We start from the raw sequence: 56711 nt of genomic DNA, 5'->3' as shown, positions 1-56711 counted from the left end.
ATCCGCGCCTTGATGAACCACAGGAAACCCGCGGCAATCATCCCGCCCAGCACGGGCGAGATCACCCAGCTTGCGGCAATGGCGGCCATGGTCGGCCATGTCACGGCGCCAAAGCCCGCCGCCGCAATCCCCGCGCCCATCACGCCGCCCACAACCGAATGGGTGGTGGAAACCGGCGCACCGATCCATGTGGCAAGGTTCACCCAAAGGGCCGCCGAAAGCAGCGCCGCCAGCATCGCCCAGATGAACACCGAGGCCGATTGCAGATCAGCCGGAGAGATGATCCCCTTGGCGATGGTCGATACCACATCGCCCCCCGCCAACAACGCGCCCATGCTCTCGAAAACGACAGCAATCGCAATGGCCCCGCCCATGGAAAGCGCATTGGCCCCCACCGCTGGCCCCATGTTGTTGGCCACATCGTTGGCACCGATGTTGAGCGCCATATAGGCGCCAAACCCGGCGGCGATGACCACGATAAGAGTGTTGGTTGTCTCTCCGAGAAAGATCATCGCCAGCAGGCTGGCCAGCACCACAAAGACCAGCGCCACCCCGATCCCCATCAAGGGGCGCGACACGTAGCTTGTGGCCAGTTCGACATTGCTCAACCGGCCAAGATCGCGGTCAAGTGTCTCCAGATGGCTCTTTTCGTAGTCCCTCTCGGCCACGGCGGCTACCCTCCCCGGTGGTTCTGTCCGGGGGCTGCTAGCAGATATTTTCACGCAGGCATAGCGATAGCTTCAATCGGGCCGCGCTGCCTTGGCCTCAGGCCGACTGCACCAGCGCCTCATCCTCGAAATCGCAGAGAATCTCTTTCAAGTCAGGCTCATCCACCAGATTGGCGGCCTCATCCGGGCGCACCCAGCGGCGTGTGCGCTCATGCGCCTCGGGGAAGGTCTTGCACATCTGTTCAACTTCAACCGCATAAACCAGCGTTTCCACCTGCGCCGCATAGCCGCCGTTGAACCGCTTGTCATAGGTGTAGCTGCCAATGGCGTCATGGTTCACCCGGCCACGGCGCACGCCAGCTTCTTCCCAGGCTTCCTCAAGCGCCGCGCCCGAGCCGGATTTGCCGGCCATCGGCCAGCCCTTGGGGATAATCCAGCGCCCGGTGCCACGGCTGGTGATCAACAGCACTTCAGGCCCCGCCTCGCCATCGCGATAACACAGGGCCGCCATTTGCACTCTTTTGGGACGTTGCAACATCGGCTGGACAAAATCCGCCCAAAAACCGCTCAAAACTCGTTTCATCTTTTCTTACCCGCTCGGCATTTTTTTTGTGGTTATAGGCCTATATAGGCGGGATTTCAGCAAATTTCAATTGCCGCCCTGCCCACCCGCCTCTCACCCTGTGCGGAACCCCGCCCCGTGCGCCGCGTTAGGCTTCCAGCCCCAACCGAAAGCGCCCGATGCCAGATGAGCCTGTTTCCGCTTCGCCAAAGCCTCGCCCCGGCCTGCTTCTTGCGCTTGGCTGTTACGCCATTTTCGGCTGTGCCCTCTTCGCCCTGTCGATCCTGATCGCCGATTTCGTGGTGCCCGACCATGACTGGATCGCCGACACCATCAGTGATCTTGGCGCAGGCCGCTATGAGTTTATCGTCGATATCGGCATCTATGCCTTTTCCGCCTCGCTGATCGCCATCGCTCTTGCGGCGGCGCATCTGCACCTTGGCGGCTGGCGGTGGAGCGCCGGGCTGCTTGGCTTGGCGATCATGGGGCTGATCGTGTTTCTGGTGGGCGCGCGCAATGAGTATGGCGACGCCGATCAGGACGGCACGGTGATTCACATCTACCTTGTTTATGCGATCGGCGCGCTAACGCTTCTGGTGCCCTGGAGCATGGCCAAGGGCGCGGCGCGCGCGCACCCGCTTTACGGGCGCATCCTTGTTGGCCTGTCGCTGCTCTGGCTGGTTTCGGCCCCTCCCTTCTTTTTCCTGCCCACCGGGATTGATGGGATTTATGAGCGTTATCTGGGCCTTATCGCCATGGCGGCTGTCGTCACACTGGGCCATCTGTTCATCCGCCATGCAAAGCACATCCGCACCACCCATGAAGGAGCCCCCCATGTTCGTTGAAAACACGCCGCTTGATATCCTGTTGCGGGCGCTGCTCCTCTCTACCTTCGCGGTGTCCTGGGTCATCCTCGTGGTGCGGGTCATCGGGCTGCGCGCCTTTTCCAAGATGACCGCCTTTGATTTTGTCGTCACCGTCGCCATTGGCTCACTTCTGGCCGGGGCGAGCCAATCAACTGATTGGTCCGGCTTCGCGCAGGCCAGCCTTGCCAGTGCTGCCCTGCTTGGGGTGCAATATATCGTTGCCCGCCTGCGCCGCGCCTCCGAGGCCTTTGAGAACGTGGTGCAAAACGCGCCCGTCCTGCTGATGCGCGATGGCGAAATCCTCACGTCCGCCCTTTCCGCCACCCGCGTGGCCGAGGATGATCTCGTCGCCAAACTGCGCGAAGCCAATGTGCTCAACCTTTCGGAAGTGCGCGCCGTGGTGCTTGAAACCACCGGCGACATCTCGGTTTTGCACGGCGATTCCCTGCAAGAGCGGCTGCTGGAGGGCGTGAAACGGGTTGATTGACCCTCCACACCCCGCGCGCACCAATGCATAAAATTTCTACATCTGCGACGAGTTGCACATTGCCGTTGATGAATGTGCCGCATAAAAGCGGGGGAGAAGGGAGATTGGGGGCCTGTGTTGCGAACACACGGGCGTCCGGCGCACCCTCATGGATCAACACGAGCCAGGAGGCACCGTAATGGCGGACGCTACCGTTCACGGTCACGACCACGAGGACAACCGCGGGTTCTTTACCCGCTGGTTCATGTCCACGAACCACAAAGACATTGGTATCCTTTACCTTTTCACCGCTGCGGCAGTGGGCTTCATCTCTGTTGCCTTCACCGTTTACATGCGGATGGAGCTTATGGATCCCGGTGTGCAATACATGTGCGCCGAAGGGGCGCGTATGATCCCATCGGCCGAGGAATGTACCCCGAACGGCCACCTTTGGAACGTGCTTATCACCGCCCACGGCATCCTGATGATGTTCTTCGTGGTGATTCCCGCGCTGTTCGGCGGTTTTGGCAACTACCTGATGCCGCTCCAGATCGGCGCGCCGGATATGGCGTTCCCGCGGATGAACAACCTCTCCTACTGGCTTTACGTTGCGGGCACCGCGCTCGCAGTGGCCTCGGTGCTTTCGCCCGGCGGTAACGGCCAGCTTGGCTCGGGCGTGGGCTGGGTGCTTTACCCCCCACTGTCGACCAACGAAGGCGGCTATTCGATGGATCTGGCGATCTTCGCGGTCCACGTATCGGGGGCCTCGTCGATCCTTGGCGCGATCAACATGATCACCACCTTCCTCAACATGCGCGCACCGGGCATGACGCTCTTCAAGGTGCCGCTGTTCAGCTGGTCGATCTTCGTGACCGCCTGGATGATCCTTCTGGCCCTGCCGGTTCTGGCCGGCGCCATCACCATGCTGCTGACCGACCGTAACTTCGGCACCACCTTCTTCCAGCCGGGCGGCGGCGGCGACCCGATCCTCTATCAGCACATCCTGTGGTTCTTCGGCCACCCGGAGGTGTATATCATCATCCTCCCCGGCTTTGGCATCATCAGCCACGTCATCGGCACCTTCTCCCGCAAACCGATCTTCGGCTACCTGCCGATGGTCTGGGCGCTGATCGCCATTGGCGTGCTGGGCTTCGTCGTCTGGGCGCACCACATGTATACGGTGGGCCTGTCGCTGACCCAGCAGAGCTACTTCATGCTGGCCACGATGGTGATCGCGGTGCCCACGGGCATCAAGATCTTCTCGTGGATCGCCACCATGTGGGGCGGCTCTATCGAGTTCAAAACCCCGATGCTCTGGGCCTTCGGCTTCCTCTTCCTGTTCACCGTTGGCGGTGTCACGGGCGTGGTGCTGTCACAGGCGGGCCTTGACCGGGCGTTCCACGATACCTACTACGTTGTGGCGCATTTCCACTACGTGATGAGCCTTGGGGCGGTGTTCTGCATCTTTGCGGGCATCTACTTCTACTTCCCCAAGATGGCAGGGCGCATGTACCCCGAATGGGCCGGCAAGCTGCACTTCTGGGCGATGTTCATCGGCGCCAACCTGACCTTCTTCCCCCAGCACTTCCTGGGCCGTCAGGGCATGCCCCGCCGCTACATCGACTACCCCGAGGCCTTCGCCTACTGGAACCATCTCTCCAGCTGGGGCGCGTTCCTGTCCTTCGCGAGCTTCGTCTTCTTTATCGGCGTGGTGTTCTACTCCCTGCGCTACGGTAAGCGGGTGAGCGAGCCGAACCCGTGGAACGAGCACGCCGACACCCTTGAGTGGACGCTGCCCTCCCCGCCCCCGGAGCACACCTTCGAGATCCTCCCCAAGCGGGAAGACTGGGACAAGACCCCGGCACACCACTGACCGGCACACCACTGAAAGGTCACCCCCCATGCCCGTAGAACGGGTCTTGGATAGAACACAGGAAAAGGCCCCGGCAGCGCCCGGGGCCTCTTCACATACGCCCGCCACCGCGCTGCTCCAGCTGCACCTCTGGCCCCACCGCTCACTGCCAAAGGTCGGGTTCGCTTGGTTCATCGGCACCACCGCCCTGCTGCTGCTGGTGTCCATTACCCCCGCGCTTGGCACGCCCGTGCTTTGGGGCCTCCTGCCCTTTGTCCTCGGCGCGCTCTGGCTCACCTATTTCCTGCTGAACAAAAGCTACCGCGATGGTGAAATCCTCGAAGAGCTCACCCTCTGGCCAGACCTCATCCGCCTCAGCCACGCCGCCCCCAAAAAGCCGCTGCAAAGCTGGGAGGAAAACCCCCATTGGGTCAAGGTCGAGCTGCACGAAAAGGGCAGCCGCGTCCCCGCCTATATCACCCTCACCGGCAAAGGCCGCACCGTCGAAATCGGCGCCTTCCTCTCCGAAGACGAACGCCGCGCCCTGTTCAGCGAGCTAAACCGCCTCCTGCCCCTGCGCACCGTCTAGGCCCAGCGCCCTCTCGGGCCACCTCACGAGGCTTTTCACCACGCCGCCCACGCGCTAAGGCAACGCCATGGCCCAGCATCCCGCCACACCCAAAGCCAAACGCCTCGCCCTGCGCGCCGCCGCCGCGTTGCTCGGCCCCCGCACGGCCAGCCGCCTGCTGCACCCCACACCTTCCGAGCAAGCCGCCCTCACCCTGCGCGCCACCCCCCGCCAAACCGCGCCCGCCAACCCCACCGTCACCTTCCTGATCCCGCTGGTCGGGCGCCACCACGTTTCGGATTGGTCCGCCGTCGAGGCCCGCCTCACCGCCACCCTCGCCAGCTTCACCGCCCAAACCGCGCCCAACTGGCAAGCGGTGATCTGCGGCCAGGATGCGCCCTCACTCCCCGACGATCCGCGCTTCACCTTCCTGCCCTTCACCGAACCGACCAAGGGCAACGACAAATGGCGCAAGCTCGCACAGCTCTCGGCCACCCTGCCGCGCCTGCCCCATGGCTACGCCATGCCATTTGATGCCGATGATCTGCTCGCCCCCACCGCCGTGGCCGAAATGACCGCGCGCAAAAGCGCCTCCGGGTACCTCGTTACCACCGGATGGGTTTATGATGCGGGCACCAAAGGCCTCGCCCTCGCCTCGCCCCAATCCCTGCGCCAGCCGGGGCAAAAGGCGTTCTGGAAGCTCTGCGGCTCCTGCGCCGCCTTCCGCCACAGCGCCACGGCGGAAGAAGCCGCCTTCCTCACCGCGCTCACCCAGCACGAACACCGGATGTTTCCCTACCTCGCCGCCCTCGCTGGCCGCCGGCTGACCCCGCTGCGCGCCCCCGCCACGCTCTATATCCTCAACCATGGGGAAAATTTCGGCGCCCGCCGAGGCCGCGTGTCGTTCAAAACCCGCTTCGTCACCCGCTTCCCGGCCAAAAACCCAAGCGATGTCCTCGCCCGCTTCCCCATGCTCGCGCCATAAGGCCCCGCTGCATTTTCTTGCTGTAAATATCCAAACACCCCCCCAAGCCCCCGCGCCACGCCGGAGCGGCGCAAAAGGGGTGGGCGGGCGGGCTTTTGGGCCGCTGCGGGGTGGCGTGGGGGCTGTTCCACCGCCCAAAAACACGAAGGGCGGAGCATTGCCCCGCCGCTTCCTTCCTCCCTCAAGGCTCAATCAGACCAGCCGATCCTTTACCATCGGGCCAACCGCGCCAAAATCCATCTGGCCGGTGTAGCGCTCCTTCAGAACGCCCATCACCTTGCCCATGTCGCGGATGCTGCTGGCCCCGGTGCTGGCAATCGCCTCATCTACCGCGGCTGTGATCTGCTTTTGTGAAAGCTGCTGGGGCAGGAATTCCTCGATCACCCCAATCTCCGATAGCTCCTGCTCGGCCAGATCAAGCCGGCCGCCCTCTTCATAGGCGCGCGCGCTTTCCTGGCGCTGCTTCACCATCTTGCCAAGGATCGCCAGCACTTCGCTGTCGCCCACAAGCTCTTCACCGCCCTCGCCGCGCGAGGCGATTTCCTTGTCCTTGATCGCCGCACTGATAAGGCGCAGCGTCGAGAGCCGCTTGGCATCCCGATCCTTCATTGCAACCTTCAAAGCCGCCATGATGCGTGTCCGCATATCCATTGGTATCTCGTCCCCATTGGGCAAAATCAAGAGCGCACCCTACTGCCCCACCCCGCTTGCCGCAATGCCCGAAGCCACGGCACGGCCAGAAACATCCCCGCGCGCCCAAGTTGCAGGCATCTGCCCTGCAAAAGCCGCATATCCGCCAGCCTCTCTTGACCCCTCGGCCCCATCCCTCTACCTAAGCCCGGATTTACCTCGCACGTCCCAAGGAGTCGCCCATGCCCGGCACCGCATCCGCCCGCCCGACCGCCTGCCTCGCGCTCGCGGACGGGACGCTGTTTTACGGCCACGGTTTCGGCGCGACAGGCCAGCGCGTGGCCGAGCTTTGCTTCAACACCGCCATGACCGGCTATCAGGAAATCATGACCGACCCCTCCTATGCGGGCCAGATCGTGACCTTCACCTTCCCCCATGTCGGCAACACCGGCGTGACCCCGGAAGACGATGAAACCGCCGATCCGGTCGCCGAAGGCATCGTCGTGAAATGGGACCCGACAGAGCCTTCAAACTGGCGCGCCATCGAAACCCTGCAAGACTGGCTCACCAAGCGGGGCCGGGTTGGCATCGGCGGCCTTGATACCCGCCGCCTCACCCGTGCGATCCGCCAGCAAGGCGCGCCGCATGTGGCCCTTGCCCATGATCCCGAGGGCAATTTTGATATCGAAGCGCTGGTCGCCGCCGCCCGCAGCTTTGCCGGGCTTGAAGGCGTAGACCTCGCCCGCGATGTCACCTGCGCGCAAAGCTACCGCTGGGATGAGATGCGCTGGGCCTGGCCCGAGGGCTACACCAAGCGCGAGGGTGACGGTTTCAAGGTTGTCGCCATCGACTACGGCGCCAAGCGCAACATCCTGCGCTGCCTCGCTTCCGCAGGCTGCGATGTAACCGTTTTGCCCGCAACCGCAACCGCCGCTGAGGTGCTGGCGCACTCGCCGCAAGGCCTGTTTTTGTCCAACGGCCCCGGCGATCCGGCGGCCACCGGAGCCTATGCGGTGCCAATGATCCAGGACGTGATGGCCAAGGCCGATATCCCGGTCTTTGGCATCTGCCTCGGCCACCAGATGCTCGCTCTGGCCCTCGGCGCCAAAACCATCAAAATGAACCACGGCCACCACGGCGCAAACCACCCGGTGAAGGACCTGGACACCGGCAAGGTCGAGATTACCTCGATGAATCATGGCTTTACCGTTGATAGCCAAACCCTGCCCGAAGGCGTGCGTGAAACCCACGTATCGCTCTTTGATGGCTCCAACTGCGGCATCGCCCTTACCGATCGCCCGGTGTTCTCGGTGCAATACCACCCCGAGGCCAGCCCCGGCCCGCAAGACAGTTTCTACCTGTTCGAACGCTTCGCCTCTGCCATGCGCGCCCGCGAAACCGCCTGACGCCGCCTGAAACCGGGCAGAAGTCTGTCTCAATTAACGCTTCCTTAACTATGCGCACGCCAAAGTTATCCCCAGCGGGATTGCTGGCCCGCTTTGCGACTGCGCCTGTCGCGGCCCCTTGGTCGTGTCGGGCGGTTCCGGGGAAGGAAGACAGATATCATGCTAGGCCGCCCGCTGCCCGACAGCCGGGACATCGCGCCACCGCCCCTCTCTGAGGCTGCGGCATCCAAGGTGCCTTTGACCCTCGTTGCCTCGCGCAACCGCTCCCTGCCGCCCCCGCCCTCGCGCAGCCCGCTTGGCAAGATCCTTGTGCAAAGCGGCGCGCTTTCTCCGGGCGATCTGCTCACCGCGCTGGCCATGCAACAGCGTGAGGATGCCCGGCTGGGCGAAATCCTGCTCGCCCACGGCATGATCACCCCGCCGGCGCTTATGGCGGGCCTTGCGCAGCAATGGGGCGGGCGGATTATCCACCCGGTTGAAGATCCGCCCGATCCGCGCCTGGTTGATCTTTACGGCCCCGCCAACTGCCTGCGCGATGCGATTCTGCCCTGGCGGCGGCAAGGCTCTTTCACCGTGATCGTCACCGCCCGCCCCCACCTGTTTGCCCGCCACCATGAGGCGCTCACGGCGATGTTCGGGCCGGTGGTCATGGCGCTGGCGCAAGAGGCCGATGTGTTTCGCGCCGTCGAGCAAATCCGCGCCACAAGCCTCACTCACCGTGCCGAAACCATTGTGCCCACCGAAATGAGCTGCCGCGACTATGTGAGCCTGCGCAAACAGCGCGTTGTGCTCGCGCTGCTCCTCGCCGCGCTGGCCGTCACAATCGCCTTCCCGCAGGAGGCCTTTGTGACACTCTGCGCCTGGGCCGTGGTCACGCTGGTGCTGCAACTGGCCCTTAAAAACACCGCCGGGAGCATCGCGCTCTGGCGTCTCTGGGCCGCCCGCCGCGCCCGCCTTCAACAGGTGCGCAACGCCCGCGCCGTGGCCGCCAGCGCCCTCACGGGGGCCGAAACCACAGCCCCCTTCCCCGGCTTCACCTCGCGGCGCGCGCGCCCCGCCATCGCCCGCCTGCCGATGGTCTCTGTCATGGTGCCGCTGTTTCGCGAGGATGAAATCGCCACCCGCCTCGTGGCCCGGCTGGAGCGGCTGACCTATCCCAAGGAACTGCTCGATGTGGTGCTGGTCATGGAGGCCGAGGATGACACCACTCGCGCCATGCTCGCCCGCACCACCCTGCCGCCGTGGATTCGGGTTATCACCGTGCCCGCCGGGGCGGTGCAAACCAAACCCCGCGCCCTCAACTACGCGCTCGAATTTTGCCGCGGCTCGATCATCGGCGTCTGGGATGCCGAAGATGCCCCCGAACCCGAGCAGCTTCACAAGGTCGTCCGCCGCTTTCACGAACGCCCCCGTGAAGTGGGCTGCCTGCAAGGCGCGCTCGATTTTTACAACGCCCGCACCAATTGGCTATCGCGTTGTTTTGCCGTTGAATATGCCAGCTGGTTCCGCGTTGTTTTACCGGGGCTGTCGCGCATGGGGCTGGCCATTCCGCTCGGCGGCACCACCCTGTTTTTCCGCCGTGAGGCGCTGGAAGCGGTTGGCGGCTGGGATGCGCATAACGTTACCGAAGACGCCGATCTCGGGATGCGCCTGGCCCGCATGGGCTACCGCGCCGAACTGGTTGAAAGCACCACCTATGAAGAGGCCAACTGCCGCGCCCTGCCTTGGGTCAAACAACGCTCGCGCTGGCTCAAGGGCTACGCGCTCACATGGGCGGTCCACATGCGCAACCCGTTTCGGCTCTGGCGCGAGCTGGGCGCGTGGAAATTCGCTGGTTTCCAGCTGCTTTTCCTCGGCACCCTGTCGCAATTTCTGCTCGCACCGCTGCTCTGGTCGTTCTGGCTGGTGGCGTTTGGCCTCTGGCACCCGCTGCTTGGCGTGCTGCCACCATGGGCCTTCTGGGCGCTCGGCGGGTTGTTCTTCACCTCCGAACTCAGCACCATCGCCATCGGCATCCTTGGCGTGCGCCAAACCAGGCACAGCGGCCTTGGCAAATGGGTGCCCACGCTGCACCTTTACTACCCGCTCGGGGCACTGGCCTCCTACAAGGCCTTCTACGAGATCGTCACCAAACCGTTCTACTGGGATAAAACCGCCCATGGGCTGCACGATGAAGACCACAGCCATCACCCCGCATAACGCCATTTAAATCAGCGCCTTACCGCCCTATTCCCGTGCGGCATCCAGCTTGAGCCGCTGCTCGAAGGCGGTCGAAATGTGGTGCTTCAGGGCCGCGCCCGCCGCCGCCTCATCGCGCGCTTTCAAGGCATCCACAATCGCCTGATGCTCGGCCAGCGCCGTTTCGCTCCGCCCCTCTGCGGCCAGCGATGTGGTCGCCAGCAAGGCCATCGAGCGGTGCACCAGATCAAGCTGTTGCACCAGGAAGCGATTGTGCGAGGCAAGGTGGATCTGGCGATGAAACCGCCGGTTGGCCCGGCTCAGCGCCGAAGGATCGGCCAGCAGCGCATGGTCCTCCACCACCATATCGCCCAGCACCTTCACCTCTTCGGCGGTGGCATGGCGCGCTGCCAGCCGCGCCGCCAGCGCCTCCAACTCGGCGCGTACAACGTAAAGCTCGGCCAGCTCGTTATGGTCGAGCGCCGCGACAATCAGCGAGCGCCCGTCACGGGTGAGCATGCTCTGGGTTTCCAGCCGTTGCAGCGCCTCGCGGATCGGGGTGCGCGACACGCCAAACCGCTCGGCCAGCTCACTTTCCACCAGCCGGTCGCCGGGCTTGTAAAGCCCCACGTCAATCGCATCGAGGATCAGCGCATAGGCGTCCTTCTGGCTGGTTTGTCTCGACATTCACTTCCCTCGTCGCTGTTGCCGCGCGAGCCTAAGCGCCCCACCCCCCTGCTGGCAAGGCGCGGCTTGCCGCAGCCCATTGCATCCTGCGAGCTGCGCGCCTAGCGTCGCGCCATGCCACATGCCCACCTCTTCTCTCACGTCGCCACCTGGGTCTTTGATCTCGACAATACCCTCTACCCCCCCGAGGCGCGGCTGTTTGACCAAATCGAGGTGCGGATGACCGCCTGGGTCATGCAGGCTCTTGGCATCGCACAGCCCGAGGCCGACCGCCTGCGCAAGGACTATTGGGCCAAATATGGCACCACGTTGGCCGGGTTGATGCAGGTTCACGGCGTTGATCCCGCCCCTTACCTGACCGATGTGCACGATATTTCGCTCACCCACCTCAAGGCGGACCCGGCCCTTGCCGCCGCCATCACTGCCCTGCCCGGTCGCAAGATCGTTTTCACCAACGGCTCCGAGCCTTACGCCCGCCGGGTGCTCAAGGCGCGTGGCTTGCAAGACACCTTCGATGCGGTTTTCGGGGTGGAGCATGCGGGCTTTCGCCCCAAGCCCGAGCGCGCCGCCTTTGAAACCATCTTTTCCGCCGCAGGGGTGGAGCCGGGGCAAGCCGCGATGTTTGAGGATGATCCGCGCAATCTTGCAGCACCTCACGCGATGGGGATGCGCACCGTTCATGTGGCGCCCACGCCCGCCCCGGCCGATCACATCCACCATCACACGGCGGATCTCACCGGCTTCCTGTCGCGCCTCTCCTGATCGGGCCGCACGGTGCTTGCCCCGCCAAACCGCGCTTGCCCCGCCAAGCAACGCTCGCCCGGTTAACCCGTCGTCGTTTTGCATAAACGCATGTGCATGGGGTGTGCATCCCTTGTGCATCTCTTGTGGCCTGCACAAATTCGCGGTTAACGGCCCTGAGCGAACCCGCGCAACGGTATTTCTGCAAAGCCCCTGCGCCCAGATGCCGCTTGTCCAACCCGCCCCCTTCGCCCTACACCTGACGCATGTCACGGACCCAAACCGATATCCTCATCGCCGGGGGCGGCATCGCCGGCCTCACCGCCGCCGCAGCCTTTGCGCAAAGGGGTTACAGCGTCACCCTGGTGGCTCCCAAAGCGCCCCTGCGCGATGATCGCGGTGACCTGCGCTCAACCGCCTTTCTTGACCCGGCCATCACCCTCTTCGAGGAGGCTGGCCTTTGGTCCCACCTCGCCCCACATGCCCAGCCGCTCCAGCAATTGCGCATCGTTGATACCACCGGTTGGCCCCCCGAAATCCGCGATAGCCGCACCTTCGTTTCGCAGGATGAAGGCACCCCTCCGCTGGCCCAGAACCTGATGAACTGGCGTATCGCCGATGTGCTGCTAAGTGACTTGGAAGAAAGAGAAAATGTCACGCTTCTCTGGGGCAGCACCCTCACCGGGCTCACCCTTCGCGAGGCCCATGCCATCGCCCGTTTGTCGAGCGGTGAGAGCCTTGAAGCCCGCCTTGTGATCGGGGCGGACGGGCGCGAATCTGGCACCCGCAGGCTTGCCGGGATCGACGCCCAGATCAACCGGTTCGGACAAAAGGCGCTGGCCTTCACGGCCACCCACCCCGAGCCGCATCATGATGTATCGACCGAGGTCTATAACCAGGGCGGCCCCTTCACGCTCATCCCCCTCCCCGATCACGCTGGCAGCCACGCCTCCGCTGTCGTCTGGATGACCCCCGGGCCCGAAACCGCGCGCCTGCAAGCCCTTGACGATGAAGCATTTTCGCAAGAGGCCACCACCCGCTCTGCCAATGTGTTCGGCCCGCTCACGCTGGCCTCTGGCCGCGCCACCTTCCCGATCGTCACACTAAAGGCCAAGCACCTCACCGCGCAGCGTGTCGCCCTCGTGGCCGAGGCGGCGCATGTGATCCCGCCGATCGGGGCGCAGGGGCTGAACACCTCGTTGAACGATATCGCCGCCTTGGTCGAGGCCGTTAAACCGGGGCAGCTTGGCACCCGTCAACACCTTGATGCCTATGAAAAATCCCGCGCCAGCGATATCGCCGCGCGGGTTGGGGCCATTGGCCTTTACAACCGCCTCACCCGCTCCGGCCTGCCGCCGCTGCAAGGGTTGCGGTTGGCGGGCCTGCGAGCGGTGGCAGATATCGCCCCGCTCCGCCGCCGCGTCATGGACGCCGGAATGGGGCGCTAAAGCACCTTCTCCAGCACCTTGGCGAGGCGGCTTACGGTAGCATCAACATCGGCCAGCTTATCAAGGCCAAAAAGACCGATGCGGAAACTCTTGTAGTTGGCCCCTTCGTCGATCATCAGCGGCACCCCGGCGGCAATTTGCACCCCTTCGGCGGCAAAGGCCCGCCCGGTCTGCAGCTCGGCGTTTTCGGTGTAAACAACCACCACGCCCGGCGCCTCAAACCCTTGCGCTGCAACGCTTTTCAGGCCCTTTTGCGCCAAGAGTGCGCGGGCTTTGTCACCCAGGTCTTGCTGGCGGGTTTTCAGGACATCAAGGCCAATCTCCTGGCTTTCCTTCAGCGCATTGCGGAACACGCGTAGGCTGTCTGTGGGCATGGTCGCGTGGTAAGCATGGCCCCCCGCCTCATAGCTCTGCATGATCGCCAGCCAACGGCCCAGATCGCAGGCAAAACTATCGGATTTGGTCTCGGCCACCTTCTCCTCGGCCCGCGCCGAGAGCATGACCAACCCAGCCGAAGGCGGCGCCGACCAGCCCTTTTGCGGCGCCGAGATCAACACATCGACGCCAAGCGCCTCCATATCTACCCAAATGCAGCCCGATGCGATGCAATCCAGCACCAGCAAACCGCCCACAGAGTGCACGGCCTCGGCCAGCGCCGCAATGTACTCATCCGGCAGGATCATCCCGCTCGCGGTTTCAACGTGGGGGGCAAAAACCAGCGCCGGGGCTTCTGATTTGATGGCGGCGACGACCTCTTCAATCGGGGCCGGAGAGAACGGTGCCTGAGGGTCATTGCCCTCGCGCCGCGCCTTCATCACATGCTCATCGCTGGGGATGTTCCCCGCGGCAAAAATCTGGCTCCAGCGGTAGGAGAAAAAACCATTGCGGATGACCATGACGGCTTCGTCCCTGGCCAGTTGGCGCGCGACGGCTTCCATCGCATAGGTGCCGCCGCCCGGCACCACGGCCACCGCATGTGCGTTGTAGGCGGCTTTCAGGCCTGCGGAGATATCGCGCATAACCTCCTGAAATGCCTTGCTCATATGGTTGAGGGACCGGTCCGTAAACACCACCGAGAACTCCAGCAACCCATCCGGGTCGATATCTCCACGCAATGCGCTCATTGGTCAATCCTCCGGTTTTGACTGGGCTTTCCTAGCCCCTGCTGCGGCCATTTGGAATAGCCCGGATCGCGGCTCAGCGCCGCACAACGATCACATCGCAGGGCGGATTGCGGATGACGCTTTCGGTGAAATGCCCCAAAAGTGACGGCACAAATGCCGCTCGGCCATGGGCACCGATGGCGATCAGATCGGGCTTGAAGCGGTTGATTTCCTGCCCAAAGCTGGCGGTCAGCCCGCCCACCACGGGCATCGGCTTCACCAGGCCCTCGGGAAGGTCTGCCTCAGACCACCAGGCCTCAAGCGAGGTTTCCGCATCTTTTACGAAGGGCACCAGCGCCTTGGGGCCTCCGCCCGGCACCCGAGTAAGGCCTTGATAAGGCACATGAACGGCGTGGAAGGCCGCCATTTCCGCCTTGGGGGCGATCTGGCGCGCCTTGCGGGCGGCAGCGGCGCAGGCGGGCGACAGATCAACACCGCAGAGCACACGCTCATAGCCATTTTCCGTAGGGTCCCGCACCAGAAGCACCGGAATTTCGGTGGCCCGCACAATGCGCTCCATCGTCGTGCCGTGGAAAATATCCCAGATCGGCCGCTCACGGTGCTGGCCAAGCACAACGAGATCGGCCTTAACCCGGTCAGCGCGGGCCAGAACGGTGGCAACGGGTTCCCCCACCTCTACGATCACCTCAGCGCTATAGCTGGAAATGGACTTGCACACCTCGTCCAGCCCGGCTTTCGCTTCCGCAGCCATCTTGGTGGCAAGGCTGCCGGGCAGGTCATCGTCAACCACCGAACAGATCACAAGCCGCGCTCCACTGGCCTCAGCAAGGGCGTAACCGCAGTGCAGCGCAAGGTCGGAACGCGGGGATAGATCGGTTGCGACGAGAATAGCCTTCATGAAGCCCTCCAACACTTGATACTCCCTAAATATATGGGGATTTCAGGCGCTGCGAACAAGGCCGCCAAATGCCGCATCGACCCTTATTTTCAAAGCGGTCCGGGCCGTCTCTCCTCGGTCAACAGCACGTTGGCTTCCACGTTGCCAACCCCCGGCAGCGCCATCACCCGCCGCCGCAAAACGCGCTCAAAATCGGCCAGATCGCGCGCGGTCACACGCAGGCGATAATCGTAAAGCCCAAGCACATATTCCACCGATTGCACCTCGGGGATAGCGCTGACCGCCCGCTCGAACACCTCCAGCGAGACCAGCGCCTTGGTGGCCAGTTTGACCCCCAGAAACACCGTCACGCCAAAGCCCAGCTTCTCGGCATCCAACCTTAACCGCCGCCCCGAAATGGCCCCGGCCTCTGTCAGCCGCTTGATCCGCCGCCACGCTGCCGGCTGCGACAGGCCCAGCTTGCGCCCGACGGCCCCGGCACTTTGCCGACCATCCGCCTGCAAGGCCGCCAGAATTTTCCAATCAATGTCATCCAGGGCGAGGGTCATACCGGCAGCGCCTCTTCAGTCTTGATCCGGCTCACATGCATCAGCGCTTCGATTTCGGCGATATGGGGCAGCGCGATGATCTTGTCGCGATAGATCTGCGCCCAGTGGCTCATATCCCGCGCGATCACCTCAAGGCGCACGTCAACGCGGCCAAGGAAGGTTTGAATTTCGGTCACTTCGCGCAGCTCGCGCGCGGCGTTAAGGAATTCATCGAAGGCGCGTGGTAGGGTTTTGTCGAGCGTGAATCTCAGTGAAACCCTCACCGCAAAGCCAAGCCGCTCCCAATCAATCACCGCCTCCTGGCCCCGGATCACGCCTTCGCGCTCCATGCGCTCAACCCGCCGCCACGCCTTTTGCGGCGACAGGCCCACGCGCTCGGCCAGTTCGGCGGCTCTCAGGGTTGGTTCGGCCTGAAGGTGCCGCAGGATGCGCCTGTCGTGATCGTCAAGCATGATATTTCCGCCCGTTAGCCCATTCGTGAATGACTTTTTCACTCATGCGGCTGCAAACGTCAATTCCCCTCTCCCCTTTGCGGCCCCGCAGGGCTACAAACCGCGCCAATGAAACCACTCCTGGAGGGACCATCATGCGCGTTTATTATGACCGCGATTGCGATATCAACCTGATCAAAGACAAAAAAGTAGCCATCCTCGGCTACGGTTCCCAAGGCCACGCCCACGCGTTGAACCTGCGGGACTCCGGCGCGAAAAACCTCGTCGTCGCCCTGCGCGAAGGCTCCCCCTCCGCCAAGAAGGCCGAAGGCGAGGGCCTCAAGGTGATGGGCATTGCAGAAGCCGCCGCCTGGTGTGATCTGATGATGTTCACCATGCCCGACGAGCTTCAGGCCGAGACCTGGAACAAATACGTCAAGGACAACATCCGTGAAGGGGCCGCGATTGCCTTTGCCCACGGCCTCAACGTCCACTTCGGCCTGATCGAAGCGCCCAAAGGTGTTGATGTGATCATGATGGCCCCCAAGGGCCCCGGCCATACCGTGCGCGGCGAATACACCAAAGGCGGCGGCGTGCCCTGCCTCGTGGCCGTTGACAATGACGCCTCCGGCAAGGCGCTGGAAATCGGCCTGTCCTACTGCTCCGCCATTGGTGGCGGTCGCTCGGGCATCATCGAAACCAACTTCCGCGAAGAGTGCGAAACCGACCTCTTCGGCGAGCAGGCCGTGCTTTGCGGTGGCCTTGTCGAGCTGATCCGCATGGGCTTTGAAACTCTCGTGGAAGCCGGTTACGCCCCCGAAATGGCGTACTTCGAGTGCCTGCACGAGGTGAAGCTGATCGTGGACCTGATCTACGAAGGCGGCATTGCCAACATGAACTACTCGATCTCGAACACCGCCGAATATGGTGAGTATGTTTCCGGCCCGCGCATCCTGCCTTACGAAGAGACCAAGGCCCGCATGAAGGCCGTGCTGACCGACATCCAATCGGGCAAGTTCGTGCGCGACTTCATGCTTGAAAACGCCGTTGGCCAGCCGTCCTTCAAGGCGACCCGCCGCATCAACGACGAGCACAGCATCGAAGCGACCGGCGAAAAGCTCCGTGGCATGATGCCCTGGATCTCGGCAGGCAAGATGGTCGACAAAGAGCGCAACTGATTTATAAGGATAGCCCCGGCAGAAGCGCCGGGGCTGTCTTGCTGTCTGGTGTCATGAACGAGTTTCCAAAGATAGAGCTGCGCGTCGCCACGCCGCGCGAGCGCCCGGCCATCGAAGCCGCCTGCCGCGAAACCTGCGACCGGCACGTGGCAAAGCTGCCGTTCGCGTTTCCAGCCAACACCTTCGAATTTTTTCACGGAAAATACATCGCCTCATGCTTCACCACGCCTGAAGGGCGCGACAGAAACGCCGCCGGCACAATTCAGGCGGCATTCCACGACGGTGAGTTCGCCGGCTACGTCATACTGGTGCAATCCAGTCTAGGCGGCAGCGGGCTAGAGATATTCGACATCCACGTCTTTGCGCCCCACCGCAGAAAGGGAGTTGGCCGCGCGCTGATCGAATGGTGCGAACACCGGGTCAAGATTCTGGACGCGCAAAACCTGCACGCGACGGCATGGATGCTTGAAGACGACCGCGAGGCTTTCTTTGAGGCTGCGGGCATGATGAAACTTTGCGAGGTCTTTAGAGCCGGGCCAGATCAGCCCGCTTGGCCCTATGTGTCTCCTGAGGAAATGCCGGAAAACCGCCCCAGCTGGGTTCATCGGGCATTGCGCGAACCACAAATATTGTGGGGTATTATCGTCATGCTGGCGATTGCCTTGGCCGCAACCTGACATCTTGAATGACCGCCAAACACCTGCACTAACGCAAACACCGTCGCTGCAGACCAAATGCGCGTGTCGGGCCTAGACATGAATGGGGCATACGCTGTTGCGTGAGGCCCTCCACCATTCCCGGTGCTATCCTGAGGAACGTCTGCAAAGGCTGACCTCGTAGCGCCCATGCGATGGCTCCCCTCGTTGTATATGCTCCTTCCTCTCCTCAGCCTGCGCCTCGCTGCATTGCGGCGAAGGGCGGGCCGCGTCGCAGCATAGCCTTTGATCAACCCCCCCCTGACTTGCAGCAAACTGCCCACTTTCGCGGCAGCGCGAAGCCAGCTAAGGCTGTCCCACCCTTCCCCACCCGCATCAAGAGGCCCCATGCAGACCACCCCCGAGATTACGGCCCGCAGTTGGGCGATGATCGCCACCCTCGGCCTTGTCTGGGGCGGCACGTTCATGGTGCAGAGCATTGCGCTTGAAACCACGCCGCCCTTTTGGGTTGCCTCGGCACGCATCGGCTTTGCCGCGCTGCTCACCGGCGTGGTCTGGCGGCTGCGTGGCGGGCGGATGTTCACCACCGATCAAACCGATTGGCCGAAGCTGGTGATCGTCGCGCTTCTATCTTCCGCCGTGCCGTTCATGTGCTTGAGTTGGGGCCAGCAGTTTGTGCCCTCGGCCTTTGCCGGGGTGTCCATGGCCACGGTGACGCTGTTCATCCTGCCGCTGGCGCATCTGTTCATCCCCGGCGAGCGGATGACGTGGCGGCGCGTTGTGGGCTTTATTCTGGGCTTCATCGGAGTCGCGGTGTTGATCGGCCCCGCCGCGCTGGCCTCCACCGGGGATCCGCTTGAGGGCTGGGGGCGGTTGGCCTGCCTTGCGGCGGCGGGGTGCTATGGTGTGTCGTCGATCATGATGCGCCGCCTCCCGCCGATTGACCCGGTTGGCCTCACCTTTGCGGTGGTTGCGATCGGTGCGTTTTTCGTGATCCCGATTGCCGCCGTCACCCATGGCGCACCGGAATATCCCGGCGCCAAGGGGCTCGCGGCCCTTGCGTTGCTTGGCCTTGTGCCCACCGCAGCGGCGAACCTGCTGCGCATCCTCGTGGTGCGCTCGGCGGGGCCGGTTTTCATGAGCCTGACCAACTACCTGGTGCCGCTGGTCTCAATCCTGTTCGGCTGGGCGGTCCTGAACGAGACGCTGCCGCCAAGCCTGTTTTATAGCATGGCGCTGATCCTCGCAGGCGTGTTCCTGAGCCAGTGGGGCGCGCTGCGCAGGCTCTTCACCCGCAGCTGACTCACGTTGCCTGCAAAGCCGCCTCAACCTCGGCAACGATGCCATCCACCGTTTGCGCAAGCAGGCCTTCGTCCTCGCATTCGGCCATCACGCGGATCAACGGCTCGGTGCCGCTTTTGCGGATCAAAAGCCGCCCTTTGCCCGCCAGATCGGCCTCTGCCGCGGCCAGCTTTTCCTTCACCTGCGTCAGCGAAAGCGGGTCTTGGCCCACCGCGTAGCGCACGTTTTTCAGCATCTGCGGCACCGGATCAAAGCTGCGGGTCAGCGCGCTGGCAGGCTGCCCGGTGCCGACCATCGCCGCCAGAAACTGGATGCCCGCCAGCAGCCCATCACCCGTGGTGGCATAATCGGTCATCACGATATGGCCCGATTGCTCGCCGCCAAGGTTGAAGCCCCCCTCGCGCATCCGTTCCACAACGTAACGGTCGCCCACCGGGGTGCGCTCCAGCCGCAAACCCTGGCCTTCAAGGAAGCGCTCAAGGCCAAGGTTGCTCATGACCGTGGCAACCAGCGACCCGCCCTTCAGAATGCCCAAGTCGCCCCAGCGTGCGGCCATCAGCGCCATCAGTTGATCGCCATCGGCGATTGCGCCGTTTTCGTCGATGATCATCACGCGATCGGCGTCACCATCAAGGCAAATGCCCACATCGGCCCCGTGGGCCACCACCGCATCTGCGGCGGTTTGCGGTGAGGTGGAGCCGCATTTCTCGTTGATATTATACCCGTTTGGCGACACCCCCAGCGGGATCACCTCGGCGCCCAGCTCCCACAGGACTTCGGGCGCGGTTTTATAGGCAGCGCCATTGGCGCAATCGACCACCACCTTCAGCCCGTTGAGCCGCGCGCCCTGCGGAAAGCTCGCCTTGGCCCGCTCAACATAGCGGAAGCGGCCATCGTCGATCCGCTTGGCGCGGCCGATGTTTTCTGCCGAAGCAGGCTCAACCCCCGCCGCAACCAGCGCTTCGATCTCCTCCTCGGCCTCGTCAGAAAGCTTGAAGCCGTCGGGCCCGAAAAACTTGATCCCGTTGTCGTAATGCGGGTTATGAGAGGCCGAAATCATGATGCCCAGATCGGCCCGCATCGACGAGGTGAGGTATCCCACCGCTGGCGTGGGCACCGGACCAAGCAGCAGCACGTTCATGCCGGTGCTGGTCAACCCTGCGGTCAGCGCATTCTCGAACATATAGCCAGAAAGGCGGGTGTCCTTGCCGATCACCACGCGGTGCCCGTTTGAGCCATCGCGGCGGAAGTAGCGCCCGGCGGCGGCCCCCAGCTTTAGCGCCATTTCGGCGGTCATCGGGGCTGTATTGGCCCGCCCGCGCACCCCATCGGTGCCAAATAATGTTCTGCCCATTGCTGCCCCCTCAAAGACCCCACTGCGCCATGGCAAGGCTTAGCCCCTGGCGCGTTTCATCTGCGTCATGCACCCGTAATAGCTGCACCCCCTCCCGCGCGGCAAGCACCGCGAGGGCCAGTGAGCCTGGCATTCGGTCTGACGCGGTGTCAGCTTCGCCGATGGTGCCGATGAACCGCTTGCGCGACACCCCAAGCAGCACCGGGCACCCCAATGAATGAAACAGGGAAAGGCGGGCCAGCAAGGCGAGGTTGTGCTCCACCGTCTTGCCAAAGCCGATTCCGGGATCGGCAATGATCCGCCCGCGATCAATCCCGGCGGCCTCGGCGGCGGCGATCTGGTTGGCAAGGTGGTCATACACATCGAGCACCACATCCTGGTAGCGCGGGTTGTGCTGCATGGTGTCGGGCGTGCCTTGGCTGTGCATCAGGCAGATCGGTGCATTGGCCTTTGCGGTGATCTGGGCGATCTTGGGATCATAGCGCATGGCGGACACATCGTTGACCATATCCGCCCCCGCCGCCAGCGCAGCTTCGGCCACGGCGGCCTTGCGGGTATCAACCGAGATGGGCGTGCTCACCCCTTCACGCCGCAGCGCGGCAATCACCGGGCAGGTGCGGGCAATCTCTTCGGCCACCGGCACCTCTGCGGCGCCGGGGCGCGTGCTTTCGCCACCGATGTCGAGCATGTCCGACACCCGCGCCATGCGCCGCGCCTCGGCAACCGCCGCCTCCGGCCCATCAAACCGCCCCCCGTCAGAAAAGCTATCGGGTGTGACGTTGAGGATCGCCATGATGCGCGGGCGATCCATGGACAGGCCCGCCACATCCTTGCGCGGCGCGGTAAGGGCGTGGCGCTCGGCCTCGGTGAGGGCAGTCACAGGCTGCACCGTTGGGGCCGCGTTGCGCGCCAGCACTTCAACGTGGGTGAACCGCCCCCAGCCATTTGCGAGCGTCAGCGCGCCCTCCGGGCGGGCGGGGTCGACCATCACGAGGGGGCGGATATAGCGGTGCGGCGCGGCCATCATGGGGCAAGCTCCAGCCTGTCGGGACTGTTCCCACCCAGCGCCAGAAACTGCGAGGCATTGACGCGGGCGGCAAACCAGCGGGCAAGGTCTTCGGCCCCGCCCGAAGGCACATCTACGCCCGCGAGCACCATTTTTGAAGGGGCCCATACCGCCAGATTGCCCCGAGCGATGCACCAACTCAGCTCGCTGCGCGATCCGGCCACCACACAGCGCGCATCGCGCCCCGCCAAAACCCAGGCGTTTTGCTCCATCGAAAGCAAGGCAACCCGCGCCGAAGCCTGCTCGCCCAACGCCTCTGGCCGCTCTGCGGCATCGGGGGCCAGTATCACAGGCTGCCCCGCCACGGCACATTGTTCCAGCCACCCGCCAAGCCGGGCATCGCCCAGGGCGGCGCTGCTGACAAACACCACAACAGGGCGCTTTAGGTCATGCGCCAACTCGGCCCGCGTTTCACCCCGGCCGCGCACGATCTCAACGCCCAGGGTGTAATCGCCGCGATCAAGCTTTTGGATCCGGATGAAAACCCGCGCAGCCCTCGGCTCTTTCAAAACCGTTGCCGCCACCCGCTCGGCCAGCGTTTCCAGCAACTCAAGGCGCTCGGCCTTCAAGGCACCGTCAATCGCATCAACAAGCGTGTCATAGCTGACGATCCGGTCAACATCGTCGTCCAGCGGCGCCTCTCCGAGGACGACCTCGACCACCACGTCAAACTTCAGCCGCTGCTGCTGGCCGCGTTCCTCGTGGTATGCCCCGATCTCGACCTCGCAAACATAGTCTCTCAGGGCGATCCGATCCCTTGCGCCCATCGCTTGGGCGCGGTCCTCCAAAGAAGAAAAGGCGAGGCTGGTTTCATCCATGCCTCGCCTCTTGTCACGGCCCAAAGGGGAGATCAATCACTCAGATGACGCGCACCTGCGTGCCAACCGGCGTCAGCTCGAACAGCTCCGCGATCAGCTCGTTATAGGTGCCAATGCAGCCCGACGAGGAGCGGCGGCCAATTTTGCGTGTGTCGTGAGTGCCGTGGATCAGGTAGGCGGGCCAGCTCAGGTACATCGCGTGGGTGCCAAGCGGGTTATCCGGCCCCGGAGGCATGTAGTGCAGGTTCGGGTCACGCTTCTTCATCGAGGCGGTTGGCGTCCAGTCCGGGCCAACGCGCTTGCGCACGATCTTGGTGTAGCCGGTGCGCTTCATCTCGTCGGTCAGCGGCACCGAGGTGGGATAAACCTTGTAGGTGCTGCCATCGCCCGACCAGAAATGCAGCGCGCGGCTGACCGTGTCGCAAACGATGGTCGCCTTGCCGAGAGTGTCAAAATGGTCGCGCCAATCCTGGCTTTCGAAGGACGAGGTATTGCGGCGCACCGAATCCTGGCTGCGAACCGAATTGGGATCAAGTGTTTCGGCCAGAAGCGGGCTGGCGGCAGCGCTTGCTGTCAAGGCTGCCGTGCCGGCCAGAAGGCCACGGCGGGTGATCATTTTGGGGAACATATGGGCCTCTTGTTTCTGCTGCGCGATTTGGCTTGACCCTATCCGCGCCGCAGGGTCGGATTCCAGTCAAATATGCGTGAAATAGAATGTTTTAGGGCACCGTTGCCTGCAACGCATGGCCACCGCCCGCGCGTCAGGAACGCGGGTGGCGGTAGAAGTAATGCACGCCGATATGCGCGGTGCGCGGGAAGGTGCGGGCCCAGCGCGGGTTCACGGCGTTGGTGTGATAGTGGGTCGCGCCGCCGGTCAGGTTGCGAGGCGCACCTTTCAGCATCAGCCAGGCGATCTTTCCGCTGCGGGCGAAGGCTGCCTTTTCGCGGACCTTGTCCGACAGGCCATCGCAGGTGTAGGTAAACTGGCACTGGTATCGCTTGCCGGTGCCCTGATGGATCACGCCGCACACCGTATTGGGGTAAAGCCCCGATTTGGCCCGGTTCAAGATCACTTCGGCAACCGCAAACTGGCCCTTCACCGTTTCACCGCGCGCCTCGTGGTAGAGCGCTTCGGTGAGGCACTGCCATTCAGCCCCCCCCTTGGTGACAACGGGCTGTTGATCGACCCAACGGCGTGAATAGATAACGGCCACACTGCCCGGTTTGGCGATGGCCCCCTTTGGTGTGGAAGACAACCGCTTGATGCGCTTGCCCGGAACCGCGCGGAAAGCGCGGCGTTCCTGGCCCAGCAAATCGTCGAGCCGGGCGTCAAGCACCGGGTCGGCGGGTGCATCATAATCATTGGGGATCACATCGGTCGGCACGGTTGCCGTTGAGAGGATCACCTCTGCCTTTGCGGGTGTGTGAGCCATGGCCATGCCACAAAAGATGGCGGCCAGCGCGAGGGGGATCCGGCGCAGTCCAAGCATTTCAGTCTCGTTTCAAGCGGCACGTCCCAGGCTCGTGCCAAGCCGAGGAGGGCGATAGCGGATCAAGGCAGGGTCTGTCCAGTGCTTGTCGCCAAGGTGGAAACAATCAGCAGGGAACGGCGTAGATTGGCCGCAGTTTCGTGGATAATATGAGTAAATTTTGTGGAAAACTTACACGATTGGGTCGCGGACCTCATCCATTCTGGAGCGAATCGCCAGGTGCCCGGCGGCCAGTCTGGCGACAGGCACACGGAACGGCGAGCAACTCACATAGTCAAACCCGGCGGCGCGACAGAAGGCGATGGTATCGGGGTCTCCGCCATGCTCACCACAGACCGAAATCGTCACCCCCGGACGTGCAGCGCGGGCACGCTCGGCCCCAAGCATCAAAAGCTCCCCCACACCCTCCTGATCGAGCGTATGGAACGGGTCTTCGGGGAAGACCTGTTGCTGAACATAGGCCCCCATGAAGCGGCCCGCGTCATCGCGGCTCAAACCATAGGTCATCTGGGTCAGATCGTTTGTGCCAAAGCTGAGGAATGTCGCGTGGCCCGCGATATCGCCCGCCCGCAGAGCCGCACGCGGCGTTTCGACCATGACACCGAGGTGATAATCAAACTCGGCCCCTGTTTCATTGTGAACGGCGGCGGCCACGGCATCAATCCGGGTCTTGATCAGCTCAACCTCGCGGCGGGCAGACACGAGCGGCAGCATGATTTCCGGCACCACCGGATCGCCGCTTTTGCCTGCGGCGACCGTGGCTTCAAAGATCGCGCGCGCTTGCATGTCGTAAATCTCGGGCAGGGTCACGCCAAGGCGCACCCCGCGCAGGCCCAGCATCGGGTTGAACTCCGCCAGCGCCTCAACCCGGTGGATCACATCCGAAAGCGGCAGGTCCAGCACCTCGGCCAGCGCCCGCATCCCTTCCCGATCCGAGGGCAAAAACTCATGCAGGGGCGGATCAAACAAGCGGATGCACACCGGCTGGCCCGTCATGATGGAGAACAGCTGGGTGAAATCCTCGCGCTGCATCGGCAAAAGCTGGTCCAGCGCGGCACGGCGATCGGCCTCGCTGTTTGCAAAGATCATCTCGCGCATCACCATCATGCGCCCCTCTTCGAAGAACATATGCTCGGTGCGGCAGAGGCCAATGCCTTCGGCCTTGAACATCCGCGCCGTTTGCGCATCTGCCGGGGTATCGGCGTTGGCGCGAACCCCGATATCGCGCACGTCATCAGCCCAGTTCAGCAAGGATTGGAAGGCCTCGTCGAGCGCCGGTTCGAGCATGTCCACATCGCCCGCCAGCACTCGCCCCGAGGAGCCATCAATTGTCACCGTCTCGCCCTCATGCAAAACCAGCCCCTCGGGGGTGCGCAGGGTTTTGCCACGGGTCGAAAGACGGATGCCAATGGCCCCAACGATGCAAGGCAGCCCAAGGCCACGGGCGATCACCGCCGCGTGTGAGGTCATCCCGCCACGTTCGGTGAGGATGCCGTTGGCCACATGCATCCCGCGAATATCCTCCGGCGTGGTTTCGCGCCGCACCAGAATGCAAGGCTCGCCCTGTGCCGCGCTGGCCTGCGCGGCCTGGGCCGAAAACACCAGTTTGCCCACTGCGGCACCGGGCGAGGCGGCGATCCCGCGCACCAGGGTTTCATGCTTGGCCGTAGGGTTGATTTGCGGGTGCAAAAGCTCTGGCAGGGCGCGTGGCTCAACCCGCAAAACCGCCTCTTCACGGCTGATGATCCCGTCTTCGGCCAAGGCCACCGCGATTTTCAGGGCGGCGCGCGGGCTGCGCGACACCCGCACCGCATCCAGCACCCGCAGCCGCCCCTGCTCAAGGGTAAACTCGATCTCCATTTCCTCGCGCAACCGCGCGCGGCAGATCTCGGCCATTTCTGTCAGCTGGTCAAAGATTTCGGGCTGCTCATCTTCAAGCGACGGGCCACGCTCATCCTTCAGCAGGTAAAGCGCCCCGCCGTTGGCCGATAGCGCATCGCGCAGGAAGCTCTGCCGCAGGTAACGGCCTGAAACGGCGCGCTTGCCGGTCACGCCATCAACAAAGCGGATAACGCCCGAGCCGCTTTCACCGGGGCCAACCCCAAGCGACATTTCCTGCACCACAAGGCCAAGGCCCGCATCGGTGGGGGCGCCACGTGCCTGGCGCAGCAGCCGCGCCGTTGTGCCTTCCCACGCCCGCGCCATTGAGCGAAGCACCTCCAGAAGCTGCACTTTCGGGTCTTGCGGAAAAGGCTCATCGGCCTCTTCTTCATAGGTTTCAAGCACACGCTTCAGGCGCGTCGTCGGGTCATCTTCGCTGAGGTCAAAGGCATCGGCATCGAGGCGGGCGACATGCGCCGCATAGGATTGGATGAACCGCAGATAGAGCATCGAAGCCGCCTCATCGCCCAGCGTTTGGCTGAGCTCCAGATGGCGGTGGTCGTTCATCCCGATGTTCAGGATCGCCCCCGGCCCGCCCCAATCAGGGTCCTGGCTGGAGGGGCGCACGCAGAGCAGAGGTGTGTCACCAAACACGGCCAGCAGCTTGCCCGCGTCAAGGCTGGGGCCGCCCGAAGCGAGCCGGTGAACCTGATCGAAAGACAGCGCCACGGTGCGCGGCACGGGCAACCCCAAGCGGATCAACCGCTGCAAACATTTGGCGCGCCCACCATGGGTGGACCCGTGCATTGGCGCTTCCGGCGTGATTTCCGCATATACGGATATGTTCGCGATTTTCTGCAATGCAGCAATCCCTTCTGCCGGGGGAGCATAGCCTTCATCCGTCATCTGGCAAGAGGACGTTAGGCGCGGGTTAACGCTATCATTCATTCAAGGCTCAAATTAGCCCTCCAAACGCGACAAATCCGCCACTTGGGAGCACACCTGCCGTGTGCGGTGCAGCAGATTGAGCCTGTTGCGACGCAAAACTTCGCTCTCGGCATTCACCTGAACGCCCTCGAAAAAGGCATCAATCGGCGCACGCAGGGCGGCGATGCGGGCCATGGCGGCGGCAAAATCCTCGGCCTTGAGGGCGCTGGCGATGGCGGGTTCGGCGGCATCCAGAGCCGCGAACAGCGCCTTTTCCTCGGCCGCTTCGGCCAGTTTCGCCTCGGGGCCGAAGGAATACTCCACCCCATCAGCCGCTTCCGCCTGACTGAGGATATTGTTGGCGCGTTTGAAGCCCTGAACCAGGTTTTCCCCGTCCTCGGTGCCCAAAAAGGCCTGCAAAGCCTCGGCGCGCGAAACCAGCAGCGTCAGATCATCATTGTGCGGCATGGCAAGGCAGGCGTCGATCACATCATGGCGGATGCCCTGGTCGCGCAGGTGCACCTTCAGGCGATCGTGGATAAAGGCGAGGAGGTCATCAGAGGTGTCAGGCAGATGGGCTGTCACCTGCCCAACCCACGCGGGCGCATCGCCTTCGATCTTGTCAATCAGCGCCCGCACAGCCGCGCCAAACACCCCGTGATGGGCGATTTCGTCCAGTACGGCCGCAAGCAGGGCCTGCTTTTTCTCGTCGCCCTCTTCGATCTCGTGGCGCAGCAGTTGCGCGTCAATCACCCGATCAAGATGCACACGCAACCCGTTGGAAAGCACGAGCCGGATCACCCCCAGAGCGGCGCGGCGCAGGGCGAAGGGGTCTTTGCTGCCGGTCGGCTTTTCGTCGATCGCCCAGAAGCCAGTGAGCGTGTCGAGCTTGTCCGCCAGAGAAACCGCCACCGAAACCGGTGCTGTGGGCACGGAATCCGAGGGGCCGAGCGGTGAGTAGTGCTCCTCACAGGCGATAGCGACCTCATCGGGAAGGCCCGCCGCCTTGCTGTAATAGCGGCCCATAAGCCCCTGAAGTTCGGGGAATTCATAAACCATCTCAGAGCTGAGGTCGGCCTTGGCAACCTTGGCCGCCTGCGTGGCAAGGGCACGATCCGCGCCCACCATCGGGGCCAGCGTTGCGGCAAGGGCGGCGATCCGCTCAATCCGGGCGGCTTGGCTGCCGAGCTTGTTGTGGAAGGTCACGTTTTCCAGCCGCGCGGTCCAGGCTTCTAGCCCTTCGCTTTGGGCAACGCGCAGGTCATTCTCCCAGAAAAACTTGGCATCCGAGAGCCGCGCCGCCAGCACTTTTTGGTTGCCGGCAAGGATAGTTGCGCCCTGGTCGGCGGCCTCCATATTGGCGACGGTCACGAAGCTCACGATCTGGCCCTTGGCGGCATCGCGCACCGAAAAGAACTTTTGATGCTCTTTCATCGAGGTTTGCAGCACTTCCGGCGGCAAGCCGTGGAAATCTTCGGCAACGTCACCCAGCAGCACGACCGGCCACTCAACAAGGCCGGATACCTCGGCGAGCAACCCCTTGTCCTCAACCAGTTGCAACCCCTTGGCAAAGGCCAGTTGTTCGGCGTCATGCGCAATGGTTTCAGCCCGCTCAGCGGCGGACAGGATCACATGGGCGCGCTTCAACTTCGCCTCGTAATCCTCGAAAGAGCTTACCGAAAATGACGCAGGCGCCAGGAAACGGTGGCCTTTGGTGGTGTCACCGGCGCTGATCCCGTCAACCTCCATTGGCACCACATTTGTCCCGGCCTCATCGCTCAAAATGCAAAGGATAGAGTGCAATGGGCGCACCCAGCGCAGGCTGCCCGCGCCCCAGCGCATGGATTTTGGCCACGGGAAGTTGCGAATGGCGGCTTCCAGCACCTCGGCAATGATCTCTTCGGCGGGGCGGCCCGGCTTTTCGATCACCGCAAAAAACACGCGGCCCTTTTTGTCGTCCCGCTCTTCAAGCTGCTCACGGCTGAGGCCGGTTGAGCGCAAAAAGCCCTCCAGCGCCTTTTCGGGGGCGTCTACGCGCGGGCCTTTGCGCTCTTCGCGCGTTGCCGGGCTCATCGCGGGGAGGTCTTCAACCGCAAGCGCCAGGCGGCGCGGCGTTGAAAACGCATGTGCGCCGCCATAGGTCAACCCGGCTTCGACCAGCCCGTCTGTGACCAGCTTTTGCAAGTCCTTCGCGGCCCGTGCCTGCATCCGCGCCGGGATTTCCTCGGAGAAAAGTTCGATGAGAAGATCAGCCATCACTCGCCTTCCTGCGGCATCTCTGCCTCTGTGTCGTCGCTTGCCGCATTGTCGCCCTCGCCCGGTGGGGGTGGGCACCCCGGCGGCGGCGGCTTTCCGTCATACACGGTTTGACCGCATGTGTTGATCTGGTGCCAGATGTAGCCATGCCCGTCCTCGGTGATCGCAACCACCCGGTCGATGCCGTATTCAATGTCTCGCTGGCCAACAAAGGCCAACGCCGCGCCACTTTCCAGCGCCGCGCCAACCACCGCCGCGTCATAGCACTCAAACCAGCCCGGCCCGGTGAGCGGCACCGCGCCCTCATAAGGCTCATAGGTTTCGGTGAGCATCGAATGGCTCATCGGCGTGGTGAAACAGGCCCGGTAGCGGATCGGCGAGCTATCGGCGTCAATCGCTTCGAAGTTCTCTGCGATGATCTCCTCGGGCGCGCCGCTCATCAGCGAGGTCAGCTCTACCGCAGGCGCGTTTTCGGCCAGTTCGACCTCTTCGTAAAAGGCATAAACCTGGAGGTAATAGACCGCCACGCCCACGATGAAGGCTGCCACCACGATGACTCCCGCTGCAATCTTGCCGTTCATTGCGCCGCCGCCGGCTCCGCTTGCCAGCCCCCGGCTTCGGTTTGCACAAAGGCATCCGCACAGGCCTTGGCCAGCGTGCGCACCCGCCCGATATAGGCTTGCCGCTCGGTGACAGAGATCACCCCGCGCGCATCGAGCAGGTTAAAGATATGGCTGGCCTTGATGCACTGGTCGTAGGCGGGATGCGCCATCACGATCCGGCGGCCGGTTTTGGGGTCATCCGCCGGAGCATCAAGGATGCGTTGGCACTCGGCCTCGGCGTCCTTGAAGTGCTGAAACAGCGTGTCGGTATCGGCCAGATCGAAGTTCCAGCGCGAATATTCGCCCTCGGTCTGGCGAAACACGTCGCCATAGCTGAGCGCAATATCCGCCTCGGGATCGTTGTAGGGCATGTCCATCACATGATCGACGCCCAGCACATACATCGCCAGCCGTTCAAGGCCATAGGTCAACTCCCCCGAAACGGGGTGGCAATCATGGCCGCCAACCTGCTGGAAATAGGTGAACTGGCTCACTTCCATCCCGTCACACCACACCTCCCAGCCCAGCCCCCAGGCGCCAAGGGTCGGGCTTTCCCAGTCATCCTCGACAAAGCGGATGTCATGCAGGGCGGCATCAATCCCGATGGCCTTGAGCGAACCAAGATACAGCTCTTGCAGGTCAGGCGGCGAGGGTTTGATCAGCACCTGATACTGGTAATAATGCTGCAAACGGTTGGGGTTATCGCCATAGCGCCCATCGGTGGGGCGGCGGGAGGGCTGCACATAGGCGGCGGCCCATGACTTTGAGCCAAGCGCGCGCAGGGTGGTGGCGGGGTGGAAGGTGCCGGCCCCGACCTCCATGTCATAGGGTTGCAGAATGGCGCAGCCCTTGGCCGCCCAATAGCTCTGCAACCGCAGGATCAATTCCTGAAAGGAACGGGGTTTCTCGGTCGTCTGGGCCTCTGCCATGGGCTTGCTCGCGCCTTTGTTGGTGTGCTCTGCGCTTCAATAGTAGCCTGCCCTGCCCCGGTCAAACCGATTAGCTGTGGCAGGGCTGCACCGCCGCCTTCGCACACGCAAAATTGGGGTGCGCCTGCTGTTGCGCCTGCTATCTTGTCACAAACGCAAACGGGCATGGCATTTCACGGCCCGCAGATGAATAGGACGTTTCTCGCAATGCTGCATTTTGCTTCACGCATTTTTATTGTTTTTACCCTCGCCTTCACGACCCTGCTGATAGCACCGCGCCCGGCGGAGGCGCAAAGTACCGTTTGGCTGCAAGTTGAGGCGCAGCCAACCCTTGCCGAAGCCGAGGCCCGCGCCCGCGCCTATGCCGCCGCTTTCCCCAATATCTCGGGCTTCCGGATGCGCTCTGGCTGGTATGCAATCGCCATTGGGCCCCTCACCCGCGCCGACGCCGACCGCCAGCTTGCTGCCCTGCGCCGTGAGCGGCTGATCCCCGGTGATAGCTTCATCGCCTTCCCGCAGGACTTTCGCCAGCAGTTCTGGCCCGTTGGGGCCAGCACGCTCAACGATGCGCCGATAACGCCCGCCACCACCCCGGATGCAACCGCCATGACCGCCGCCGCCGAAGCAGGCGAAGCGCAGGTGGTGGCCGAGCCTGAGCCCGCGATCCCCGCCAACCTGCCCGATGAAACCCCGCGTGAGGCGCGCCGCTCGGAAGCGCAACTCACCCGTGCTCAACTGATGCAATTGCAAGAGGCCCTGAAGTGGGAGGGCTTTTATGACGGCGCGATTGACGCCGCCTTTGGCCGCCGCACCCGTAACTCCATGGCCGCCTGGCAAGAGGCACAGGGGATCGAGCCAACCGGCATCCTCACCACACAGCAACGCGCCCGCCTCATCGCCGCCTACCGCGCGCCGTTTGATGCGCTTGGCATGGCGCAACTGGTGGATGACCGCGCAGGCATCCAAATGCTCGCCCCGATGGGTGCGGTCGCCTTTGACCGGATCGAGCCGCCTTTCGTTCACTACAAAAGCACCACTGAGGATGACATTCGCCTGATCCTGATCTCTCAGGCCGGCGACCAGAACACCCTGTTTGGCCTTTATGACATCATGCAAACCTTGGAGATCGTGCCACCCGTGGGCGAGCGTGATCGCCGGGACCGCAGCTTTACCCTCACCGGGCAAAGTGCCGATCTGCACAGCCACACCCATGTCGTGCTCACACCGGGCGGGGTGAAGGGCTTTACCCTGGCCTGGAAGCCCGGAAATGCCCGTGTGATGGGCCGGATCGTGACCGAAATGCGCGAAAGCTTCACCCCCACCGCCGCCGTGCTGCCTTACAGCGCAGGCGACGGGGGCGAGGACCAGCGGATAGATCTGATGGCCGGGCTGGAAATTCGCACACCCGAGGTTTCACGCTCTGGCTTTTACGTCGACCAAACCGGCAGCGTGCTCACCACCACCGATGTGCTCGGCACCTGTCGCCGGGTGACGCTCGACAGCGACGTGGAAGCCGACGTGACAGCAAAAGACGACACGCTCGGCCTTGCCCTGCTCACCCCCCGCACCGCGCTGACGCCGCTGGAATACGCGCATTTCGCCCATGCGGTTCCGCGCCTCAAATCAGAGGTCGCGGTGGCTGGCTACTCCTATGAAGAGGTTCTCTCGCTGCCCACCCTCACCTATGGCACGCTGGATGATATTCGCGGGCTGGAAGGGCAAACCACCATGCAGCGCCTCGATGTGCCCACCCTGCCCGGTGATGCCGGTGGCCCGGTGTTTGATGCCTCTGGCGCGGTGCTTGGCATGTTGCTGGCCCGTGATGACAGCGGCGCACGCAAGCTGCCCGATGCGGTGCAGTTTGCCGCCAATGTGCCCGCGATCGCTGAGTTTCTGTCGTCCAACGGGCTGTCTCCCGCCGTCGCGGATGATGCCACCGCAATGGCCCCGGAAGACCTGATGCTGCGCGCCGAAGACATCACCGTGCTGGTAAGCTGCTGGAAATGAACCCGGGTGGCTCCGCAAGCGGAGTCACCGTCCTTCAGCCCCGCAAAACCTAAAGCGCCAAGCCAAAAGCTGTGATTCAGGTCATTGGCGGCACGCTTTAACCGCGCCAGAAGGTCACCGTGAAAAGCGCGTAGACGGAAAGCACCTCCAACCGCCCCACCAGCATTCCGGCGGTCAGCAGCCACTTTGCGGTGTCATTCAGGGTGGAAAAGTTGCCTGCCGGGCCAATCGTGTCGCCCAAGCCGGGGCCGATATTGGCAATCGCCGTCGCCGCGCCTGAAACCGAGGTGGTAAAATCCAGCCCCGTGAAGGTGAGCAACACAGAGAGCCCGCCAAGCGACACCACGAAGAACACGAAAAAGCTCATCACCGATGAAAGCACGTCCTGCCCCACCGGGCGGCCATCGTATCGCGGGGTAAATATCCCGGAGGGCGAGTGGATCTTTTGGATTTGCGAGCGGATCGAGGCAAACAGCAGTTCGTAGCGAAAGATCTTTACCGAACAGGCCGTTGACCCGGCGCAACCACCGATCAGGCCGATGAAAAAGAACATCACCACCAGAAAGCCGCCCCACTGCATGTAATCCACCGAGGAATAGCCCGTGCCCGACATGATCGAGGTGATGTTGAACAGCGCCTCGCGCATCGCCTTCTCCCAGTGATGCGGGAAGATCGAGGTCAAAACCAGCGTTGTCACCAGCACCAGAAGGCCGATGATCGCCAGAAACACCCGCACCTGGCTGTCGCGCCACAGCGGCACGGCGGAGCCGTTGATCAGCTGCACGTAACGTACAAAAGGCAGCGCCGCGAGGATCATGAAGATCGAAGCCGCATACTCGGACGGGCCGGAAAACTTGCTGAAGCTCGAGTCATAATTGGAAAAGCCCCCGGTCGAAACCGTGGTGAGCGCATGCACCACCGCATCAAACCCCTGCATGCCAAGGAACAGGTAGGTGATCATGCAGGCCAGGGTTATGCCGATGTAGATCACCGAAATCTGCGCCGCGATCTGGGTGGCGCGTGGCAGGATCTTCCCCATCGTCTCAAAGGCTTCGGAGCGAAATATCTGCATCCCGCCCACCTTCAACTCGGGCAGGAACACCATCGCCACAACGATGATCCCGATGCCGCCAAGCCATTGCAGGATACCGCGCCACAACAGGATGCCACGCGGGAGAGTATCAAGGCCGGTAAAAACCGTGGAGCCCGTGGTGGTCAGCCCCGACATCGACTCAAAGTAGGCATCCACAAAGCGCGCCTCTGTCGCGCCGAACACAAACGGCAGCGAGGCAAACAGGGGCAATACCGTCCAGACCAGCGTGGTCAACAAAAAGGTCTGCCGGATCGTCAGCCCCTCCCCCGTGCCATTGGCGCAGGCCAGCGCCAGCAACCCACCGGTCAGGATGGTAATCACCGAACTCTCAAGAAATACCGGCCACTGGCCGTTCCCCATGTAGAGGTCCAGCCCCATGGGCAGCAGCATCATGAGGCCAAGAACAGCCGAAAGAAGGCCAATCACATAGCCAACGGGGCGCATATCGAACATGGTCAAACGGTTGGCGTGGGGGGGGCGAAGTGTCAAGCGGTGCAATGCATCCCTGCGCCGCTCTCGCTCTCTTCTGGCGGTCCCCCCTACCCCATCCGCTCCGAGGCATAGCCCCCCGGACTCGCCGGGAATACCACCGTTTTGGTGCCATTCAGCAGCACCCGGTGGTGGATATAGGCGTGGATGGCCCGCGCAAGGACCTGCGCTTCCACGTCCCGGCCAAGGCTCACGTAATCGGCCGAGCTTTGCGCGTGGGTCACGCGCACGGTGTCCTGCTCAATGATGGGCCCTTCATCAAGATCAGCCGTCACAAAATGCGCCGTCGCCCCGATCAACTTCACGCCACGCTCAAACGCCTGCTTGTAGGGGTTGGCGCCTTTGAAGCTTGGCAAGAACGAGTGGTGGATATTGATGATCCGGCCAGACATTTGCTGGCACATCCGATCCGACAGGATTTGCATGTACCGCGCCAGCACGATCAGTTCGGCCCCGGTATCCTCGACCACCTGCATGATCTGTGCCTCAGCCTGCGGCTTGTTTTCCTTGGTGACCTTGATGTGATGGAACGGGATATCGTGGTTCACCACAACCTTCTGGTAATCCATGTGGTTGGAGATCACCCCAACAATCTCGATCGGCAGCGCCCCGATCCGCCAGCGATAAAGCAGATCATTCAGGCAATGGCCAAACCGCGAAACCATGATGAGCACCTTCATCTTGTGCGCGTCATCATGAATGGCCCACTCCATCTCAAAGGCCCGCGCCACCCCTTCAAACGCCTCGTGCAGCGCCTCCGGGGTCTTGCCCGCCTCCGAAACAAAGCTGGTGCGCATGAAAAACGTGCCCGTGCCCGGATCATCAAACTGCGCACTGTCGGTGATGTTGCAGCCCTGCTCGGCCAGAAAGCCGGAAATCGCCGCCACAATGCCACGGGTCGAGGGGCAGGTGACTGTCAGGGTGTAGGTGTTCATCAGGCAATCCTTCATCCGCAGGGGTGTTGCCTCGCCAATAGCACCGATTTTAGGAGGGTCAATCAGGCCGGGGCAACCATTGGGCCCTGTTTTGTACCTTGCAGGACTTTTGCGCCTTGCAGGACCTTGCAAAACCCCACCGCCGCCGGTCTGAACCCCCCGCGCCCATCGCCAACACCGCCAAAAGCGGCAGCAAATCCGGGTGCGTCGCTGTGGCACGTCGCGTCAAGTAGCGAAATGTTTAGCCGTTTTCACGCGTTGATCGTCACGGGGCAAGCTCAGGCGCGCTCGGAATATTCCATCGTTTCGGTGTTGACGACGATGTCTTCATCCTGCCCGACGAACGGCGGAACCATCACCTTCACACCGTTGTCCAGCACCGCCGGTTTGAAGCTGTTGGCCGCTGTCTGGCCCTTCACCACCGGCTCGGTTTCCACCACCTTGCAGGTCACCTTCTGCGGCAGCGAGGCCGACAGCGCCTCGGCATCGTAATACTCGATCACCACGGTCATGCCATCTTGCAGGAAGGGGCGGCGATCCCCAAGGATATCCGACGGCAGTTCGATCTGCTCAAACGTGTCATTGTCCATAAAAACAAGCATCCCGTCGCTCTCATAGAGAAACTGCTGGTCCTTCTGTTCGAGCCGCACGCGCTCCACCTTGTCAGCCGAACGGAAGCGCTCGTTCAGCTTGGAGCCGTTGCGCAGGTTCTTCATCTCGACCTGGGCAAATGCGCCGCCCTTTCCGGGCTTCACATGATCCACCTTCACAGCGACCCAAAGGCCATCGTTGTGCTCCAGGATATTTCCGGGGCGGATCTCGTTTCCGTTGATCTTCGGCATGTGGCAGACCCTTGTGAAAAACTTGAAAGCGGTTGGGCGGCACCTATATCTTGACCCTGAATGGCTGACAAGCCGACGACGGCAAGTAAGAGGTGACGCATGGTTATGCACCGGGTGCATGGCTGCCATTCCCCAGGCGGCATATCGAATCGCGGGAAAACCTTCATATTCGGCCCCACGCCATATCCGAAGATCAAGAACAATAAGGAAATCGCATGAACGACTTTGTCGACGGCACGGCATTCAACCACGAACAAGGCTCCCGCGCTCGCAAGCTCTTCGCAGCTGTGGTGCTCGCCGCCTTGGATGATGCCATTGCGGATGACAAGAAATACGGCAACGGCCCCGAGCAGATCGCGCGTTGGGCGCGGTCGCGTGATGGCCGTGAAGTCCTGAGCTGCGCCGGGATCGACCCTAACGAGCGGGTTGTGAGCGGGCTCATGGAATTTGTCGGTAAAGGTGTTCGCACCTCTGTTGCGCTGTCGCGCGAAGAAAGCGAACGTCGCCAAGCCGCCGAACAGGCCGAAGCCGCCTGATCTTCAGTTTCTTTCTCTATCGCAAATGAGAAACGCCGGCCCTGGGGGACCGGCGTTTTTCATGTCTGGACCTTTTTCATCTCTGGACCACCGAAAACGGGGCGCAGGGCCTCAGCGAATGCCGCGGGTTTCCAGAGCGCGCTGTATTTCGCGGCGCACCAGCTTGCGCACATTTTGAGTAATGCGCTCGCCGAGAGCACCCCGAAGCTCTTCGCGCACGATCCCAGACACCAGTTCAGTGAGCCGGGCTTCATCAATCAGCGCGGCCTCGCCGGGCAATGGATCGTTCAGCGCGGCCGCCAGGGCCGCCTCGTCAAGGCCGTCCTCGGCCTCATCAAGCGCAGGCTCCCACGCAGGGCCGTCATCTTCATCAAGCACCTCGCCCGCACCCACCGCCTCAGGCGTGGCCTCTGCCGCCGCTCGGGGGCCTGTGTGCACACCCAAATCATAGGCGGCGAGTGCCGGATCTTCCGCATCGGCAGGCTCCGGGTGGAGCCGCGCCACAGGCTCTACCGCATCGCGCGCGGCAGCGTGGAAAACAAAGTCCTGAGGGGCGTCCACCTCTTCGGTGGCAGGCTCAACTGCCGGGTCTGGCAACGCCTCCCCTTCAAGCGCGTTCGGGGCCTGTGACGCCCTGTGCCACGCCTCCTCCGACTCGCTCAGTGCCTCATCCCCCTCTGCCTCGGGCAGAGCGGCGTCACCACCAAGCGTGGCGTGTTCCAACGCGTCGACCTCCCCCGCCATTTCCTCAGCGGCAGCAGAGGCTTCACTCGCCCCACGGGAGCGCATGAACAGTATCTGCCCGGAGGGCACATCCGGTGTGGAAAGGTCAATCACCCCGTCTTCGCCCTCAGCGTCAGACGGCCATTCAAATTGTTCCTCACCTGCGGCGATCTCTGATCCATCCGGCTCGAAATCACCGCCCTCGAAGGCCGCTTCCAGCTCTTCGACCCGCATTTGCAGGTCTTGATCTTCCTCATCGGCAGCGGTGTCCGCCAATCCAGGCGCACCTTCAGCCTCAACGGCAGCGGCTGCCCAGGCTCGGTCCAGGGCTGTTTCATCGCTGGAGGCCTCGCCGCTGGCGTTGGATTCCGCTACAGCACCCGCATCCATGGCCTGCTCACCAGTCGGCTCAGCCTCTGCCGCCGTCTCTTCCACCCGCAAGGCAGGGGTCAGGACCAGGGCATTGTCGGTCGCTTTAGCGGTATTTGCGGCGTCCGGCGTCGTGGCCTCTGCCTCGGCGGGGCGGCTCTGCTTTTCAGAGACCAGCCGGCGAATCGACGACAGCACATCCTCAATTTCGACATTCGACATCGGATCAGCCATGATCGCCCCTCGCCCCGTATTGCGCCATCTCAGCCCACTTTACTCTGCCCACAGGGCAACAGCGCCCTCCCCTGCCCCTGCTTTTTGGCGGTCGTGGCGCAAGAGACACGCCACGACCGGCAGAGCCAGCGCAGGCTGGCAAAAGGTTACTGTCTTGAAGCTCTGCGCACAACAGGCAGCGCGGCAAGGGCGCGGCGCGGTTACTCCTTGCCCAGCCGTTCCAGCACCCGGTCAAGCTGCTGGCCCTGCTTGGAAAGCCCCGCAGGCGCGGATTTGACCGCATTGTAATATGCGGCAGGATCATAGGTTTGGATACCAAGGCGCAAATGCTCCACTGTCATCAAACCCATCGCAGAAAGAAGTGAATAAAGTGCTACGTATTGTCCGGAACGCGCCGAAATACGGGTGCTGCGGGCATCAAGCAGGTCTTGCAGCGCATCCAACACATCCAGCGTGGTCGCGGCGCCAAGCTGCTGCTCCTCCTGCACCCCCCGATAGGCGACATTGGCGGCCCTGATCTGCTGGTCCGTTGCCAGAAGCTGCGCATTGGCAACCCGCAGGTTTGCCCAATAAACCCCGACGAGCTGTTGCACGTTGTGGGTGGTGCTGAGCAACGCCGCACGAGAGGAATCACGGTTGGCCTGCGCCTTGCGCTTTAGCGCCGAGAACTTCCCGCCGCCATAGAGCGGCTGGGTCATCGCGACCCCGTAAGAGGATTCGTCGTTGCCATCGTGGTCAAACTTCAGGCTTGCGGAGGCGTTGACCGAGAACTTCATCGCCGCTTCAGCCTGCTTCACGGCCAGTTCGGCGGCAGCCACCTGGTGCTGGGCCTGCCGGATCAGCGGATGGGTGCGCACGGCAACAGCCTGTGCGGCATCAAGGCTGGCGGGAATTTTGGGCAATGCGGGCGGCGGAGCCAGCCCCTTTGGGTAGCTGCCCACAGCAACCCTGTAGCTCTCGCGCGCCACTTCCAACGTGCCGGCTGCCGCCGCAAGGCTTGATTTTGCCGCAGCGAGCTGTGCCTCGGCCTGCGCCACCTCGGTGCGGGTGACTTCGCCCACCTCAAACCGGTCCCGCGCGGCGCGAAGCTGTTGCGTGGTGAGCCGCACGTTGGATTGCTCCAAGGCAAGGGTTTCAGAGGCTTCCGTTACATCCATGTAAGCGGTCAGCGCCGCAAGCAGCACCTGTTGCTCGTAGTTCATCAGCGCTTCACGGGTCGCCAGAACCGCTTCCTTGAGCCCTTCGACAGAAAGCCGTGTCACGCCGCTATCATAAAGCGTCATCTCGGCGGCAAGCGCCACGCTGCCGCTGAGGTGATGCCTTGCAAGGGCGCTCGACGACGCGGCGGCAGTAAAGGAAATCACCGGTCGCAGAGAGGAATAGGCAATCGCCACATCTTCATCTGCCGCCCGCAAGACCGCACGCTGCTGATCAAGAATGTGGGAGTGCCGATAGGCGGTGATGAAAGCATCCGCGAGGGTTTCGGCACTACCGGCAGCGGGGGTCATGACAAGCCCCGCCGAAATGGCTAAAACGGTCGCGCGGCGTTTCAACCCTGCAAACATGCTCATCCTCATCTCACCTTATCTTTTGTTCTGCGCCGTTATGGCGTCACCCGGCCTGCCCTAGAGGGCAAAGGCCGCCTCTTTCTCGAATCCTTTGAGCACCGGCGCCGCGGCATTGAAGCCCCAACGCCACACCAACCGATCCCCAACCCGTTGACCGATTTTTACCGTGCCCAAAGCACCATCCATCACCAATACAGCAATCCGCCCGCCATCTTTTAGCTGGGCCTCGATCGCCTCGGGCAAAACCTCGATGCCGCCTTCAACAATGATCACATCGTAAGGCCCATGCTTTGCGGCCCCCTCGGCAAGGGGCCCGGTCAGCACCACGGCATTCATCACACCTTCGCGCGCCAAGGTCGTTTCGGCCTCGCCCGCCATCGCTTCGTCTTCCTCAACGGCAACAACCGTGTCAGCCAGTTGCGCCAGAACGGCCGCCGAGTATCCAAGGCCACACCCCAGATCAAGCACCATCTCCTCAGGCCCGATATCAAGCGCATCGAGCATCTTTGCAAAGGTGCGCGGTTCAAGGATGACCCGCCCCGGCACAAGGTCAAGGTTATCGCCAAGATAGGCCGCCTCACGCTTGTCGTCGGGCACATAGACCTCGCGTGGCACGGCCTGCATGGCGTGGATAATGGGGAACTTGGTTACATCCGACGGGCGAACCTGCGTGTCGACCATCATTGTGCGGCGGGTGTCGAAATGGCTCATGGGAAGGGAAATCACCAGTTTGCTTGTTTGCAAGAGGAATTGCATGAAATGCCCGCCGAGGCAACACGGCCAATCAGCGCAACACCACACAATTCCATCCCTCCCGGTGCGCCCCCGCACGATTGCGCCACATAAGCCCCCGCAGGAGCCTTGCAGCACCCCGCTCAGTGTTGTATCTGGCCCAAATCAAACCACGGACGGCGAGTTGGCGGAGTGGTTACGCAGCGGATTGCAAATCCGTGTACACCGGTTCGATTCCGGTACTCGCCTCCATTTAAGATCAATGACTTAGACGGAAGCCAAGACGCCGCGCCCGCGCCGTCTAAATATTCTGCTTTTGTTCCGCCCTCTTTCGCTGGGCCTCAATGGCCCTTACGCGCTGCCGAACCTCTGTCTGACGTCAGCACTGATAATCACGCTCCACTGCAACATCTGCGCCACTTGCATTGCACTGGTCTATCGTGGTCTCTCGCTCCCAAATTCACTTTAGGAGCGCACTAGGCAAAATGTATGTCATTACTCTCTCAGCCATCCCATCGAGATTCGAACGCTTACAACCTGTCCTTGAAGCTCTGGTGGGACAGAATGCGCCTGCGGATCGTGTGATCCTCTACATTCCGAAGCGCTATCGGCGTTTCCCGGACTACGACGGTTCGCTTCCCCAAGTTCCGCGCGGCGTGGAGATCCGGCAGACTGACGAAGACTACGGGCCAGCGTCCAAGGTGTTGCACGCAATTAAAGACTTCCGCGACGAACCAGAAACAGATATTTTGTTCTGCGATGATGATTGCATCTATCTCCCCGATTGGTCGGAGAGGTTTTTGAAGGCCAGACAGAAACACCCCGATAACGCCCTGTGCACTTCGGGATGGAATCTCCCATTCTTCGATTTGGCCGGTGATCCCTACGCACCGCGCCCACGAGCCATCTCGACCCATCGCTACTTCAACCCCGGTTATACCATCCGGAAACTAGGCACGATGCTTCGTACGGGTCGCACGAAGCTTGGGCGTCATGAGAAGCCGTGGAGAAACCAGTATCTGCGCTCCGGATATGTAGATGTGGTTGAAGGCGTCGGGGGTGTGATGGTCCAGCCTCGCTTCTTTTCCGACGAAGTATTCGATATTCCCAAGGTGCTATGGGCCGTCGATGACGTTTGGCTTTCAGGGTGTGCGATGAAGAACGGCCACTCTGGCTGGGCCATATCGCATGGCGCGCGGTATCTGCATACCCAGCAGCGCCACGTCGATGCTCTCAACCAGGCTGTGATCGATGACGCCAACAGGTACGAGGCCAACAGACAATGCGCCCTCTACATGAAAAGGGTTCATGGCATCTGGGGCGGCGTTCAGGCGGGCGATGAAAATTTGGACGTTGCTTAGATTTGAGACGTGATTTTATGACTTCTGCCGCACAGCAGAATTGCAAGCGGTCGTAATGGGCAGCGCTAGGCGATCCTATCGCTCAGATTTGGCCGCCGCGATGATCTCTGATGCCACAGTTGAAGACCCCCACAAACCCGAAAGGTCGCATGAAGACCGGACCAGAAACGGGATGAATTCCAAACGGGACAATACAATCCCAGTTGGGGGCCACCCAGGGGGGTACTCCAGCGAACGACCGGTTTGGCGGGCCGCAACGCGGCATCCTAATTGGTTGGTCAATGGCAGCAGCTATGGGCTGAAAGCCGCTTCGGTCGCGCTAAATTTCAGTTATCTGCATCGGTATGCGTCCGCGTGAGTGACGGTGCCTGTCCGTCGTCAGGGTTTTTGGCACCAATGGCGGCGCAAACTAAGAGAGCGTTTGGCTCATCTGGTTGGTTTGATTACGCGGCGTTCTGGCGGTGATGCAAGCGTCGCGCTTCGAGTGTCTTTCGTTTGATCCTTTCCCTTTGTTTTAGAATGGCTTTGTCACGGCCGAAGTAGACGTCGGAAGGTGTGACGTTGTTGATGCTCTCATTGTAACATTGGTGATTGAAGTGATCGACGAAGGCTTCGATTTGAGCTTCGAGGTCACCCGGAAGGAAGTAGTTTTCCAGCAAAATGCGGTTCTTCAAGGTTTGAGGCCATCGTTCGATCTTACCTTGGGTTTGCGGATGATATGGCGCGTGTCCGTCGTCAGGGTTTTTGGGACAGATGGCTGCCTTGATGACGATGAACGCAGGACGGGTGATCAGATCATGCGCCTTCAGCACCCGATACACAGTGGATTGCACCGCGTCCGGCACGGCTGCCTGCTTATGTTCAGCAATCAGAAACGCGGTGTAGAGGATCCGAACTTGGCACGCGAAAGTTAACTGGACTCGTCATACTGCGTCACAAGGGCGTAGGACCTCCAAAGACCGCTACGGTCCTGGCTCACGATAACTTACGTTGTAGCGTAATTATCAAAATTTTGCGCTTCAGCGTAAATTTCACACCGATTTCTTGCTTTGTCCTCAAGGTCGATCAACACGAGGCGATGCACAAAACTAGCAAAGTCGCTTTGCAAGCCCACTGGCACGCCCTGTCGACGCCTTCGTGCTCAACGCATCTAAACCAAGTCGTCAGCTCCCCCAGTTAACGCTCGCGCCATATCCGCTTCCTCGTGCTCGTGGCAGGTCCGTGCGCCCGGGTGAGAGTCCAAGCAGCTGCTGAACGGCACGCACGAGCGAAAAGATACCCTTCTTCGCCGGCAGGCTCTGACCGAGCTCAAGGAGGATTGATCAGCAGACTGCTTCCAGTGTCGCGCATACGGCCGTCACGGAGTCCTCAGCGTCATCTTCCGCGTTCCGGATTGCGCGGTCGATATCGCGGCTGACACTCCCAAAATCCAGCGCTGTGGTCTTGTCAGCAATGGCGATAGCGGCATCGGAGCGCCACGCCTGCCGAACTCTGGGCCAGCACCAATCCACACAACGCGAGGTCCCGCGAGGCCAAGCTGATAAAGAACGGCTGACCGTGAATGTGATCGATCTGGCCCGGCAATATGGCCGCTATGGCTATCGGGTGATGGCTGGTGTGCTGAACAATGCCGGCTGGCATGTGAACCATAAGAGGGTTGAGCGGATATGGCGGCGCGAGGAACTGAAGCTCCCAGGAAAGCAGAGAAAGAGGAGGCGGATATGGCTGGACCCCTTTGGGGATAGGTGCAGTCCGGCCCTAAGCCCGTTTGTGCCCCACAGCCAGTTGCAGGACTACTCTTTCGTCTCTGTCGTCTGCCTACGCGCAGGCGACCAACCCAGCCTCGCGATACCGGAGCAAAGGAAAACGCCCACCGAAAAGGTGGGCGCTCAGACCTCTTGAAAACTGCCGCTCTTACATGCGCGAGGCGACGTTTTCCCAGTTGACCAGCTTGTCGAGGAAGTTGCTCAGGTAAGCCGGGCGTTTGTTGCGGAAATCAATGTAGTAGCTGTGCTCCCACACGTCGCAGCCAAGCAGCGCGGTTTGGCCAAAGCAGAGCGGGTTCACGCCGTTCTCTGTTTTGGTCACCTTGAGCGAACCGTCGCTGTCTTTCACCAGCCAGCACCAGCCCGAGCCGAACTGGCCTGCACCTGCGGCGGAGAACTCTTCCTTGAATTTGTCGACCGAACCGAAAGCCTCTTTCAACGCAGACTCAAGCTCACCGGGCATACCGGCGTTGCCGGGGCCCATCATCTCCCAGAACTGGGTGTGGTTCCAGAATTGCGAGATGTTGTTGAAGATGCCGTTCTGCGCCACGGAGGAGGCATCATAGGTGCCCTTGATGATCTCTTCGGCAGATTTGCCTTCCCACTCGGTCCCGGCGATGGCCTTGTTGCCGTTGTCAACATAGGCCTTGTGGTGGATATCGTGGTGATATTCGAGGGTTTCCTTGGACATGCCATGCTCGGCCAGTGCGTCATGGGCGTAAGGAAGATCGGGAAGTTCGAAAGCCATTGGAGCCTCTCCTGTCTGTTGAATGCGCTTGTGGGGATAAAGAGCACGGTGGCGGGCAAGGTCAAGGGCTGGAGGGGCAGATTGGGCGGCAAATAGCCGGGAAAGGCCCGGAAACGGTGGCTAGAATTGTCAGCGGAGCGGAAACAACGCCGTAAGCGGGGGGTGACTTCACCTCTATCTAAGGTATGCTGAGAGAAACCCGGCCATCAGCGCCGGGAGGGTCTGCTGGCCGCTGTTGTGCCTCTGTTAACTTTGCAGGACTAGGCTGAAGGCCAGCACCACGCACGAGGTTTGGGCCGCACAGGCAGGCCCATGAGCACAGGGGAGCCCGCGCCAAGGGGGCAGCAGCCGATGAGTGACGGCGAGACATCCAAATTTACCATCCTGTCGATGATGAAGGACGAGGGCCACTGCTTGCTGGAGTGGGTCGCTTACCATCGTCAGGTTGGTTTTGATAACATCTGCGTTTACACCAACAACTGCAACGACGGCTCTGACAAGATGCTGAAACGGTTGGAGGAATTGGGTTATTGTCATCACTATGACAATGAGGTGCCAGAAGGCAAAAAACCCCAGCCCAACGCCCTGATGCTGGCGATGAAAAACGAGCAGGTGCTGAACTCTGAGTGGATCCTCACCATGGATGCCGATGAGTTTGTTTCAATCAAATGCGGCCGTGGCAAGATTTGGGATCTGGTGGAGCAACTGCCCGCAGATACCGATGCAATCAACATCACCTGGCGGTTTTTTGGCTGCAACGATGTGGTGGATTGGAACCCCGGCCTTGTCACCGAAAGCTACACCCGCGCCGCGCCGGACCGATTTCGCAAGGGCTGGGGCGTCAAAACGATGTTCAAGCCGTTTGAGGAGATGAAACTCGGCATCCACCGCCCGCATATGAAGGGTGCCAAACGCCTGCCCGAGCGCGCGCAGCAGATGCTTGAGCAAAAGTGGGTCAACGGCTCTGGCGAGTATGTGGACAATGAGTTCAATCTCTCCGGCTGGCGCTCGAACGGCAAGTCGCTGGGCTATGATCTGGTCGAGTTGAACCACTACGGCGTAAAAAGCTACGAGGCCTATCTGCTGCGCCGGATGCGCGGCAATGTGAACAACAAGGCCGACAAGTATAACGCCGGCTACTTCGCCATTTTCGACCGCAACGAGATCAAGGCCACCAACGCCACCCGCCATGCCCGCGCCACCAAGCGGCTCATGGAAGCTATGTTGAAGGATGATGAACTGCGCCGCTTGCAGGAAGAGGCGCTGATCTACCATTACCACCGGGTTGAATCGCTGCGCCACACCGGCGAATACGATCAATGGCTGGAAGAGCTGCGCGAAGCCTCCGCCATCCCGATCGACAAGCTGAACGAGGTGCTCTTTACCAAACACCTGCCCAAGATCTGGCAACAGAAGATCAAGGAAATGCAGGAGGCCGGGGTGCCTGATCGGGAGATCGCGCTGCTGGTCGCGGGCACCAAAAACGCCAAGATGCGCGTAAAAAACGAGCGGGAACAAGCCCTTGCCGCCGCCGCTGGCGAGGGAGAGCAGGTCGAAGACCGGATTTCCGACGAAGAGGCGATCCCCGAAGAAACCCGCGTTCTGATCGAACAGAAGATGCGTGAAGGCCATGCCGAAATGGCCGCCATGCGCGCCGAAAAGGCCGCCACTGCGAGCAAATCAAGCAAAAAGGGTGAAACCGCTGCCACCCGGATTGGGGGTGCGCCCCCAAAAAGGTCACGCTCCGCCTCGCCAGCCGAGGCCGGAGCGACCCCAGCGAAGAAACGGGTCCGGGTCAGGATCCTCAGCGACACCCCGATCAAGGGAAGGCCCCCCGCCGAATGAACAAGCACGCCCCACAACGCAAGATGGTCCTCACCGCGATGAAGAACGAGGGGCCTTATCTGCTGGAGTGGATCGCCTATCACAAAATGATCGGCTTCACCGATTTCCTCATCTATTCAAACGATTGCAGCGACGGCTCGAACCTGATGCTCAACCGGTTGGACCAGCTTGGCGTGATCCGCCACTTTGACAATCCGCTCGGGCCAAGGATGGATCCGCAGCGCGCCGCCTATAGCCGCGCCAACAAGGACGCATTGGTGCGCGAGATGGATTGGCTGGCGGTGATTGATGCCGATGAATTCCTCAATATCCATGTGGGCGATCACTCGATTGACGCGCTGGTTGAGGCCTGCCCGCCGGGCACCGAGGCGATCTCGCTGAACTGGCGGTTCATGGGCTCAAACGGCCATGCCCATATGGCGCCAGACGAGCTTGTCACCGAGCGGTTTACCCAAGGGGCCACCCTGCTGGAGCCAGAAAACGGGCTGTGCTGGGGCTTCAAAACCGTGTTTGATCCAAAGCGGTTCGGCTATTTCGGCGTGCATCGCCCGAAGTTCGAGAAAAAGACCGAGATCGTGCCGGGAATGCGCTGCTGGGTGAATGGCGGCGGGGAACGGCTGGATGACAAGATCCTTGAAAAAGGCTGGCGCTCAAACAAGCACAACGTGAGCTACGAGTTTGGCCAGGTGAACCACTACGCGATCAAGAGCCGCGAGGAGTTTTTGCTTAAACGCCTGCGCGGCACCGCCAACTCCAAAAACACCGACCGGATCGATATGGGCTATTGGCACAAGAATGATCTGAACGCCTGCGAAGACAGCTCGATCCTGACAGATGGCCTCGCCGAAGCCGTGGCGGAGCTGCTGCGCGATGATGACCTCGCCGCGCTGCATCGCGCCTGCCTTGAGACCTGCCGACGCTCGATCGAGTATCAAATGCAGGACCCCAAGCTCGCCCACTTCATCGAAACCGGCGAGTATGAGGAAGAAGAGACGGACGAGAAAAAAGAGGACGGCAAGAAAGATCGAAAGAAGGACGAAAAGGCCGCCTAAACCTTTGACCTATATGGAGAAATAGCCAACCTCGCCACCCGGCTCCGAGGCCTCTTTCAGCAGGTCGAACGCATAGTCTGCAACCGAGCGGAAGCAGATCAGATGCGCCGTTTCCTCGGCTTCAAACCAGAAGGCGGCGGCGATCTGGCCTAGGTGGGTGCGGCGAAACTCTCCTGACGGCAGGGTCTCGGGCGAAAGGTCAGCCGGGGTAAGCTTGGCTAGCATGTCGCGCAGATGAGCGCCTTTGAGCGTAAAAGCCGCGCGCATGTCAGACACATCGGCAACAAGCGCGTGCTGCGTGGCCAGCGCCTCTGCCAGCGCCGCTGTGCGCTCGGCGGCCTCGGCCTGGGGCACGAATAGCAACAGCTCATCCGGCGAAGCCCATGCAGCGCCGCCATCTAGGCCACCTTCGATGCGGCGGGCGGCGGGCATCCCCTGCCCTGTTGCCGCTTCAACGGCCTCTGCCACGGTGGCATTGGCGAGGTCGCCGCGCAGGGCGATCATGCCGGTTGGCGCCACCTCGGTGAACGAGACATAGCCCTTGAACCCGGCCCCACCGAGCGGGGTGTGCAAACGCGCTTCAGACATTTTGTTTCTCCCCTTCCGGGTCATAGAGCACCGGATCAACCAGCTTGGCCTCTATGGTTGAGCCATCAACCTTGTTGAACTTCAGCACCTCGCCCATGCGGTCCGGCCCATGGCGCACAAGGCCCATGGCGATGCCGCGCCCGAACGTGGGCGAATGGTAGGTCGAGGTGACGCGGCCTTGCGTGTTGCGCTGGCCGTTCTCATTGGCGCCCTCGTCCAGCGCATAGGCGCCGTCGGGGAGCGTGGAACCATCAAGGGTTTGCAGGCCGACCAGCTTCCAACGATCAGGATCGGCCATATGGCTGCGCTCCTGTGCCCGTTTGCCGAGGAAATCCTCCTTCTTCTTGGAGATTGCCCAGTGAAGATTAAGATCCTGCGGGATCACCGTGCCATCAGTCTCATCCCCGATCATGATGAAGCCCTTTTCGGCCCGCAGAATGTGCAGCGCCTCGGTGCCATAAGGGGAGATGCCCCATTCAGCGCCTTGATCTACAAGTGTTTTCCACAAGGCGAGGCCCTGGTTTGCGGGCACGGCGAGCTCATAGCTGAGCTCACCCGAGAAGCTGATGCGATAGGCGCGCACCGGAAGGCCAGCAAGCTCCCCCTCCACCCAGCCCATGAACGGCAGCGCCTCTTTGGAGACATCAAGGCCGCCGAGTTTTTCAAGCAATTTCCGGGCGTTGGGGCCAACCACGGCGATCTGGGCGTAGGCTTCGGTGAGGTTGGCGGTGTAAACCTGCCAATCCCACCACTCGCATTGCAGCCAATCCTCCATATGGGCATGGATGTGATCGGCGCCGCCGGTGGTGGTGTGGACCAAGTAGCTGTTTTCGCTGAGCTTTGCGACAACGCCATCATCGATCAGGAAGCCGTTTTCGTTGCACATCAGGCCATAGCGGCATTTGCCGGGTTTCAGGGTGCTCATCATGTTGGTGTAAAGCATATCAAGAAACTTGCCCGCGTCGGGGCCTTTGACGAGGATTTTGCCGAGGGTGGAAGCATCCAGAAGTCCAAGGGATTCCCGTGTGTTACGGACCTCTCTTGAAACAGCTTCTTCGCGGGTTTCGCCCGGTTTCTTGTAGCAGAAGGGGCGGCGCCATTGGCCGACGGGCTCGTAATCGGCGCCGTGGGCATCATGCCAGGATTGGATCGGCGTTTTTCTCAATGGTTGGAAGGTGTTACCGCGTGCCGGGCCTGCGATGGAGGCGAGCGAGATGGGGGTGTAGGGCGGGCGGAAGGTGGTGGTGCCGGTCTCGGGAATCGGCTGGTTGAGCGCTTGCGAAAGCACGGCGAGGCCGTTGATATTGCTTAGCTTTCCCTGATCCGTTGCCATGCCGAGGGTGGTGTAGCGTTTGGTGTGCTCGACGGATTTGTAGCCTTCCTGGGCGGCCAGCTCGACGTCACTCACTTTAACATCGTTCTGGAAGTCCAGCCACATCTTGGATTTTTTCGCTTTTCCTGCCCCTTGCGGCATGACCCAGACGGGGGCCATTGGGCCTTCATCATCGTCGGTGGCGCTGGCGGCTTTGGGGGCGGTGACGCCGAGCGCGGCGGCAGCGGATTGTGCTGCGTTTTCAAGCACATCAGCGGATCGCATGGCGCCGGACGCAATGCCGGCGGTGCGGACGTATTGCGCGCCTTTGTCATCGGTCGGGAAACGGGTTTCATCGGGGTGGAAGTGGAAATAGTCGTTTGACCACAATAACTTACCACCACAATGGCTCCAGAGATGCACCACCGGGCTCCAGCCGCCGGACATGGCTAAGGCATCGCACGCTATGCTCTCGAGCACCGCGCCCTCACCCGCTTGCGCGCAGATATCAACGGATTTCAAGCGCTTGCCGCCTGAAGCTGAAGCGATGCCTTTGCCGGTTTCGACGCGGATACCGGCGGCTTTTACGGCCTCCACAAGGGGGCCGTTAACCATGGCGCGGGCGTCGATCACGGCGGGGACGGTGAGGCCCGCTTGGTGAAGGGACAGCGCGGTGCGGTAAGCATCATCGTTATTTGTGACGACCACGGTGCGATCACCGGGGCTGACGCCGTAGCTTTCAACGTAGTCGCGCACGGCCGAGGCGAGCATGACGCCGGGGGTATCATTGCCCGCAAAGCTGAGCGGGCGTTCCAGCGCGCCGGTGGCGGTGATGATCTGGCCAGTGCGGATGCGCCAGAGCCGGTGGCGGGGGCCACCAGTGGCTGGGGCGTGATCGGACACGCGCTCATAGGCGAGCGCATAGCCGTGGTCATATACGCCTGAGCCCATGAAGCGCGTTCGCAGGGCGACATTGGGATATTCTGTTAGCTTTTCAACGGTTTCGGCCACCCATTCGGCGGCGGTCTTGCCCTCGATCTTGACACCATCCACCACGGCACGCCCGCCCCAATGGGCCTCTTGCTCGATCAGCAGCACCTTGCGGCCGGTTTCAGCGGCGACCAGGGCGGCCTGAAGCCCGGCGATGCCGCCGCCCACGATCAGCAGATCAAGGTGGATATGAAAGTGCTCATAGCGGTCAGGATCGCCCGGTTCGGTGGGGCGGCCAAGGCCCGCGCTTTTGCGGATGATCGGCTCAAACAGGTGTTTCCACGCGGCGCGGGGGGCCATGAAGGTCTTGTAATAAAAGCCTGCGGGCAGAAAGCGGGAGAGTTTGCTGTTGATCGCGCCAATGTCAAAATCAAGGCTGGGCCAGTGGTTTTGCGACTCGGCGATGAGGCCGTGAAACAGCTCGGTGGTGGTGGCGCGTTGGTTTGGCTCAAAACGAGTGCCCTCGCCCAGACCGACCAGCGCGTTAGGCTCCTCCGCGCCCGAAGCGACCACGCCGCGCGGGCGGTGATACTTGAAGCTGCGGCCCATCAAGAGCTGGTCATTTGCGAGCAGAGCGGAGGCGAGGGTATCGCCTTCAAACCCGTGCAAACGCTTGCCATTGAAGGTAAATTCAACCTGGCGGGCGCGGTTTAACCGGGTGCCGCCCGTGGCGAGACGGGTGCTCACTTGAAGCCCTCCCACGCGGGGTATCGGGATTTGATCGCCGCGATCACATCGGCGGGCGGCTCATGGGCTTGGGCGGGATAGGTGCCAAACACCTCCAGCGTGGCGGTGTGGCGGGCGGCGATGAACCATTTGCCGCAACCCATGGCATGACGCCACCGCTCAAAATGCACGCCTTTCGGATTTTTGCGCATGAAGAGGTAACGCTCAAACATCTCGTCACTGTCGCCGGGGCCGGAGCGGGTAAGATGGGCCTCGCCACCGTTAACAAGCTCACTCTCGCAGGCCTCGATCCGGCAGGCGGGGCAGGTGAATTTCAGCATGGGCGTTTACCAGTTTGGAGCGGCGTTAATTGCAAAAAGCGAAGGGGCACAAGTAATGCACAAGCGATGCACACTCCATGCATACGCGTTTTTTGAAAGGGCGTTCGGTGGCTCAAAGCGTTACCCCGCCGTTCAGCCAGCGCAAAAACATGTCGCCAAAACCCCATTGCAGGGTGGCGACGGTGAGCAGCGCGACATTGAAGGTTGAGTTCAGATCGGCCCGCTGGTGCAGCGCGTCAAAGTTGCGCTCCTCGGTGAGGAAATCGACGACATAGCCCTCGGAGGGGATATCGGTTGGCTCGGTGCCCGAGCGCATGACCTCCAGCTCAACGCCAAACTCATGCAGCATCCGCTCGACCGAGCGTTGGCGGGCGAGTTCGACCTGAAGCATCCGGTCACTGAAGAACAGCACCGAAGCGGCAACGCCGAGAGCGCCGAAGCGGTGGAAGAGATCGGGGTTGAGTTGGCCGAGCACAGAGCCGAGCGTGCCAATCGCCCAAGCGGCGAGGCCCACGATGGCCATGGCACGGGCAAGACGCTGGTATCGGACGCGCTGCGCGGTCATGGCCGCGCCTGCGAAGTAAGGCGCGGCCATTCCCGAGTGGTGGCCCCCCGCTGTGCGAGGGAGCCGGGGGGGTTAGTTGCCTTCGGTTGCCGGGGCATCCGTTGCAGGTGCATCTGTTGCAGGTGCGTCAGGCGCAGGGGCATCTGCGGCGGGGTCATCTGCCGGGGCCGTCTCGGTGGGGGCGATATCGGTTGCGCCGCCGCCGTCGGGTTCGGTTTCGATGGTGACGGATGTATTGGTGTCTCCTGCCGGCGTGGTTGTGGTTGCGGTGTCATAGCCGAACAGGAAATAGGCGATGACGCCGACCGCAACGACGAGCGCCCCGACAATGAAGAAAAGCGTGCTGTTGCTGCCGCTGTCGCGGGCGGGTTGGCTATGGGGCGAACGATCATCGTGTTGGGCCATTGGGTGCCTCCTGTGCGTTTTCTCTCTGGAGCGTGCGCGCAGGGTACACGCGCCGCATTCCTGTGAGAAACACCGCGAGGGCGGGAGCGGTTCCCGAGCGGATTTGGGCTGAGCAGGGTTTTGCCGATGAACATCAGTGCGCCACCCCTGCGGCAACGCTTTCGTCGATGAAGCGGCCTTCGCGGAAGCGATCAAGCGAGAAGGCGGCGGTGAGGGGGGAGTGGCCCTTTGCCATGAGTTCGGCAAAGCCCCAGCCCGAGCCGGGGATCGCCTTGAAGCCGCCGGTGCCCCAGCCGCAGTTGATGAAGCAGCCGCCAAGCGGGGTGGCCGAGAGGATTGGGGAGCGGTCCCCGGTCATATCCACGATGCCGCCCCATTGGCGCAGCATCTTGAGGCGCGAGAGCATGGGGAAGGTTTCGATCAGGGCGCGGGTGGTTTCTTCGATATGGGAGAAGGAGCCGCGCTGGGTGAAGTTGTTGTGGTTGTCCGCGCCGCCGCCGATGACCATTTCGCCCTTGTCGGATTGCGAAAGGTAGCCGTGCACCGTGTTGGCCATGATAACGCAATCAAGCGCCGGTTTGATCGGCTCGGAGACATAGGCTTGCAGCGCCACCGCCTCGATCGGGAGCCGGAAGCCCGCCATTTCGGCCAGTTGGCCAGAGTGCCCGGCGACCACGATGCCTAGTTTGGAGCAGCCGATGTGGCCTTTGGTGGTGTCAACGCCGGTGACGGTGCCGCTGGCGCTGCGCACCCCGGTGACCTCGCAGGTTTGCAGGATGTGTATCCCCATGTCCGAGCAGGCCCGCGCGTAGCCCCAGGCGACCGCATCATGGCGCGCCGTGCCCGCGCGGGCCTGCCAGAGCGCGCCGAGAACCGGGTAGCGGGGGCCATCAATGTTGATGATCGGGGCGATTTCCCTGACCCGGCCGGGGGGGATATACTCGGTCGTTACCCCTTGCAGGGCGTTGGCCTGTGCGGTGCGCAGGTAGCCGCGCTTTTCATGCTCGGTCTGGGCCAGCATCATCACGCCGCGTGGGCTGAACATGACGTTGTAGTTCAGGTCCTGGCTCATGGTTTCGTAAAGGCTGCGGGCTTTCTCGTAGATCGCCGCCGAGGGGTCTTGCAGGTAATTCGAGCGGATGATGGTGGTGTTGCGCCCGGTGTTGCCGCCGCCAAGCCAACCCTTCTCGATCACCGCGACATTGGTGATGCCGAAATTCTTGCCAAGGTAGTAGGCCGTGGCCAGCCCGTGCCCCCCTGCCCCGACGATCACCACATCATAGTGCTCACGCGGTTCGGGGCTTTCCCAGGCCTTCTCCCATCCGAGGTGCTGGCGCATGGCTTCGCGGGCGATGGCAAAGGCGGAATAGCGGCGCATGGGCGGGTGTCTCCGGGGCGTGGCGTTCTCTTGGTGTAATGCCTTTCAAACGGCGTTTGCAATTGCGGCGTAGCGACCGGATGGCCCCCGATTGCGACCATGTGTCGGGGCGTGATGCCGCAGGGGCTGGCGGCGCGGGGCGCGGGGCGATACATCGGAGGGCATGAAACGGAGGGGTCATGGGCTTCTGGATAAGTGCATTTGCATTGGTACTGCTGGTGGTGGCGGTTTTGGCGCGGGCCATTCTGCGCGGCGGGCGCGGGGCGCAGGCCAGCGCGCAAAGCGGCGAGGTGCCCGAGATTGCCCTTTACCGCGAGCAGCTGGCCGCGGTTGAGCAGGATCAGGCCGCAGGCCGGGTTTCAGCCGAGGAAGCCGAACGGCTCACGCTGGAAATCCAGCGGCGCATCCTTGACGCCGACAAGGCCGCAAAGGCAGAGGCCAAGCCAAAGGCCGCTCCCGGTGGCACGAACCGTGGGCTGGTGGTGACGCTGGCGGCATTGCTGGTGGCCGGTGCGGGCGGGCTTTACTGGCAGCTCGGCGCCCCTGGCTACCCGGATATGCCGGTGGCCAAACGGCTTGGCGCGGCGCAGGAGTTTTACCTCACCCGCCCCAGCCAGGCGGTGATGATCGAGCGGATCAATAGCGAGACCGCCATGGCCGGGTTTGCTGACCCGGACGTTGACCCGGAATTCCTTGAGCTGATGGAAAAGCTGCGCCTCGCCGTGGAAACGCGCCCCGATGATCTGCGCGGCCATGAGCTGCTGCTGCGCAATGAGGTGACGCTGGGCAACTACGGCGCGGCGGCCATAGCGCAGCAAAATGTGATCCGTCTTAAGGGGGGCGCGGCAACGAGCGAAGATTTCCTGCTGCTCGCCCAGCTTTGGATCACCGAGGCGCGGGGCTATGTGAGCCCGCAAGCGGAGGGGGCGCTGAAAGAGGCGCTGAGCCGCGACGAAAACAACCTTGCAGCCCGGTATTACTGGGGCGTGATGCGCGCCCAGACCGGACGGCCTGATCTTGCCTTTCGCACTTGGCGCCCGCTTGCGGAGCGCGGCCCTGCCAATGCACCATGGATGCGCGACTTGCGCCAGCAGATCCAGGTGGCGGCACAGGATGCGGGCGTGGATTACCAACTGCCCGCCCTGCCCCCGATGGCGGGCGCGCGCGGCCCCTCGCAGGAAGATATGGCGGCGGCGGCGGATATGAGCCCCGAAGACCGCCAGCAGATGATCCGCGGCATGGTTGAGCAGCTCGAAGGGCGGCTGGCCGATGAGGGTGGCCCACCCCAAGACTGGGCCCGGCTGATCGGCGCACTTGGGGTGTTGGGCGATACCGAAAAGGCCAACGCTATCCTGACCGAAGCGCGCGCGGTGTTTGCCGCACACAGCGAAGGGCTGGCGATGATCGAGGCGGCAGCGGCACAGGCCGGGCTGGGCGAATGATCTGCGAGGACACCGCAGAGTTTGCCACCGCCCTGCCCCCACGCGGGGCCTTGGCGGGGCTTGATCTGGGCACCAAAACGATTGGCGTGGCGGTTTCAGACGGGTTGCGCAGCGTCGCCACGCCGCTTGAAACGATCCGGCGCAAGAAATTCACCCTTGATGCCGAGGCGCTGCTGGCGATCCTTTCCAAACGCGAGATCGCGGGCATCGTGCTGGGCCTGCCGCGCAATATGGACGGCTCAGAAGGGCCGCGCGCCCAGAGCACCCGCGCCTTTGCCCGCAATTTCGCGCGCTTGAGCGATTTGCCGATCGGCTATTGGGATGAGCGGCTTTCAACGGTGGCCGCCGAGCGGGCCTTGCTGGAAGCCGATACATCGCGCGCCCGGCGCGCCGAGGTGATTGACCATGTGGCGGCGGGCTACATCCTGCAAGGGGCGCTGGACCGGCTGCGCCATATGGCAACCGAATGACCGACGATCTGTGGAAACGCGACGAGATTGAAAGCCCCTGCGTGAATATCTGCGTGATCCAACCGGAGTCACGCCTTTGCACCGGGTGTTTGCGCTCGATTGACGAGATCACCCGCTGGGGCGCGATGACGCCGGAAGATCGCCAGGCGGTGATCGAGGCGCTTCCAGAGCGCAAGGGGCTGCTGACAAGGCGGCGCGGCGGGCGTGCCGGGCGGTTGAAGAACGGCGGCTAGGCTGGCGTTTCGGCACGGTTTATCAGGCGGCAAGAGAGCTTTCGGGGAGGGCTGTGAGGGCGCGGTCCAGCACCTCCAGCCCGGCGCCCTCACGGTGCGCCTCTTGTGACAGAACCCGCCGCCATGCCCGCGCACCGGGCCGCCCGGTGAACAGCCCCAGCATGTGCCGGGTGATCTGCGCAAGCTTGCCGCCCTGCGCAAGATGCGCGTCGATATAGGGGCGCATCGCCTTGACCACACTGGCGCGGCTGCGCCGGGTGGGGGGCTGGCCAAAAATCACCTCATCGGCGTGGAGCAGCAGCCCCGGATCGTGATAGGCCGCCCGCCCGATCATCACCCCATCCATCCCCGCCGCAAGCTGCGCCTCAGCCTCGGCCAGCGTGTTGATGCCGCCGTTGATGGAGAGGTGCATCTGCGGAAAGGCGGCTTTCATCGCGTGGACCAGCGGGTAATCCAGCGGCGGCACATCGCGGTTTTCCTTGGGGCTGAGGCCCTGAAGCCAGGCCTTGCGGGCGTGGACCGTGGCGCGGGTAATCCCGGTTTTCTGCAACATTTCAAGGAAGTGTGGCAGGGTTTTTTCCGGATCTTGCTCATCCACGCCGATCCGGCATTTGGCGGTGACAGGCACGTTGACAGCCTCGCGCATCGCGGTGAGGCACTCGGCCACCAGATCAGGCGACTTCATCAGCACCGCGCCGAAGGCCCCCGATTGCACCCGGTCCGAAGGGCAGCCGATGTTGAGATTGACCTCGCCATACCCCGCCTCCTCACAGAGCCGCGCCGCTGCTGCCAGTTCGGCAGGCTCGGAGCCGCCCAACTGCACCGCAACGGGGTGTTCGGCGGGATCAAACCCCAGCAAATGCAAGGCCCCGCCGCGCACCAGGGCCGGGGCCGTGACCATCTCGGTATAGAGCAGGGTTTGAGAGGTGAGTTGGCGGTGAAAGAAGCGGCAATGCCTGTCGGTCCAGTCCATCATCGGGGCGACGGACAGCCTATCTGATTGATATTTCGTCATATTTACAATATCACCAACTCATTGCGCGGCGGCATGCGCCCTCCACTTTGCGACCGATACGCCCCTTTTTGCCACGTATCGACCGCGTACTGCACAGATAGAGCACACGAAATGGCGACCATATCAACGCGTCCTTCCGGTTTCTGGTAGTTCCAGGTCAGCCGCAAAGAGCACGACATCGGTGAGCCCTTTCCGCGGCGCGGTGACGCGGAGCTTTGGGCACAGACCATTGAGGGCAAGATCAATCGGGGCGAACCTATACACACTTGCGCCGCCACAGCCAAGACATTCAAAGGTCTCGCAAACGTCGGGGAGCGCTCGTCAAGTTCACTCGTCAGTGTGCCAAGGAAGAGGCTCTCCCGCCTTTGTGCCGCCCCAAGGGCCGGTTTAGGCCACCCTTTGACCGCAGGCGACCAGGCTTTTCCAGGTGAGGATTGAGGATCGCCGCCGGGCCGGGCCGCCCCGCCAGATTTGACTGCCGGGCTGGGG

General features: G+C 62.3%; 51 protein-coding genes, 1 tRNA gene and 2 pseudogenes (1 of these 54 cut by a window edge). 22 read left to right on the top strand and 32 right to left on the bottom strand.

The features are described 5' to 3' along the window. A protein-coding gene (locus P1U55_RS01240) for an inorganic phosphate transporter (protein WP_301045647.1) crosses the window boundary here: on the bottom strand, positions 1-668 show its 5' portion. Its footprint begins 817 nt before the window's first position; only the first 668 of its 1485 coding nucleotides appear in the window; its start codon is at positions 666-668; its stop codon lies beyond the left edge, outside the window. A 97-nt stretch (positions 669-765) separates the two neighbouring features. Beyond that, the gene (locus P1U55_RS01235; RefSeq protein WP_366942998.1) at positions 766-1179 is read right to left on the bottom strand and encodes an NUDIX hydrolase; all 414 of its coding nucleotides are present in this window, start codon (positions 1177-1179) and stop codon (positions 766-768) included. 230 nt (positions 1180-1409) lie between these two features. Between P1U55_RS01235 and P1U55_RS01230 the strand changes: the two genes are divergently transcribed. The 5 genes from P1U55_RS01230 to P1U55_RS01210 all read left to right on the top strand — a co-directional run bounded on the left by P1U55_RS01230 (position 1410) and on the right by P1U55_RS01210 (position 5967). Then, positions 1410-2075 carry a DUF998 domain-containing protein gene (locus P1U55_RS01230; protein ID WP_301045645.1) on the top strand — a complete coding sequence of 222 codons (666 nt, stop codon included), beginning with the start codon at positions 1410-1412 and terminating at the stop codon, positions 2073-2075. Continuing rightward, entirely contained in the window at positions 2065-2583 is a 519-nt protein-coding gene (locus P1U55_RS01225) for a DUF421 domain-containing protein (RefSeq protein ID WP_301045644.1), read from the top strand. Before P1U55_RS01230 ends, P1U55_RS01225 begins: the two co-directional genes overlap by 11 nt. Before the next feature lie 178 nt (positions 2584-2761). Next, positions 2762-4435 carry a cytochrome c oxidase subunit I gene (ctaD, locus tag P1U55_RS01220; protein WP_301045643.1) on the top strand — a complete coding sequence of 558 codons (1674 nt, stop codon included), beginning with the start codon at positions 2762-2764 and terminating at the stop codon, positions 4433-4435. 46 nt (positions 4436-4481) lie between these two features. Beyond that, positions 4482-5003 carry a DUF2244 domain-containing protein gene (locus tag P1U55_RS01215; protein ID WP_301045642.1) on the top strand — a complete coding sequence of 174 codons (522 nt, stop codon included), beginning with the start codon at positions 4482-4484 and terminating at the stop codon, positions 5001-5003. Positions 5004-5070: 67 nt separating this feature from the next. Continuing rightward, positions 5071-5967, top strand: a complete 897-nt coding sequence (locus P1U55_RS01210) for a hypothetical protein (protein ID WP_301045641.1) — start codon at positions 5071-5073, stop codon at positions 5965-5967. 192 nt (positions 5968-6159) lie between these two features. Here P1U55_RS01210 and P1U55_RS01205 read toward each other — a convergent pair whose 3' ends face one another. Further along, complete coding sequence (locus P1U55_RS01205; protein ID WP_301045640.1) at positions 6160-6618, bottom strand: GatB/YqeY domain-containing protein; 459 nt, start codon at positions 6616-6618, stop codon at positions 6160-6162. 221 nt (positions 6619-6839) lie between these two features. On the opposite strand from P1U55_RS01205, the gene carA reads away from it, so the two are divergent. After that, positions 6840-8003: a glutamine-hydrolyzing carbamoyl-phosphate synthase small subunit gene (carA, locus tag P1U55_RS01200; protein ID WP_301045639.1), complete on the top strand. Its 1164-nt coding sequence runs from the start codon at positions 6840-6842 to the stop codon at positions 8001-8003. Between the two features lie 159 nt (positions 8004-8162). Beyond that, the gene (locus P1U55_RS01195) at positions 8163-10202 is read left to right on the top strand and encodes a glycosyltransferase (RefSeq protein ID WP_301045638.1); all 2040 of its coding nucleotides are present in this window, start codon (positions 8163-8165) and stop codon (positions 10200-10202) included. Between the two features lie 27 nt (positions 10203-10229). Here the strand turns inward: P1U55_RS01195 and P1U55_RS01190 are convergent, their stop codons facing one another. Further along, positions 10230-10868 carry a GntR family transcriptional regulator gene (locus P1U55_RS01190; protein WP_301045637.1) on the bottom strand — a complete coding sequence of 213 codons (639 nt, stop codon included), beginning with the start codon at positions 10866-10868 and terminating at the stop codon, positions 10230-10232. A gap of 114 nt (positions 10869-10982) precedes the next feature. Here P1U55_RS01190 and P1U55_RS01185 point away from each other — a divergent pair, with 114 nt between their 5' ends. After that, the gene (locus P1U55_RS01185) at positions 10983-11630 is read left to right on the top strand and encodes a pyrimidine 5'-nucleotidase (protein ID WP_301045636.1); all 648 of its coding nucleotides are present in this window, start codon (positions 10983-10985) and stop codon (positions 11628-11630) included. Positions 11631-11875: 245 nt separating this feature from the next. Then, positions 11876-13057, top strand: a complete 1182-nt coding sequence (locus P1U55_RS01180) for an FAD-dependent monooxygenase (RefSeq protein ID WP_301045635.1) — start codon at positions 11876-11878, stop codon at positions 13055-13057. Here P1U55_RS01180 and P1U55_RS01175 read toward each other — a convergent pair. The 4 genes from P1U55_RS01175 to P1U55_RS01160 all read right to left on the bottom strand — a co-directional run bounded on the left by P1U55_RS01175 (position 13054) and on the right by P1U55_RS01160 (position 16079). After that, on the bottom strand, positions 13054-14181 hold the full coding sequence (locus P1U55_RS01175; protein ID WP_301045634.1) for an aminotransferase class V-fold PLP-dependent enzyme: 1128 nt from the start codon (positions 14179-14181) through the stop codon (positions 13054-13056). The two genes, P1U55_RS01180 and P1U55_RS01175, sit on opposite strands and share 4 nt — an antisense overlap. 73 nt (positions 14182-14254) lie before the next feature. Next, positions 14255-15079, bottom strand: a complete 825-nt coding sequence (locus P1U55_RS01170; protein WP_301045633.1) for a universal stress protein — start codon at positions 15077-15079, stop codon at positions 14255-14257. An 89-nt stretch (positions 15080-15168) separates the two neighbouring features. After that, a complete protein-coding gene (locus P1U55_RS01165; RefSeq protein WP_301045632.1) occupies positions 15169-15627 on the bottom strand; it encodes an Lrp/AsnC family transcriptional regulator in 459 nt (152 codons plus the stop codon). Beyond that, complete coding sequence (locus P1U55_RS01160; RefSeq protein ID WP_301045631.1) at positions 15624-16079, bottom strand: Lrp/AsnC family transcriptional regulator; 456 nt, start codon at positions 16077-16079, stop codon at positions 15624-15626. Before P1U55_RS01160 ends, P1U55_RS01165 begins: the two co-directional genes overlap by 4 nt. Positions 16080-16213: 134 nt before the next feature. Here P1U55_RS01160 and ilvC point away from each other — a divergent pair, with 134 nt between their 5' ends. The 3 genes from ilvC to P1U55_RS01145 all read left to right on the top strand — a co-directional run bounded on the left by ilvC (position 16214) and on the right by P1U55_RS01145 (position 19194). Further along, entirely contained in the window at positions 16214-17236 is a 1023-nt protein-coding gene (ilvC, locus tag P1U55_RS01155; RefSeq protein ID WP_301045630.1) for a ketol-acid reductoisomerase, read from the top strand. 53 nt (positions 17237-17289) lie between these two features. Further along, positions 17290-17913: a GNAT family N-acetyltransferase gene (locus tag P1U55_RS01150; protein WP_301045629.1), complete on the top strand. Its 624-nt coding sequence runs from the start codon at positions 17290-17292 to the stop codon at positions 17911-17913. Between the two features lie 366 nt (positions 17914-18279). Continuing rightward, positions 18280-19194, top strand: a complete 915-nt coding sequence (locus P1U55_RS01145) for a DMT family transporter (RefSeq protein ID WP_301045628.1) — start codon at positions 18280-18282, stop codon at positions 19192-19194. Between the two features lies 1 nt (position 19195). Here P1U55_RS01145 and glmM read toward each other — a convergent pair whose 3' ends face one another. The 9 genes from glmM to P1U55_RS01100 all read right to left on the bottom strand — a co-directional run bounded on the left by glmM (position 19196) and on the right by P1U55_RS01100 (position 30517). Continuing rightward, the gene (gene glmM / locus P1U55_RS01140; RefSeq protein WP_301045627.1) at positions 19196-20548 is read right to left on the bottom strand and encodes a phosphoglucosamine mutase; all 1353 of its coding nucleotides are present in this window, start codon (positions 20546-20548) and stop codon (positions 19196-19198) included. A 10-nt stretch (positions 20549-20558) separates the two neighbouring features. After that, positions 20559-21575: a dihydropteroate synthase gene (gene folP / locus P1U55_RS01135; RefSeq protein WP_301045626.1), complete on the bottom strand. Its 1017-nt coding sequence runs from the start codon at positions 21573-21575 to the stop codon at positions 20559-20561. Then, positions 21572-22432, bottom strand: coding sequence for a dihydroneopterin aldolase (locus P1U55_RS01130; RefSeq protein ID WP_301045625.1), 861 nt, complete (start codon positions 22430-22432; stop codon positions 21572-21574). Before P1U55_RS01130 ends, folP begins: the two co-directional genes overlap by 4 nt. Before the next feature lie 40 nt (positions 22433-22472). After that, positions 22473-23060: a L,D-transpeptidase gene (locus P1U55_RS01125; RefSeq protein ID WP_301045624.1), complete on the bottom strand. Its 588-nt coding sequence runs from the start codon at positions 23058-23060 to the stop codon at positions 22473-22475. 133 nt (positions 23061-23193) lie between these two features. Next, positions 23194-23865, bottom strand: a complete 672-nt coding sequence (locus P1U55_RS01120) for a cell wall hydrolase (protein WP_301045623.1) — start codon at positions 23863-23865, stop codon at positions 23194-23196. Positions 23866-24093: 228 nt separating this feature from the next. Next, positions 24094-26610, bottom strand: a complete 2517-nt coding sequence (locus P1U55_RS01115) for a putative PEP-binding protein (RefSeq protein WP_301045622.1) — start codon at positions 26608-26610, stop codon at positions 24094-24096. A gap of 153 nt (positions 26611-26763) precedes the next feature. Beyond that, the gene (gene glyS / locus P1U55_RS01110; RefSeq protein WP_301045621.1) at positions 26764-28986 is read right to left on the bottom strand and encodes a glycine--tRNA ligase subunit beta; all 2223 of its coding nucleotides are present in this window, start codon (positions 28984-28986) and stop codon (positions 26764-26766) included. After that, positions 28986-29567: a DUF6446 family protein gene (locus P1U55_RS01105; RefSeq protein ID WP_301045620.1), complete on the bottom strand. Its 582-nt coding sequence runs from the start codon at positions 29565-29567 to the stop codon at positions 28986-28988. Before P1U55_RS01105 ends, glyS begins: the two co-directional genes overlap by 1 nt. Then, positions 29564-30517, bottom strand: a complete 954-nt coding sequence (locus tag P1U55_RS01100; RefSeq protein WP_301045619.1) for a glycine--tRNA ligase subunit alpha — start codon at positions 30515-30517, stop codon at positions 29564-29566. Before P1U55_RS01100 ends, P1U55_RS01105 begins: the two co-directional genes overlap by 4 nt. Positions 30518-30724: 207 nt before the next feature. Here P1U55_RS01100 and P1U55_RS01095 point away from each other — a divergent pair, with 207 nt between their 5' ends. Then, complete coding sequence (locus P1U55_RS01095) at positions 30725-32524, top strand: serine protease (RefSeq protein ID WP_301045618.1); 1800 nt, start codon at positions 30725-30727, stop codon at positions 32522-32524. A 97-nt stretch (positions 32525-32621) separates the two neighbouring features. On the opposite strand, the gene P1U55_RS01090 is transcribed toward P1U55_RS01095, so the two are convergent. From P1U55_RS01090 to efp, 3 genes are all read right to left on the bottom strand, one after another. Then, a complete protein-coding gene (locus P1U55_RS01090; RefSeq protein ID WP_301045617.1) occupies positions 32622-34070 on the bottom strand; it encodes a TrkH family potassium uptake protein in 1449 nt (482 codons plus the stop codon). A gap of 86 nt (positions 34071-34156) precedes the next feature. After that, positions 34157-35041 carry a formyltetrahydrofolate deformylase gene (purU, locus tag P1U55_RS01085; RefSeq protein WP_301045616.1) on the bottom strand — a complete coding sequence of 295 codons (885 nt, stop codon included), beginning with the start codon at positions 35039-35041 and terminating at the stop codon, positions 34157-34159. A gap of 278 nt (positions 35042-35319) precedes the next feature. Continuing rightward, a complete protein-coding gene (efp, locus tag P1U55_RS01080; protein ID WP_301045615.1) occupies positions 35320-35883 on the bottom strand; it encodes an elongation factor P in 564 nt (187 codons plus the stop codon). Between the two features lie 215 nt (positions 35884-36098). Here efp and P1U55_RS01075 point away from each other — a divergent pair, with 215 nt between their 5' ends. Then, a complete protein-coding gene (locus tag P1U55_RS01075) occupies positions 36099-36419 on the top strand; it encodes a DUF6280 family protein (protein WP_301045614.1) in 321 nt (106 codons plus the stop codon). A 111-nt stretch (positions 36420-36530) separates the two neighbouring features. Here the strand turns inward: P1U55_RS01075 and P1U55_RS01070 are convergent, their stop codons facing one another. The 3 genes from P1U55_RS01070 to P1U55_RS01060 form a co-directional block, all read right to left on the bottom strand. Further along, positions 36531-37745 carry a hypothetical protein gene (locus tag P1U55_RS01070; RefSeq protein ID WP_301045613.1) on the bottom strand — a complete coding sequence of 405 codons (1215 nt, stop codon included), beginning with the start codon at positions 37743-37745 and terminating at the stop codon, positions 36531-36533. Positions 37746-37945: 200 nt separating this feature from the next. Beyond that, positions 37946-39316, bottom strand: coding sequence for a TolC family outer membrane protein (locus tag P1U55_RS01065; RefSeq protein ID WP_301045612.1), 1371 nt, complete (start codon positions 39314-39316; stop codon positions 37946-37948). A 54-nt stretch (positions 39317-39370) separates the two neighbouring features. Further along, positions 39371-40024 carry a protein-L-isoaspartate O-methyltransferase gene (locus P1U55_RS01060; RefSeq protein WP_301045611.1) on the bottom strand — a complete coding sequence of 218 codons (654 nt, stop codon included), beginning with the start codon at positions 40022-40024 and terminating at the stop codon, positions 39371-39373. Between the two features lie 199 nt (positions 40025-40223). Between P1U55_RS01060 and P1U55_RS01055 the strand changes: the two genes are divergently transcribed. Next, positions 40224-40297 (top strand) — tRNA-Cys (locus tag P1U55_RS01055). A 233-nt stretch (positions 40298-40530) separates the two neighbouring features. Continuing rightward, the gene (locus tag P1U55_RS01050) at positions 40531-41406 is read left to right on the top strand and encodes a glycosyltransferase family A protein (protein WP_301045610.1); all 876 of its coding nucleotides are present in this window, start codon (positions 40531-40533) and stop codon (positions 41404-41406) included. 443 nt (positions 41407-41849) lie between these two features. Here P1U55_RS01050 and P1U55_RS01045 read toward each other — a convergent pair. Further along, positions 41850-42230 (bottom strand): annotated as a pseudogene (locus P1U55_RS01045) (integrase core domain-containing protein); the annotation flags it as partial. Positions 42231-42873: 643 nt separating this feature from the next. Between P1U55_RS01045 and P1U55_RS01040 the strand changes: the two are divergent. Beyond that, a pseudogene (locus P1U55_RS01040) lies at positions 42874-43134 on the top strand (IS3 family transposase); the annotation flags it as partial. Positions 43135-43320: 186 nt separating this feature from the next. On the opposite strand, the gene P1U55_RS01035 reads toward P1U55_RS01040, so the two are convergent. After that, complete coding sequence (locus P1U55_RS01035) at positions 43321-43920, bottom strand: superoxide dismutase (protein WP_301045609.1); 600 nt, start codon at positions 43918-43920, stop codon at positions 43321-43323. A gap of 351 nt (positions 43921-44271) precedes the next feature. Between P1U55_RS01035 and P1U55_RS01030 the strand changes: the two genes are divergently transcribed. Both P1U55_RS01030 and P1U55_RS01025 read left to right on the top strand, forming a co-directional pair. Beyond that, positions 44272-45765, top strand: a complete 1494-nt coding sequence (locus P1U55_RS01030) for a glycosyltransferase family 2 protein (protein ID WP_301045608.1) — start codon at positions 44272-44274, stop codon at positions 45763-45765. Beyond that, positions 45762-46817, top strand: a complete 1056-nt coding sequence (locus P1U55_RS01025; RefSeq protein WP_301045607.1) for a glycosyltransferase family 2 protein — start codon at positions 45762-45764, stop codon at positions 46815-46817. Before P1U55_RS01030 ends, P1U55_RS01025 begins: the two co-directional genes overlap by 4 nt. A 9-nt stretch (positions 46818-46826) precedes the next feature. On the opposite strand, the gene P1U55_RS01020 is transcribed toward P1U55_RS01025, so the two are convergent. The 6 genes from P1U55_RS01020 to P1U55_RS00995 form a co-directional block, all read right to left on the bottom strand. Further along, complete coding sequence (locus P1U55_RS01020) at positions 46827-47405, bottom strand: sarcosine oxidase subunit gamma (RefSeq protein ID WP_301045606.1); 579 nt, start codon at positions 47403-47405, stop codon at positions 46827-46829. Next, on the bottom strand, positions 47398-50394 hold the full coding sequence (locus P1U55_RS01015) for a sarcosine oxidase subunit alpha family protein (RefSeq protein ID WP_301045605.1): 2997 nt from the start codon (positions 50392-50394) through the stop codon (positions 47398-47400). The genes P1U55_RS01020 and P1U55_RS01015 overlap by 8 nt, the downstream gene beginning before the upstream one ends. Further along, positions 50391-50714, bottom strand: coding sequence for a sarcosine oxidase subunit delta (locus tag P1U55_RS01010; protein WP_301045604.1), 324 nt, complete (start codon positions 50712-50714; stop codon positions 50391-50393). The genes P1U55_RS01015 and P1U55_RS01010 overlap by 4 nt, the downstream gene beginning before the upstream one ends. Before the next feature lie 112 nt (positions 50715-50826). Then, positions 50827-51279 (bottom strand): hypothetical protein, encoded by a 453-nt coding sequence (locus P1U55_RS01005; protein WP_301045603.1) that lies wholly within the window; start codon positions 51277-51279, stop codon positions 50827-50829. A 72-nt stretch (positions 51280-51351) separates the two neighbouring features. After that, a complete protein-coding gene (locus P1U55_RS01000; RefSeq protein WP_301045602.1) occupies positions 51352-51684 on the bottom strand; it encodes a hypothetical protein in 333 nt (110 codons plus the stop codon). 133 nt (positions 51685-51817) lie between these two features. Next, positions 51818-53062, bottom strand: coding sequence for a sarcosine oxidase subunit beta family protein (locus tag P1U55_RS00995; protein WP_301045601.1), 1245 nt, complete (start codon positions 53060-53062; stop codon positions 51818-51820). Positions 53063-53241: 179 nt separating this feature from the next. On the opposite strand from P1U55_RS00995, the gene ccmI reads away from it, so the two are divergent. Genes ccmI through P1U55_RS00980 form a run of 3 tightly spaced genes read left to right on the top strand, consistent with a single transcriptional unit; the run spans position 53242 to position 55207 of the window. After that, a complete protein-coding gene (gene ccmI / locus P1U55_RS00990) occupies positions 53242-54504 on the top strand; it encodes a c-type cytochrome biogenesis protein CcmI (RefSeq protein ID WP_301045600.1) in 1263 nt (420 codons plus the stop codon). Continuing rightward, the gene (gene ruvX, locus P1U55_RS00985) at positions 54501-54974 is read left to right on the top strand and encodes a Holliday junction resolvase RuvX (RefSeq protein ID WP_301045599.1); all 474 of its coding nucleotides are present in this window, start codon (positions 54501-54503) and stop codon (positions 54972-54974) included. The genes ccmI and ruvX overlap by 4 nt, the downstream gene beginning before the upstream one ends. Further along, entirely contained in the window at positions 54971-55207 is a 237-nt protein-coding gene (locus P1U55_RS00980) for a DUF1289 domain-containing protein (RefSeq protein WP_301045598.1), read from the top strand. The genes ruvX and P1U55_RS00980 overlap by 4 nt, the downstream gene beginning before the upstream one ends. Positions 55208-55229: 22 nt before the next feature. Here the strand turns inward: P1U55_RS00980 and dusA are convergent, their stop codons facing one another. Next, positions 55230-56222, bottom strand: coding sequence for a tRNA dihydrouridine(20/20a) synthase DusA (gene dusA, locus P1U55_RS00975; protein ID WP_301045597.1), 993 nt, complete (start codon positions 56220-56222; stop codon positions 55230-55232). Positions 56223-56711: the final 489 nt, after the last annotated feature.

The organism is Vannielia sp. (assembly GCF_029212645.1).
Lineage (GTDB): Bacteria > Pseudomonadota > Alphaproteobacteria > Rhodobacterales > Rhodobacteraceae > Vannielia.
Note: the sequence above shows the minus strand (reverse complement) of the source record. Positions and strands in the feature narration are given on the sequence as shown.

Coding starts and splice junctions, on each gene's coding strand:
- P1U55_RS01225 (WP_301045644.1), top strand. CDS start 2,065: ATGTTCGTTGAAAACACGCCGCTTGATATCCTGTTGCGGGCGCTGCTC.
- purU (WP_301045616.1), bottom strand. CDS start 35,041: ATGAACACCTACACCCTGACAGTCACCTGCCCCTCGACCCGTGGCATT.
- P1U55_RS01025 (WP_301045607.1), top strand. CDS start 45,762: ATGAACAAGCACGCCCCACAACGCAAGATGGTCCTCACCGCGATGAAG.
- P1U55_RS01150 (WP_301045629.1), top strand. CDS start 17,290: ATGAACGAGTTTCCAAAGATAGAGCTGCGCGTCGCCACGCCGCGCGAG.
- ilvC (WP_301045630.1), top strand. CDS start 16,214: ATGCGCGTTTATTATGACCGCGATTGCGATATCAACCTGATCAAAGAC.
- P1U55_RS01175 (WP_301045634.1), bottom strand. CDS start 14,181: ATGAGCGCATTGCGTGGAGATATCGACCCGGATGGGTTGCTGGAGTTC.
- P1U55_RS01125 (WP_301045624.1), bottom strand. CDS start 23,060: ATGTTCCCCAAAATGATCACCCGCCGTGGCCTTCTGGCCGGCACGGCA.
- P1U55_RS01230 (WP_301045645.1), top strand. CDS start 1,410: ATGCCAGATGAGCCTGTTTCCGCTTCGCCAAAGCCTCGCCCCGGCCTG.
- P1U55_RS00995 (WP_301045601.1), bottom strand. CDS start 53,062: ATGCGCCGCTATTCCGCCTTTGCCATCGCCCGCGAAGCCATGCGCCAG.
- P1U55_RS01130 (WP_301045625.1), bottom strand. CDS start 22,432: ATGGATGAAACCAGCCTCGCCTTTTCTTCTTTGGAGGACCGCGCCCAA.
- P1U55_RS01020 (WP_301045606.1), bottom strand. CDS start 47,405: ATGTCTGAAGCGCGTTTGCACACCCCGCTCGGTGGGGCCGGGTTCAAG.
- P1U55_RS01075 (WP_301045614.1), top strand. CDS start 36,099: ATGAACGACTTTGTCGACGGCACGGCATTCAACCACGAACAAGGCTCC.
- P1U55_RS01160 (WP_301045631.1), bottom strand. CDS start 16,079: ATGCTTGACGATCACGACAGGCGCATCCTGCGGCACCTTCAGGCCGAA.
- ctaD (WP_301045643.1), top strand. CDS start 2,762: ATGGCGGACGCTACCGTTCACGGTCACGACCACGAGGACAACCGCGGG.
- P1U55_RS01000 (WP_301045602.1), bottom strand. CDS start 51,684: ATGGCCCAACACGATGATCGTTCGCCCCATAGCCAACCCGCCCGCGAC.
- P1U55_RS01105 (WP_301045620.1), bottom strand. CDS start 29,567: ATGAACGGCAAGATTGCAGCGGGAGTCATCGTGGTGGCAGCCTTCATC.
- P1U55_RS01165 (WP_301045632.1), bottom strand. CDS start 15,627: ATGACCCTCGCCCTGGATGACATTGATTGGAAAATTCTGGCGGCCTTG.
- P1U55_RS01010 (WP_301045604.1), bottom strand. CDS start 50,714: ATGCTGAAATTCACCTGCCCCGCCTGCCGGATCGAGGCCTGCGAGAGT.
- P1U55_RS01065 (WP_301045612.1), bottom strand. CDS start 39,316: ATGAGCATGTTTGCAGGGTTGAAACGCCGCGCGACCGTTTTAGCCATT.
- P1U55_RS01235 (WP_366942998.1), bottom strand. CDS start 1,179: ATGGCGGCCCTGTGTTATCGCGATGGCGAGGCGGGGCCTGAAGTGCTG.
- P1U55_RS01145 (WP_301045628.1), top strand. CDS start 18,280: ATGCAGACCACCCCCGAGATTACGGCCCGCAGTTGGGCGATGATCGCC.
- P1U55_RS01115 (WP_301045622.1), bottom strand. CDS start 26,610: ATGCACGGGTCCACCCATGGTGGGCGCGCCAAATGTTTGCAGCGGTTG.
- P1U55_RS01090 (WP_301045617.1), bottom strand. CDS start 34,070: ATGTTCGATATGCGCCCCGTTGGCTATGTGATTGGCCTTCTTTCGGCT.
- P1U55_RS01170 (WP_301045633.1), bottom strand. CDS start 15,079: ATGAAGGCTATTCTCGTCGCAACCGATCTATCCCCGCGTTCCGACCTT.
- dusA (WP_301045597.1), bottom strand. CDS start 56,222: ATGACGAAATATCAATCAGATAGGCTGTCCGTCGCCCCGATGATGGAC.
- P1U55_RS01195 (WP_301045638.1), top strand. CDS start 8,163: ATGCTAGGCCGCCCGCTGCCCGACAGCCGGGACATCGCGCCACCGCCC.
- P1U55_RS01190 (WP_301045637.1), bottom strand. CDS start 10,868: ATGTCGAGACAAACCAGCCAGAAGGACGCCTATGCGCTGATCCTCGAT.
- P1U55_RS01205 (WP_301045640.1), bottom strand. CDS start 6,618: ATGGATATGCGGACACGCATCATGGCGGCTTTGAAGGTTGCAATGAAG.
- folP (WP_301045626.1), bottom strand. CDS start 21,575: ATGATGGCCGCGCCGCACCGCTATATCCGCCCCCTCGTGATGGTCGAC.
- ccmI (WP_301045600.1), top strand. CDS start 53,242: ATGGGCTTCTGGATAAGTGCATTTGCATTGGTACTGCTGGTGGTGGCG.
- P1U55_RS01095 (WP_301045618.1), top strand. CDS start 30,725: ATGCTGCATTTTGCTTCACGCATTTTTATTGTTTTTACCCTCGCCTTC.
- P1U55_RS01030 (WP_301045608.1), top strand. CDS start 44,272: ATGAGTGACGGCGAGACATCCAAATTTACCATCCTGTCGATGATGAAG.
- P1U55_RS01050 (WP_301045610.1), top strand. CDS start 40,531: ATGTATGTCATTACTCTCTCAGCCATCCCATCGAGATTCGAACGCTTA.
- glmM (WP_301045627.1), bottom strand. CDS start 20,548: ATGGGCAGAACATTATTTGGCACCGATGGGGTGCGCGGGCGGGCCAAT.
- P1U55_RS01100 (WP_301045619.1), bottom strand. CDS start 30,517: ATGGCAGAGGCCCAGACGACCGAGAAACCCCGTTCCTTTCAGGAATTG.
- efp (WP_301045615.1), bottom strand. CDS start 35,883: ATGCCGAAGATCAACGGAAACGAGATCCGCCCCGGAAATATCCTGGAG.
- P1U55_RS01005 (WP_301045603.1), bottom strand. CDS start 51,279: ATGACCGCGCAGCGCGTCCGATACCAGCGTCTTGCCCGTGCCATGGCC.
- P1U55_RS01210 (WP_301045641.1), top strand. CDS start 5,071: ATGGCCCAGCATCCCGCCACACCCAAAGCCAAACGCCTCGCCCTGCGC.
- P1U55_RS01120 (WP_301045623.1), bottom strand. CDS start 23,865: ATGGCTCACACACCCGCAAAGGCAGAGGTGATCCTCTCAACGGCAACC.
- P1U55_RS01185 (WP_301045636.1), top strand. CDS start 10,983: ATGCCACATGCCCACCTCTTCTCTCACGTCGCCACCTGGGTCTTTGAT.
- carA (WP_301045639.1), top strand. CDS start 6,840: ATGCCCGGCACCGCATCCGCCCGCCCGACCGCCTGCCTCGCGCTCGCG.
- P1U55_RS01070 (WP_301045613.1), bottom strand. CDS start 37,745: ATGGCTGATCCGATGTCGAATGTCGAAATTGAGGATGTGCTGTCGTCG.
- ruvX (WP_301045599.1), top strand. CDS start 54,501: ATGATCTGCGAGGACACCGCAGAGTTTGCCACCGCCCTGCCCCCACGC.
- glyS (WP_301045621.1), bottom strand. CDS start 28,986: ATGGCTGATCTTCTCATCGAACTTTTCTCCGAGGAAATCCCGGCGCGG.
- P1U55_RS01180 (WP_301045635.1), top strand. CDS start 11,876: ATGTCACGGACCCAAACCGATATCCTCATCGCCGGGGGCGGCATCGCC.
- P1U55_RS00980 (WP_301045598.1), top strand. CDS start 54,971: ATGACCGACGATCTGTGGAAACGCGACGAGATTGAAAGCCCCTGCGTG.
- P1U55_RS01035 (WP_301045609.1), bottom strand. CDS start 43,920: ATGGCTTTCGAACTTCCCGATCTTCCTTACGCCCATGACGCACTGGCC.
- P1U55_RS01060 (WP_301045611.1), bottom strand. CDS start 40,024: ATGAGCCATTTCGACACCCGCCGCACAATGATGGTCGACACGCAGGTT.